Genomic DNA, 57,671 nt, shown 5'->3' with positions numbered 1-57,671 from the left:
GCTGGCCCCCGACCTGACGCGGGTCGAAAACCGGACAAAACTGGCCAACGTATCGGATTGGGCATTTCAGAAGCAGCAATGGAAAAGCTGGGGCTTCTGGAAGGACTTCGGCGGCGCGAAATACCAAGGCGACGATGCCACCGGCGCGGACGACCCGATGGCCTCTGGCGATTTCACGGCCGAGGACATCTACGCCTGTGAGCAGCAACAGAAATCTCTGAAAAGCCCTTACCTTGAAATCGGTCCCGCCGGAGTCGGAGAAAGCCCGATCACCCAACATCAGAAAGCGGTGTTGAGCTTCATGCAAGACCGTGACGGGGACGCGTGATGAAACCGGCTCAAGCCACTTTGATCGGTGTTGCGCTTGCGTTGGTTTTGGCGCTGACCGCGCAGGCAGACGCGCCCGAAGACGTTGCTGCGCGCATCCTGCAAGCTGAGGACGAACAAAGCCTGCTGGCCACCTGGAGCGACTGGCACCCCGATGCCACGCACCGGGTCATCCTGAAATACGGTATGGGGCAAAAGGACGACGTCTTCACCTACCGGGTCGCGGATGACGCCGACACGGAAGACCCCGAGATTGCGAATGCGCTGGAGGGGTACAGGGAAACCCGACGATCCATCCCCGAAATTTCGTCAAGAGTTGAGGATGGCGTTTCGCATGTTACCGCCGTGACGCATGTCGATTACGATTGGCAGGGCCACTCCGGCACAATGCGCCAGACGGATGAGTTTGTTTTTGCCCCGTATCTTGGCGGGACAGTGATCCACTCTTTGACCACGACCTACGATTACCGGTGACGGAATATTCCCATGCAACGCGACTTTCACACTTTAACCGTGACGGACATCCGAAAGGAAATCGAAGGAGCCGCGACCAGTGTTACCTTTGACGTCCCACCTGTCCTAGCCGATCAGTTTCAGTGGACGGCCGGGCAACATCTGACCGTCCGGTTCCGGATCGCAGGTGAGGAGCACAGACGCAGTTACACCATCTCGAACCCACCGGGATCGCCGCTGCGCATCACTGTCAAACGCGTCAAAGGTGGGACCGTGTCCAACCATATCGGCGACACTCTGTCTGCAGGGGACACAGTCGAAGTCATGCCTCCTTTTGGCCAATTCACTCTGACCCCCGGAAGCTTGAAACGCCGCACCCATTATTTCTTCGGAGCGGGCAGCGGTATTACGCCTCTTTACGCAATGATCAGGTCTGTGTTGACCGACGAACCCTATTCCTCGGCGTATCTGGTCTTTGGCAATTCAAGCGCGAACAGCATCCTTTTTCCAGATGAACTGGACCGGATGCAGGCACAATACCCACAACGTTTCACCGTGCGGCATGTCCTTTCCCGTCCCGCTTTGTTCAGTTGGTTCAGCCCTTGGCGCACGGGACGGCTGGACGCAGAGGCCATTCAGGCATCGATTTCCGAAACACCTCCGGTGGCGCAGGACACGCAATTCTGGATCTGCGGTCCCGGCACGATGAATTCAGATACTCGCACCGCCCTACGCAACCTGGACGTTCCGGACGACCGCATTCACATGGAGAGCTTTGGTGGCGACACCGAAAGTGACACAAGCGTGCCGGGGATCGCAGCCTCGGCGTGCATAGAGCTGAACGGCGCATCGACAGAAATTCCTGTATCCGCCGGACAAACCATTCTCGAAGCAGCCCGATCAGCCGGCCTGAACCCACCCTTCAGTTGTCAGTCGGGTGTATGTGGCGCTTGTGTCGCCCGTTTAACCCATGGAGCCGTCCATATGCGGAACCGTATGGCTCTTGAAGACAGTGATGTTTCAAAAGGACTTATTCTGACCTGCCAGAGTGTCGCGACCGAAGAGAACGTTTCTGTGAGCTTTGAAACCTAAGCTTGGGGTCAAGACCCATAGATTTTGGATCACCTGCGTGATTCACGTTTCGAAAGTCGGGCGGGGTAGCTTTCACTCGTTGACCGTTCGGATGAGCCAGAAACCTTCCGTTATACAAGTCGATCCTAAGCTCAGAAGCGAATTCGGTTTTCACCGACGGTTTCCATCAGCGGTTGCAAATACCGTTCATATCGCCGCCATTTCGCCTTGGACGAAGAATAGAGCGGCTGGCGAACCTGTTGTACGCTGGCCGTTCTGACACGCCGTTCACCCGAATAAAATTCCAGGCAAGCGTCTGTCCAATCGAGGCCGCAATACTCGATCATACCCCGTGCCACGCCATCAATATCATCTACCAGATCTTCATAGTGAATGTTGTGGAACGCATGCTCGGGCAGCGTTTCACGCCAGTGGTTCATGAGACGTATATAGTTGTTGAAATACTGGCCAAGCTCTTGCTGGTCATAGCTGTGCAATTGGCTACGTTCAAACAGGCGTGTATAGCAGGACAAGCAAATATCCATGGGTTCGCGCGCGATATGTATGATCTTTGCATTCGGCAAGATCGCGTGGATCAGTCCGATCAGCTGGAAATTGGCCGGCATCTTGTCAACCAGATGTACCGCATTCGGAGAGTGCGCTGTCAAAGCCTCGACGTAGTCTTCCGCGCATCGGGTCAAAGCCTCTGCTGTGGTACTACGCAAAGCTCTCGGAACATTCGTTGTTCCGTCAGGCAAACGGCCAAAAACATTCTGCAGGTCGTTTAGCTCACCTGCGCCGAAAACATCCGGGTGGGCGTCTAGGATGGATTCCGTCAGCGTTGTGCCCGAACGCGGCATTCCGACGATAAAAATCGGTTTTGCACTCGAAATGGCGCAACTGCGCAGCCGCTCTATCGTTGAACGGTTAAATGTGGCGATAAGGTCGTCCGTCAGCTGATCGATCTCATTGGGATCGTAGGAAATTAGACCACGCTTGACCCGCGCGCCCTTTTCGAAACTCGAAAAGGCCTCGTCGTATCGCCCCAACCGTTCATAGCAATCGCCCATCGCATAATGATAGGCGACGGCTTTCTGGGGCAGCAATGTTTCCACCGAAGACGACACAGCTTCCAGAGATTGAAACACTTCGCTGTTCTCGGTGACCTTCTCTAGACGCGCAAGTGCGATCAACGCACTCAACTTGTCGTCAGCAAGTTCGGCTGCCGTTTCAAATCTTTGGCGCGCCGCTTCAAATTTTCCCTGTTCCATTGCCAAGTGACCCAGAGCCAAATGGCTTGCAGTCATTTCCGGCTTCAGTTCCAAAGCACGTTTATGCAGCGTTTCGGCCTTTTCAACCTCTCCGAGATGAGCTTCGACCAAAGCCAACTGATGGCAGGCTGCTGCGTTGTCCGGGTCCAAACGCAATGCCTGTTCTGCTTCTATCAAAGCAAGTTTTGGGTGATTCTTTTCAAACAAAACCTGAGACAAACCGACAAAGCTATCCGCCTTTGTGCTGTCGATATCGATGGAGGTCCTGAAACAGGCCTCGGCCGAATCCAAGTCGTTCTGAAGCACCAGAAGCCGACCGAAGTTGCGGTGCAGCTCTGCATCCCGAGGGCTGATTTTCAAACGGGCCTTGGCAAACTCGCCGGCTTCAGCAAGTTTTTCGGCCTCGATAAGAACCGAAACAAGATTGTTGGCGGTCTCCGTCGAACCCGGATTGATCCGCAACGCCTTTCGGTAAAGTTCTGAAGCTTTCCCGAGATCTCCTTCATCTCTGGCGATGCTTCCCAGGTTATTGATTGCACGATCAAAGTTTGGATCAAGGGCCAGCGCACGGTCTTGCGACGTCTTTGCTTGGCTCAGGTCTTTCCGGTCGTAATAGACCAGCCCGAGATTGGAATGCGCCGCGGGGTTGCCCGGCGCCAGACGCACTGCCTGAGCTCCGGCTTCCAAAGCCTGATCAAGCCGACCGGACGCACGAAGAATTTCAGTGAAATTCGTAAGAAAGGCCCCATTCCCCGGCTGCAGACGCACAGCTTGCTCGAAAGCGGCAACAGCGGGTTCAAACTGCCCCATTCGATAGGCGATCAGGCCCAGCATTTGATGTGATGCGGCATGCCGGGGTGCGACACGGATGATTTCCGAAAAAAGCCCAACTGCTTGTTTCAGATGTCCGTTCTCATAATGTGACAAACCCTGAGTATAGGCGTCTTGTACGGAAATCTGTTTCTGTTCGTACATTTTTCGCCTCATCTCCGAAGTGCACCGCCCAAAATGACCGTGTTTAGCCGCAGCAATCACCACGTGTTAGACTATTCTTTTGATATCGTCCATCGGTGCGGCAGCGCCGACAAGGTCAAGTATCATGTCGATATGTTGTGTGTCGTTTGAGCAATACAGGAAAATCTTCCCAATAAATATAAAACTGTCACATTTGTGCCCAGCTTTGAATTTAGCTAGCCCTTGCAACAATAGTTAACAGAACATTAGTTCCGAGGGGGTATTCGGAAAATGAAAGACTGCGCAGCAGAGCGCGCCCATGATCGTGTGGCGCGAGGGGGTCGTTTGGTGAAGTGGAAAGGACGGGTGGCGAGTGTTGCGCCATCGCTTTTCCTAGCCTCTGTTTCTGCAACTGCCCTGACGGTAGGCAATGCCCAGGCTCAGGTTATTTCCACGCCTCAGAACACACAGGCTGTTATCTCATCGGATATCGACGCAACGATTACTGAAACGGGGGCAATTAACTTGACCACCGCAGCCGTCGCGGCGGTCGAGATAAACACAAATTACTCAAGCACTGCCACTAACAACGGTACCATTACGGGCCCGTCTTCAGGAAATTCATTCGGGATTGGTGTTGTTCTGACCGGGAACCTCGAAGCATCCGGGGCCATCAGAAACAACGGAACTATCAACATCGCTGCGAACGGCAGCAGCGGGGCTGCGGCCCTCGGCTTTCTTATGCTGCAAGAATATAGCGGTGCGTTCGCAAACACGGGGACTGTCACAGCAAGCGCGAATTCCACATCAAGCAATGGAGCGAGCGCGCTGGGGGCTGTATTCGTCGGGGGTGTTGAGTCGACCGCAACCATTTCAAACTCAGGTACAATCAAAGCCACCGCTGCCGGTGCAGAAGGGGCTTCAGCGTTAGGCTTGTTGTTCGTCAGTGATATCAACACTGGAATAAGCAACAGCGGGGCCGTGACCGTCAACGCTGCTGCCGACACGTCAGCGACGGCATGGGCGTATCATTTGGAAAGCGACCTGAACGGGAACTTCAACAATACCGGTACGATCACCGCAAATGCGTCTGCCTCTTCCGGCAGTGTCGATGCAGCCGCCGTGTATATCGAAGGTGATACCAACGGTAGTATCTCGAACAGTGGAACCATTCGTGCCATTGGGCAGGCGTCTAGCGAGGTCAGCGCCTCGGGTTTCTACCTGTCCGGGAACCTCAACGGGAATTTCACGAACTCAGGCACAATCGACATTCGTGGTACCAGCACGTCAACTGATAGTGTTGAGGCGTTCGGTCTTTATGTAAGCGAAGATCTGATCGGGAACTTTGCCAACTCAGGTACGCTTACGGTCAATACCCAGACAGACAATGGAAGTGCCGAAGCTTTTGGCCTGTTTATCGCAAACGATCTGGAAGGTGACGTCACCAACAGCGGGTCAATCACTGTCAACGCGCGGGGTGAGTCCGAAGCCAGTGCCGCAGGTCTGAAAATCGATGACGATTTCGAAGGGAATTTTCAGAACTCCGGTTCGATCACCGCGACTGCGATATCTGACACCTCCGAGGCTTATGCAACCGGCTTGATCGTCGAAGACCGGATGGAAGGCAATCTCTCTAACAGCGGTTCGATCACCGCTGACGCCACAGGGTACGAAAGTGCCCTTGCTGCAGGATTCGCAGTGCAAGATGGAATTGTCGGCAATGTCACAAACTCTGGCACAGTGAACGTGACATCAACAACCACGGATGACGAATCCGAAGCATACGGGTTCTACATACGCAACGAGGACCCCAGAGATGAAGATGCCTCTCTGGAAGGAAACTTCACCAACAGCGGCAATATTACAGTTCGCGCAGAAGGGGATACAGGTTCTGCCTATGCCAGCGGTCTTTACGTCCGTCACGGCTTTGAAGGTAATCTGACTAACTCAGGCGTGATCGACACTGTGAGTATTTCCAAGAAAGACTGGGCCACTGCTCGCGGTATCTACATTCGGGGGGATACAACCGGAAGCGTTGCAAACAGCGGCAGCATTTCGGTTCTCGCTCAGGGGGCTGCGAACCTCAGAGCACAAGGCATACTGCTGTATGATGACGTGAACGCGTCGGTTACGAACTCCGGTACAATCGATGCGACCGCTAAAATCGTGAATGGCACCGACGGAGCCCGAGCATCCGCCGCAGGTGTCTGGATCGAAGACATGCAAGGCACCTTTTCGAATACAGGCACCATCACGGCAACTGCGACTGGCGGTGCGTCTTCCGAAGCCTACGGACTGTATTTCGAAAACTTTGACGGTGTAATTTCTGATGTAGGCCGGATTTCGGCTACATCCGACGGCGGCAAGGCGTATGCAATCTTCTTAGGTACGGGCAGTGGTACTCTGAATGTAGACAGCAAGGATCAGGTATCCGGTCTGATCCGGGTGCAAGATCACAACGTAAATCTGGATGCACAAGGCGGCAGTAACGTCTTCTACTTTGAGGATGCTGCGCCAAGCGTGGGTGTGTTTACGACACAAGTCTCTGACGGCAGATCAGCCTGGTTTGTCCAAGATGAGGGCGGATCAGCACCTGTGTACGCTGTTGTGGACACTGGCGATCTCGGAATCTCTGGCGATGTAACGGCCTTTTTCGGAAGCGTCGTCGGCGGTGCAAGCGATGCGTTGAGATACGATCAGCCAGCGCAGGTATCGCGTGGTTTCGCGTTTCAGCAGGCGACCGCTGCATTCGGAGGTTTCCGGCCATACGCGATGATAGATGCCCAATACCGTCAGTTTGAAACTGTACCGGGCAATGACACCGACATCGTGTTGTTCGATGGTAGTGTGGGGCTTTCCGGCCAGCTGGACAATGGCCTTTCATTGGCTGTGGGCATGGGTGTTTTCAACGCCGATGGCGATACTGACACAACCGATTTTGATACCACTGGTTTCTATCTGGATACCGCAATCGGACGTCAGGTGGGCGCTTACACACTCGAGTTCGGGTTCGGCTACGGGTGGTTGTCTACGGACCGGTCGCGTCAAATTACCGGCAGCCCGGACGCGCATGCCGACTATGACAGTCAGTTGTTGACTGCTCACATCGGCATAGAGCGGGCATTCCATGTCAGCGACGATTTCGGACTGCTCGGCATTGGTGAAGTTCGGTATACGCGCCAGAAAGACGACGAGTACACGGAAACAAGATCCGATGCCAACGCGACTGTCGGATCGGCCACAACGGAAGTAATCGAAGCCCGACTTGGCGCGGAAATTGATAAAGAGCTAGGTCACGGAGGTGTCATCTCTGGTCAGTTGAGCGGCGTCCTACGAAGAGGACTGGGGGACACCAACGCAGATGTCACCGTGTTCTCATCAACGGAAACGCTAACATTCGCGTCCACGGACTTTACCGGTGCAAGCATTGTGCTGGGGTATGAAAAAGACCTTATGCACGGCATGCAGTTCGAAGCCACTGCCGAACAGGAAATCGGAAATGACGCTCAAGGTCCCTACTTGCGCGCAGGGTTGAACTGGTCGTTCTAAGATATCGACTGCTGCGTCGCTCTACCGAGCGACGCAGCAGGTCCCGTCCCAAAAGGATTGTCAGGATTTCTTTGCTTGTGAAACAAGCCGCGAGCTTTGGAAGTGAAGCACTCGAGTAAATGGCATCGCGGATTTCGAGCGTTGCGGGCAGCGGCAATCTCATTCAGAGGTGCACAAATACCGTAGGACGTAATTTTAAGCACGCTGTTCTTTCAGTTGCGGTATTCAGTGCCGTACCGCGACCTAAAACAATTTCTGGCTACGCGTGGCGTTTAGGTAGATTGCGCGACGCTGAACCGCTGTATCGTCTAGTAAGTTCCATTGATTTCCGACTAAACGCGCATTTACGGCAGAACCCAAGTTAGGCCCGTTTCTACGTGACGCTTGTTTTTCTCAATGGTCAGCGTCAAAAGAACAAAAAACCGTCACCCGGCTCTGGCCGGGGCGAGGCTGCAGGCAAGATTACGAGGCGCATCAAATGGCATTTAAGTTGGTTTCCTGCGATGGCGGCGGGATACGAGGATATCTGACCTGCCTGATCCTGCAGAGCCTTCACGAAGAAACTGGATTTCTGGATAAGGCGGACGGCTTCGCGGGCACATCTACCGGCGGTCTGATTGCCGTGGCTCTGGCGGATGGCCGGACGCAAGGCAAGGATATGGGCGTATTGGTCAGTGAGTTGGCCGCGCATTATCGCGGCGACGCTGACCAGATTTTTCTTGAGAACGAACGCGGTGTTCTGGACAAAGCGCTCGACACAATCATGCGGCGGTTCAGGCTTGGTGGCGGTCCGGGCATTATGGCGTCGCAATACCATGCCTCGGGTCTTGAACGCATTGGTACTTCGCTCGTCGAAGACCGGACCATCGGGTCGATATCGTCAGATCTGGTTTTGGCCGTGAATACGGTTTGCCTGCATCGCAGCGACACGATCGGCTGGTCGCCGTTCACGATCACAAATCAGAACCTTGAACACGAGGCTTGGCTGGACATGACAACGGTGAAACTGTTGGACGTCGCAATGGCAAGCTCGGCCGCCCCCTCCTATTTCCCGCCGCATCTGATCACGGCCGATGGTGTCGATTACGGCTATTTCGCCGATGGCGGAACCTTCGCCAACAACCCGGTGATGAACGGGATCAATGTCGCGATCGCAGCTGAGCGGGCAAAAGGAGTTGCGGATATCGAAGCGCTGTCAATCGGCACAGGACAGCAACCGACGGACATTTCCGAAGAAATGATCAAAAATCCCGATGACTGGGGCCTGTTGAAATGGTTCGGGGTGACATCAGGGGCACCTAAAGGCGCATTGATTGAATTGCTGCTCACCACCTCTGCGGAAAACCAGTACTGGATGGCGCGTATGGTTTTGAAGAACCGGCTGGTGCGGATCAATCCACCTCTGCCCAAGATCGTTGGCCTGGCGACCCACAAACCCGAATCCTACATGTTGATGGACCACGCTTTCCAGGCCAGCAAGCAGAGCAAATACTGGTCGAACGCCGTCGAGATGCTGCAAAAGTGGTGACCCGGCTGATCATTTTGAACCACATGGGAAATTCACCGCCGTCTCCACGTTGTTTCTGTTGCCTTTGAAGGCTCAGCGCTTATGGTTAACGCGAAATTTTCAGCGAATTTAAACGACTGAAAAGGGGGAGAGGTATGAGCGATCCCGGCATAGCCGAGAAGCTGGTTGCGGTGTTGCAGCGCCCGGATGGCGATACGGCTCTGCGCCCGGTGCACAGCATCGGAATCAGCGCGACGGGGAGTTTCGAACCCTCACCAATTGCCCGACATTACTGCGTCGCCGACCACTTCAGCGCGGAAAAGACGGATGTGATCGCGCGGTTCTCGAACGGATCCGGGTGCGCTGCCGTGCATGACGGCTGGTCTGACGTGCGCGGTATGGCGGTGCGGTTTCATTTGGGCGATGGCACGGATACCGATCTGATCGCAATGACCCTGCCAGAGTTTTTCGCCCCGACACCCGAGACTTTTCTGGACTTCGCCGAAGCCGCGAAACCCAGAATGTATGAGGCCGAGTCACCCTGGCGAAAGATCTGCAACTACCTGCAACTGATCCTGCCCAAGCGCGATCCCTATCCGGGGGAAACCATCAGCCCGGATGACGGTGCCATCGAATTCGCGGATCAGAACGCTTATTCCCAACTGGGTATCATGCAGGCCGCCCAAATCGGTGCGCCGACCAGCTATGTCAGGGCGGCGTATCATGCCGTGCATACGTTTGTGGTTACTGGCGAGGACAATACACGTCGCTGGGTTCGGTTCTCATGGCAGCCAATTGCGGGTGTTCTTAGGACTGACCCCAACAATGCACCGGTCGATGACTACTTGCGGGCCGAATTAAAAGACCGTCTGGCCAAGGAACCCGCGCGGTTTTCCCTGATGATGATGATTGGCGAGGTGGGCGACGATTTCAACAATTCCTCCCGCCCTTGGCCGCCACATCGCAAACGGATCATGATGGGCACGCTGACTCTGGACACAGTGCCCGAGGACCAAATAGCAGACTGTGAAAAGCTCAGCTTTAACCCGGGCCTGCTAACCAATGGGATCGAGGCGTCGGATGATCCTGTTCTGAGGGTACGGATAGACTCCTACAGAATATCAAGCGAATGGCGCGGCGGGTCCCTCTGCCCCTTCTCGGAGAGTTAGGTCATGACAAGCCAGAACAGCTGGTTCAACAGCTACGTCAACAGCCTGCCCGAGCGCGGATGGTTCAAGTTCCTGTCACGCTACATCGTGGTGCCGTACTGGCATTGGCGTGATCCAAAGCCGAAACTGCCCGGCGGTCCGCGCCCCTCGCCCCAGCCAAGCGAGAATGTACAGCGGATGATGAACCTGATCATGCCGCTGAAAGACCCGTCGCCAGCCGGGCGCGCGCGGGCCACACTGGCCATCGCCCAGAATGTAGATGAGATTTTTGCCGGACTCGACAATGTCGGCACAGTTCACTTTGCGCGGTTCCTGCTCATCGACAACAACATCTGTATGATCTCGGTCTATGACGGTGATTTCAGCAATTACATCCGTGATTTCATCACCACAATCGGCAGTGTCTTCAACGATGTCATCTCGCTGGTCGACGGTGCCGATCATCTGATCCCGACCGAACGCAATGTCGAAGAATTCATCGACTGGGTGCACGCGCATGACCTGTTTCAGGCGGCCGACTTCCCGACCGACCTGTTCGGCCTGCAGGACGCAGCCAAGGGGCTGCCGCCGAATGAGCCGCCACATAGGTTGGAGACCCTGCCGCGTGAGTTTGTTCTGCAACTGCACGCCAATCGCAATATTTCACTTGGGGGTGGCTATCGCGCCTATCCCGGGGTTTCAGCCGCGCAGGTGCGCCAAAAATTCGGACAGGGCTGGTGACTACAAAACTCGATCTCGCCGACATTCAGGGCAACATTCTACGGGGATACCGCCGCGATTTGGTGCGCCATCTGATCCTCGAAGTCACCGACCGCGCAGCCGCACGTCGGTTTTTGGCAGCTGCAGTCGATGGTGGCAGCAGCACAGTGCCCGAAATCACCCGTGGCGTGTTGTGGGAAGTCAGGCCGCCCTTCTGCTTTAATATCGGTATCACCTATGCGGGACTGAAGGCTTTGGGCACGCCGCCCGAGCATTTGAAAACCTTCCCGACCGAATTCGTTCAGGGCATGACACAGCGGGCGATTAAGCTCGGGGACTTCGGGGACAGCGGACCTGAAAACTGGCCTGCCCCTTTTGACCAGCCGGACCGCATTCATCTGATCGCATCGGTGCATTCGGACGTTCCCGAACATCTTGATGCCGTCGAACAACAAGTCGCCGCAGCCTTCAACATTCTGGGCGTACGCAATGGGCGAAACCTGCCCGAGGGTAAGGTGTTCTTTGGCTATGTCGACGGGATATCCCAGCCGCGTTTCGAACAGGTCTACGACCCCGATCAGGAAGGTGTGGACGAACCCATCGACCCGCTTGGAACCGCCTTGCTTGGTTATCCGACCAAACAGGAGGGTGTGCTGTTCCGCGTTCCTTCACCCCATGCGCTTGGGTTCAACGGATCGTTCAACGCATTCCGGATTCTAGCGCAGGATGCAGCCGGATTTGAAACTTATCTGGATCAGGCAGCCGAAGTTCTGATGCGGCATCCCAAACGCGACCAGTTAGCAGACCCCGATAACCTGGAACGCATCGGCGAAGGACTGGACATGCACGGTGCCCTGCGCGAAGTGGTCGCCGCACAGATGTGTGGACGTTGGCGCAATGGCGTGCCCTACGAACTGTCACCGAATGCCCAATGGCCTGAGCACGAGGTGTCACTGACCAATTTCGACTATAGCCACGGCTCGCGCTGTCCGGCAGGGTCGCACCTGCGGCGCGGCAATCCTCGTGGTGGCCCGATCGTGCAGCGTATCGCAAATTACACGCGCCGACTGGTGCGGCGGGGCATGTCCTATGGTCCGGATTTCGACCCTCAGAACCCCGATACTGAAGAACGCGGCCTGCTGGGCAGCTTCATTGGTGCCAATATCGGCGCGCAGTTCGAGGCAGTGATGTGCGACTGGATAAATCTAGGCCTGCAAGACCCTCGGATTACCGGCGCGAACGATCCTTTGCTGGGTGCCAACACACCGGAAACCAGCTGGTTCGACATGACGCTGCCGGACGGGGACACAATTCGCCTGAGCGGTTTCCCGCGCCTGATCCAAACGCGCGGTGGCGCTTACACCTTCCTGCCCAGCCTGACGGCGATCAGGTACCTGTCTGAGCTGACGGATTAGGCAAGCTCGGCCAGAGCAGCATCGATCCGTGTCAGCATTGGTGAGCGCCCGGCGGATTCGACGACAACACGTGCTTTGGTCAGATAATCTTTGGCCTGCGACTTCTTTTTCTTTGCCTTGTAGAGCAGCCCCATGATCATGTCACAGCGGGCGATGTAATGGCCCTTCTTGTCAAACTGCGGGTTGCTGCGCACCTGTTCGATCATTGCAATAAGCCGCTTTCGACCAAACAGCATGACCCAGATGATCGAGCGGAAGTTCTTTATCAGAACGCTGATCGAGCCACCGCCCTCGCCTGTCAGAATGGCCAGATACATCTCGCACAGAAACAGCCGCGCCCAATCTGCCGAAACCTGAGTACCCTCATCCGTACGCCTCTGAATGGCCCATTCGACTTGCCGCAACCCGGCAGTGATTTGACCGTTCAGCGCATAAGCCACGCCCAGCATTGCCGCAGGCCCGAAGGTGAACAAGGTCCACCCTTTTTCGTCGCAGTCCTTGATATGCTTTTGAACGGTTTCAATCGCGCCGGGTTTTTCCAGCGGGATCATGGCGGCAACGCGAGCCGCTTCGGCTATGGCCAACTCAAACTCAACCTTCGAGTCCTGCCGCGCCTTTTCAGCCATTGTCAGCGCCAGCTCATGGTCATCCGTGACCATTGCGATCAACGCTTTCATCGCGGTTCCATATCCCAAAGCTCGCGGATCATTCTTGGATTTTCCAAGCGCAATCATCCGATCTGACGCCGCATGCGCCTGGGCCACGCGGCCACGGGTCAATTCGTTCCAGCCAACCGTTGCCAGAAAGAAATTGTGGATATAAGCATCGTCAATTTTGTTCAGAACCGTCTCGATCTCGCGCTTTTTGGCGTCAAACCGTCCATTCGGGATCGGAGAATGATAGATCGAAACCGACAGTTCGTTGACCATGGCATAGGCCTTGGAAGAAGCATCCCTCAGGCGTTGAGCCATTTCGGTCAATTCCTGCTGCACCCAATGTGCTTCGTGATACCTGCCACTGCACACCAAGCACGACACATAGTGGTGTAGGAAAAGGGCGTGGTGCTGACTGTCCCCCACCTTTTGCAGGATCGGCCTTATCGTGCCAGCCAGCTCGATAATCGTTTTGACGCGCAAAGAGATGTTGGAACAGAGCGCAAAGCTGGCCATGAAGGCGGCAAACTGTTCATCCGAAGCACAATCCGGATCGCTTTGATACAGCTCCAGCGCCGCAACAAAGAACCGGTTGGCTTCGTCCAGCGAATACACCCCCAAGCTTTTGTCACCAGCCATCAGACTATAGTGGAACGCCTGGTCGGTACGATTGGTTTGCCCGTAATGGAAGGCCAGCGTTTCGGCCACCTCCTGCAACCGGTTCGCATTGCGAAAAACAAGCGCGTCGGCAATCGCCAAGTGCAACTCGGACCGGCGCGACAGAATAAGGCTCTGGTAAACAGAATCCCTGAGGAGAACGTGTTTGAATAAGTAGTCTGTCGAGTTCGCCTCACGATACAAAACATCCTGCGCCTGCAATCGTTGCAGAGTTGCGCCAATTTCATCAGTATCGGGGACAATTTGGGACAGCAGGCCGGGATCAAAGCGGCGACCGATCACAGCGGCGGCTTGCAAGATTTCACGATCCTCGGGTGCGAGACGTTCAATTCTGGTCGTCAGCAGACTGCGCATCGTAAGGGGCAATCCGCTGTCATTGATATCCGTGTCGAAATAGGCGGTATCGTCATCGACACGCAAAGCGCCCTGATCCAAAAGATAGCCCAGAATCTCTTCTCCGAACAGCGGGTTGCCCCCGGCACGTTCGGTCAACTGTTCCGCCAAACCGTTCGGTAGCTCGGATACACCAAGACGGCTCTGAGCCAGATCCGCAATGTCTGCAAGCGGCAATGGCCTCAACGCGATAGTCGTCACGCCATTGTTGCCAAACCATTTCGGCGTGTACTCCGGCCGCCGTGTTTGAATGATCAGCAGGTTTGAAATATCCGGGTCTTCAAGCATTATAGCCATCAAATCTTCAGAGGAACTGTCGATCCAATGGCCATCTTCGATCACTAGAATGACCTGGCCTGATGCGCATTTCTTTTTGAGCAAGGCTGTCAACAATTCGCGAGTATGCAAACCGATCAGAACGCCGTCGAGACCATCTAAAGATCCTTCAGGTGATTTGAGCCCCAGTAGGTTCATCATCAGGCCGAGATTTTGCTGGGACAACAGCCCATACTTCCCAAGACCCGCTTCCAGTTTCGCCTGAACGCGCAGCGGGTTTTGCCTGTCGCTGATGTAAAAAGACTTCCGGACGATTTCCAAAAAGGGCAGGAACGGAATTTGTTGGCCGTCGGCGGAACAGTTCCCTGTCAGAACAGTGACTTCGTTTGTAGGTGCGCGCTGAACGAATTCGTAGACAAGGCGCGTCTTACCCAGGCCCGGCTCTGCCACCAGATCAACGACCGATCGCCCGGATTTTGATTTCCGCAGGGCCGCAGACATAATATCCAGTTCACCCGCCCGACCGACATAATCGCTTAATCCTTGCGCAACTGACGCGTCAAAGCGTGTGGCACCTTCGTGAACAGCCTTTAGTTGCCAGATCTTTTGCGGCGCGGACAAACCCTTGATCGTGTGTTCACCGAAAAAACTGAGGTCGGAAACCCATTCAACAAGGTCACGGGTGGTGTCACAAAGCAGGCTGCCCCCGGCTGGTGCAAGGTTTTCAAGACGTGCGGCCAGATTCACCGTACTGCCCACCGCCGTCGTCGGCCCCGTTTCCCCCTGCACCGTCGCCATCAGAACATTGCCCGAACTGACTCCGACGCGCATTTCCGGACACACTCCAAAGCGCTTTTCAAAGTCTGAAGCGGCTGAAGCGAAGGCTGTGTGGATCGACAACGCGGCCCGGCAGGCCCGCAAGGCCGGATCCTCAAGCGAGTCCGGGATTCCGAACAACGCCATTATGCTGTCGCCGGCAAAATCGCGGACGGCACCACCGTTTTCTTCGACTGCACGAACCAACGTTTCGTAGACTTTGCGCACAAACTCGAGCGCTTTTTCTTCCTCCAGACCGGCAACGATAGCTGTGTAGCCTACCATATCGGCAAACAGGACAGACACCTGGCGCCGTTGGCCAGGATCCGCGAGTTTTCGCGTTGGTATATCCGTCATATCCCCCATTTAAGCAAAGGGTTTACAATACCCGACCCCACCCCGCCAGAGTTTGTGAGCGAAAAGGTGTTTTGGCATACTCAAATGGCCGTGAAAGTGTCACGCCGGACACAAAAACATATGTCTTTTCCAGAGAAACTTGCGCGCTACGCGGTGAATTCAAGTTTCAAGCCAGGGCGGGGCCATCGGGCCTTGTAGATTTTACCGGTGCTCGACGCAGTGATCCACAAGTCACGCATGTCACTACCGCCAAAGCACATGTTCGTGGTGAACATATCGGGTATCTCCACATGCTCGGTGGAGCCATCCAGGTTGAACACCGTTATCCCGCCATTGAACAAAGTTCCGACGCAAACGCGGCCATCCTGTTCAACCTTTAGGCTGTCCAGCCACTGATATCCCGGCAACGTCTGCACGACATTGCCCGGCATACCAGGAATGGGACCCGGTTCGACCTCACCAAGACCTTTGATTTTCATCGCCCAAAGCCGCCCAAACACCGTGTCCGAGACATAAACGGTTCCGCCATCCGGCGATAAGCCGACTCCATTGGGCATGGGAATCGTGGCAGCTTTGATCAGCGTCTTGCCATCTATCGAGGCATAATAGAGACCACCATAACGTGTGGACTCCTCATCCTCTATCCCTGTGTCAGTGAACCAAAAGCCGCCGGACTTGTCGAACACCAGATCGTCGGGCGCGATCAGCCGCTTGCCGTTATACGAGTCAAATAACTGCGTCACGGCTCCGGTCTTCAAATCGACCCGGTGCACCGACCCGCCCTTGTAATTGGGCCGGATCGGGGCAGGAACAGTGATCTGGTCAGGACCGAACGGCACAAAACTGTAGACCCCGCCATTGTTGCAGACATAGGCTGCCCCGTCCGGGCCGATTGCAACCCCGTTGGGCCCGCCAGGGATCTCTGCCACAACGTGAACATCACCGGCGGGTGACAGGCCTGCCAGGGTCTGTTCCTTGATATCGACAAACAAAACCGACCCATCGTTCATCGCAACCGGGCCTTCGGGAAAACCCAAACCGTTGCACATCTCTTGCAATTCTAGTGCCATTAAAAAGCTCCCTGGTTGCGCTGAAGTACTGCGCATTTCGGCGTCTGCCCGAAGAAATGGGCAAAATCGGCAAAGTCTCTGACAGTTTTTGGATGCACTGCCAGAGCTTTACAAGCCTCTGAAGGTACTAACCCACACAGATGTGTCGTAATTTCATGCGAGAGCAATAGTAGCCTTTTTCCTGCACACTGAACCTGCTGCAAACTATCGGCCACTAGAGCTCGCACACCAGCGGTGTGAATGATCTACGGCAGGCTTTGTCGCAAGCTTCTATGGTGCATGAAGACGGGTAGAAGTTGCAGTTTTTTTTGCAGCAAGCTTCGCAAATTGTTTACTCGGGCAACTGTCGACTCTGAACCGGCTTTTGAAGATAATCTGTTCAACTTCTATGCCGCATAGTGTTGCGGATGCAGATCGGGGCGGTGAGTCGGGAAAAACTGAACAAAATAGTCGAAGAGTGCCACCGGTTCATCTAAAGGCGCATTCGGTCGGTCTGATGTTCAAGGCCTTCGTTTCAGCGGCGGCAACACTGGACGGTATCGAAGTGGCGCGCACAAATCGTAAAAGGTCAATTCACGCCCGCATTTTGCCCGTTTCAAACGTTCGCGGAACTCGTTTCTCAAACCCGCTGCTGCGGAAATACGTGACCCAACTCTCCAAGATAGCCCGGCAAGACATCGACTACTTGCGTGCGTTGCCGAACCAGAATCTCACGGGCCTGTCCGGCAGGACTTCAATGCCCCCCAAAAAAGCCCGACCACATGGGTCGGGCGACAGCAGGTCTGTTAGGATTTAGTTCACAGTGGATGTTTAGAAAGCAGGTGTATGACCAAAATACTCATTGATATCATAGCCTTTTTTCTTCTGGCGGCAGCGCTTTATCTTGCGTATCAGGCCGGGGCATTCCAGCAGAAACTCTCGGATGTCGAAAACCCACCGCCAGTGGTAGTGTTTTCCATCGTCGTGGCGTTAGCCGCCTATCTTCTGTTGGTGCTGACGTAATCAGACCGGCTCAATCTTGATGTTGTCCAGCCAGTAGTCGCCAAACCCCCGAGTGTTGTTGAAGAACAAGACGACATCTCCCGCGCGTGCGGTAAAATTTGCGTCAAAGGTACCTGACTGCCCAGCCGCGACACTGAGAACGACAAGGGAACCGGATGTGCTGATAGAGCTGTTGATACGAGCTGTGACAGTTCCGGTGCTGGCGGATGCGTCGATATCAGCGGATAACCGGTATTGCTGACCCTGAATAAGAGCACTCACGTCCTGAGACACCCTGATTGCCGTTGCTCCGGCAATGACACGCAGTCTTCCGGCTTCTATTGCAAGTTCGGTTGAACTGAACGGAACCCAGCCGATTGTTCCCGCTCCGAAGCTGCCGTTAGCTATCAGATTCAGCTTCAGCGGAGCGGTGCCACGCCGTGACCGTGCCGCCAGTGATGTGATGGAAAGTCCGAGATTGATCATATCAGATCACCAGAGAGCCAAAATACTGCTTGCTGAGTTTCCTGTCGCGTGAACCCGAGTAAACCGCCCTGGCAGCAGCGAACCATTTGGAACGTTTTCATAGACTTCCGTCTCACCATAAATCGTGGTCGCTGTGATATTACCGCCATTTCCGACCCACAGCGCGCGAGTAGCGTTAGGTAGATCAACGGTATCGCTTGGGGTGACTGCGGCGTGATGTCCCTGAGGGCTATCCAGACCGGCGCGGTGATTTGCGAAGTCATCTGCCATTCGTTTTCTCCTTGGCTGATTTGTGAGCCCGACCAAACGGGCTTGTCTTCATTTCGAGTGCATAAGGTACTTCACCCCCCTTCCGGAAAGTGTTTTCACCTCGTCCCCGCAGTTCAGTAGTTCTTTACGATTGCATGCCAACAAAGTTTCAGCCTGGTTGCCAGTTAACCAACCGACAGTAACTATGACTGGGTCAGCGCAGGAGTCACCTTGCGTCACGAACGGCGATGAACCGCCAAACCCGTTCAGGGCTAAGGTATTGCTCAAAACTAGGGAGCACTTTGGTCTGCTTCACTTACCGGCCTCGCTAGCTGGCAAGTTTTTCCGACCTTTGAGAGAGAGAATCAGAGAGGATTGACTGGCTGCGTTTACGATACTTGGTGTGAAAAATTTCACCGCGCCGACTGTGGTCGCAGGGGCTCAGATATCACGGGAATTGCAGGTGAACCGAGAAATTGCGCTCGGATCTCGTCAGTACAATCTTGATTGTGCGTGCCTCATTGACGGGTACCTGAAAGTCCTGCCAGGCAGGTGTCCGCATAACTGAGGTGATGGAAGACGGATCTCAACGATTTTCGCCGTATCTGGTTCGCGCGGCGCTAGGGTCAGGCCCAAACCGTATGTGCCAATCATTTCCGTGCCGCACTACCTGCACCGCTTGAGTTATGCGAAGGTTCCGCTCAGCAGCCCTTGACCGCACTCTATTCACAAGAAAGAAACAGGTACGGATTCGATACCCAAACACCCGGGTCAGGCAGCTGGGTCAGACGGAACTTGGGGAAAACAATACTTTGGATACGAACAAGAGAATTGCGATAGGCGCGAATACATCGCATTACGTGTGGCAGGCGCGCAGGAATCTAATACGGGCAATCCAGGACGAGGGTCACGACGTTGTCATCGTGGCACCAAAGGATGAATACACTGCGCCGCTGTTGAAAATGGGTGTTTCCCATGTAGACTTGCCTATGAAAATGAACAAGAATCCAGTGTCGGATTACCTTCTCTATCGTCGATTTAGAGAGGCCTTGCAGCAGGTTAGCCCAGATGTATTCCTTGGTTACACGATCAAGCCGAATATCTATGGCTCGCTCGCTGCGCACAAGCTGGACATTCCCACGATCAACAACATTGCGGGGCTAGGCTCGGTCTTTTTGTCCGACAATTTAGTGACACAGGTCGCCAAGGGGCTCTATCGGATAGCGTTAAAGCAAGCGGCTATGGTTTTTTTCCAAAACCCAGACGATCGCGAGCTGTTTACCAGCAACGGTGTCGTCCGGCACAACAAGCATGACCTATTGCCCGGCTCGGGCGTAGATTTGACAAAGTTCGCTTTTACTCCCCTACCCGAGGCAGGGCGCGACACACCTTTGCGCTTTGTGCTTATAGCACGAATGTTGTGGGACAAGGGTGTGGGTGAGTTCGTGGAAGCCGCGCGCGCCATCCGCCAGCGCCATGGCGATGTGCGTTTTTGCTTGCTGGGTTCTCTCGACAATGACAATCCGGCTGCGATCACGCGCGCGCAGATGGATGAGTGGGTACATGCGGGTGACGTCGAATATTTGGGCTATTCAGACAATGTGGTGCAGGAAATCGTGGACTCGGACTGCGTCGTGCTGCCTTCAGCCTATCCCGAGGGCACGCCTCGCACCCTGCTCGAGGCCGCAGCTGTAGGGCGGCCGATTATCACTACCGATGCCCCCGGTTGCCGCGAGACCGTGGATGATGGCGTCAACGGTTTCATCTGCGGATTGCGTGACGCAGCGGATCTTCAGAACAAAATGGAACGCGTGATTGCACTTTCACCTCAGGCCCGTAGCGCGATGGGCCGGGCTGGACGCTCCAAGATGGAGAACGAGTTTGACGAGAGCATAGTTATCGGCAAGTACATCGAGGAAATCCGAACGTTGTGTCGGACAAAACGACAGGCGGCGTAGCAGCGTAAATCAAGATAGCTCTGTTGAGTTTGGCCGCCAACGATACATCATCGAAGCATTGCCCCGAAGCACCAAACACGGATCTCCACAACCTTTTCGACTCAACTTGACCCCGTTGCTGGCAGTCTAAATTGTGGTCCTCTTTCTGCTTTTTTCGGAGCAGCAGAAATACCTCAGTGGGCGAACATTCCTGCAAGCTTGTCGCTTCATGGTGGTGGCTTTCGAAACACTCCGTTAGAGCCAGCATCACTGGCCCGGAGAAACGCCCACAGGGCAACGTATTGAGAACGTCACTCAGGAGGCGAAGACATGATCCGCGGTATTCTGAGTAAAAGTCTTGGGACCGGAGCCTTGAAGGTCTCACAGGCGCTGATGGGTGTCCTTGTGACCATTGTCTTGGCCAGAATTCTCGGTCTTGCTCAGTTTGGTCTTTTCTCCTTCGGTCTGGCCGTGGCGACCGGGCTTTCGATTCCGACTAAAAACGGCATTACAGAGCTTGTCGTACGCGAGGTTTCCCGTGCCGCTGACGCAAACGATCCGGCAAAACTGCATGGTGTTATGCGCTGGATTCTTCTTTTCAGCACAATCTACTGCGTCGTGGTCGGCGGTATCGTTGCGTTCGTTGCCCTGACATTCTTTCCAACCAGCGATCTCGCGTTTTCAATTGCCATTTCGACACTGCTGCTACCGGGGTTTTCCTTGATGGGAAACTGGTCCGGCGGTTTGCGTGGCTTGGGAAAGCCCGTAGCAGCTCTCTTTCCCGATACGGTGGTGCGCCCGATCATTCTGATCGTCATTTCACTCTTGCTAAACGCTTTGCTACCCGGAGGGATGACGGCAACCCATACGACTTTGGCAATGGTTGCAGCAGTGTCTTTGCCTGCCGCGCTCAATCGTTACCTGTTTTGGCGCAAAGTTCCTGCCACACTTGCTGCTACGGGCAAGGTGACGATTGAGCATCGAACGTGGCTACGTTCTGCAATACCATTCACAGCTGTCGGCGGCGTGCAGGTAGCGACACGGCAAGCGGATCTGATCCTACTGGGGCTCTTGATCGGAGAAACGGCGGTTGGCGTCTATCGAATTGCCCTGCAAGGCGCAATGCTGGTGGCTTTCGGATCGCAGGCCGTAAATGTTGTTCTAGCGCCGCGTCTGGCTCAACTGCGTAAAGGCCTGAACCACGACGAGTTAGTCACCCTGCTGCGTACCAGCATCATTTTGTCACTTTGCGTAGCGGTGCCGGGGTTGCTGATTTATACGGCCTTTGGTGAACAGATATTAGCCCTCCTCTTTGGAACGGAGGCCGTGGCTGCGCTAACCCCACTATTGATTCTTTCGGCCGGCAATACTGTGGCTATGTTAAATGGCGCGGTCATCCCTCTGCTCAATATGACGGGCTACGAGAAACGTACACTCTTGTCGTTTGCACTGGCATTGGCTTCTACCATCGTGTTGAATTTGGCATTCATTCCGTTCTTTGGAACGACCGGCGCTGCCTTGGCCGCATTTCTGGCCATCGTTGTCTCAAATCTTGCACTGCGGCACGCAGCGATTACTAGTCTTGCGATTGATCCGCCTACCACTCTTTTTAGACAAAGGGCTCCGAAAAATGATCACGCCTGAAAAAACAAAACCCACCGCGCTTGTGGTGGGGCCGATGAAGTGTGGCACAAGCTGGATACACGAGTACTTCGAAAGCCGCGGGGACATCTGTCTTCCAAGCGGAGTCAAAGAGACATTTTATTTCGACAGGTACCATCACCGCGGGTTGGCCTGGTATGAAAAACACTTCAGGCACTGTGACCCGGATCAGAATGTCGCAATCATCGAAGTGGGTCCTTCCCTGTTTCATGTCTCCAGTTTCGCCGCCCCGAAAATTGCCGAAGAATTGGGCGATATTCCAATTGTTGTGACACTGCGCGATCCGGTAAAGCGGGCATGGTCCCATTACCAGCATATGGCTTGTGGCTACACAAAGCTTCCGCTTCAGAAGGCAGTGAAAAAGTATCCTGAGATCATTGGAGCAAGTCGGTATTCTGAGCATCTACCAATCTGGAAAGCACATTTCAGCAAAGTCACCGTTCTACTGCAATCAGATCTTGCCGATGATCCTGACGGCTATGTAGAAACTCTTTCGAATGCGCTGGGGATTCCATTAAAAGGCGCAGGTGATCTGGCTGCGCAGCGCAGAAACGAAGCGACAACGCCTCGGTCTTTTTTGCTTGCCCGCCTAGGACGTTACGGTGCTCGATCGCTTCGGTTTTTGGGTCTTTATTCGGTTGTAAGCGCTCTTAAAGATGCAGGCCTCAAATCTATTTTTTATGGCGGAGGGAAAGCTACAAAGCTCGTCGCGACGGACAATGACATGAACTTTCTCGAAGATTTGCTGGAATCCGAACGTCAGTTTGTTTCGCCTTCCATGGCGCAAACGGGTTTGAGTTGACGGGCAGGCGTGCCACCATAGAGCCAACCTTGTTCCAAAGGTCCTCGCGCAACTGCATTTGCCGCGACCATCACACGGGAACCTATCTGTGTATCTCGCAAGATACGCACGCCCGCTGCGATCCAAACATCGTCAGCAATAGATATGGTTCCGGGCAATATTGGGCTATTTTAATGGGTATGTTTGGTTGAGCCACGTGATCAAAGGATACAAGCGAACACGCATGTGCAATAGACACATTCGAGCCGATCTCAATCTCGCCGAGCGCGTCAAGGAAACAGTTTTCGTGGATTGAGCAATTGTCCCCGATTGAGAGGTTAGACCAGTTCTTCGCGGTTACATTCCGGCCCCAGTAAACGTTGTCGCCGATCGCCCTTGTTTTGGCCTTTGCTAGCGCATAGCGAAGGCCAACGCCAACAACATTGGGCAATAGGTCAGTTAACTCCCAAATCCAACGATGGAGAATGCTCGGCAGGAAGCTAAAAATAACTGCGAGCACCCGCAGAATTAATCGAACTCTACCAAAAATAGACCTACCGCTCATCGCGCAGCCTTTTACTATGTTAGTGAGTCTGTTCTATCGCCATGCGCGATGACTAAGCATGTAAACTCTGAAATCAACAACATCTACCTATTCCACCAAACCCAGAACGCTAAATCTTGGAAAGGTCAAGGCGGCTATAAGGTTCAAGCCATGCTCATGGATTGCGCTAAGCTAACTTGTGTATTTTCTTGTACCATCACTGGTAACGTTTCTGATCACGCGCCCAATTTTAGGCTACGACGATATCGACCGATACGGGTTGCCCGTAGGATGCCATGGGGTCGTATTCACGGCGCTCAAATTTCGGGGCTTCCAGATCGACGAGTGTAAACCAATGCGCGGCAGAAGACAGATGATCACGCTTGCCGAACCTGATGCCTTGATCGGGCCCGCCAGCAGGTTGGTCAGCAGGAAGTGGCCCAGATTGTTGGTGAAAAACTAGCTCTCCCACCCCTCGAGCGCGCGCTCAAACGGGGTTGCCATGATGCCGGCGTATTGATCAGGATGTCCAGCTTGTTATAGCGGGCCAGCCAATTCTCTGCAAAGGCGCAGATCGTGTCAGGTTTATCCAGCTCTAGCGAGGCGACTTCGACCTCTTGGCCGGTCTCTTGCTTGATTCTGGTTGCGATACCTTCCAGCTTTTACGCCGAGCGCACCACAATAGTGACCGACGCGCCCTTGGAAGCCAGTGCGCGAGCAGTTTCAGCGCCCAGACCGACAGAGCTGCCAGTGATCAGAACAGTCTTTCCGGTCAGATCGCCTCCCCCCCAAAAATACGTCGTGAGTGGTGGAGTCTTTGCCAAAGTCGGCCATCTCAGTCCTCAGGAGGGACCGATTTAGGGAAGATGGGAAGGTAGAGGCCACAACATGGCCTCTACCCGATATGTTTAGGAATTGAAGAACTCGGCCACAGCGTCGGTCGACGCTTTGACGGCCTCGGGCTTGTAGTAGAAGTCCACGTGGCTGAACTCGTCAAAAGCCAACTCTTTGTGATCATTGGTCAGCTTCTCGACGAATGCGGTCGAGCAGATCGCGGTTGAAGCTGTGGTACCATAGATGGTCAGTGACGGCTGCGCGATCTTGTCGGCATAGGCTTCGCAGATAGAGAACAGCGACTGCATGGCCTGATCGCCGATATGCATGTTGGTAAAGTTCGCAACCGCAACCGGACCTTTGACACCATCACGACCGTAGTAGTCATAGGTCTCGCCAGCCATCGCCGGATAGGCGGCCGCTGCAGTGAACTCTTCGCGGGACATCTCGTCGTTCAGGCCGAACGGGGCGACATAGTCCGGTTCACCGGTTTCGCATTGCTTCTGCATCGATGCGTTGGCACCGGCGATTATCTGGTTCGCCATATCGCGGTCAGTCCACTGGAACGCATCCGCCGCCATCATACCGGAAACCATGGCAATTTTTTTCATGCGGTGGTCGGTCACGGCTGCTGACGCGATGATCGAACCGCCCTGGCAGACACCCAGACCGTAGATCTCCTCGACAAAAGGAAGCGTGCCCAGATAGGATACCGCGTCCCATGTGTTTTCGATCAGGCGGAACATGTAGCGGGACTGTTTGAACTCACCGGGAAGCGCCGGGGAGTCACCCATGCCCAGATAGTCGAAACCCAGGTAGATGAAACCGCGAGCGGCCATTTCCGGGCCGTAAGTCGCCGGAATTTGATCTTTCACCTGAGGGAACGGGCTGGCGCCCACGATTGCCTTGTATTTTTTGGTCTCATCAAAGCCTTCGGGCAGGTAAAGGTCGCCCGCCAAATCCACGCCAAAAGATTTGAACGTTACTTTGTTTTTGCCAGCAGTGAGGGCCATATCTGAAAGTCCTTCATTAGAGGGTTGTGAGGTTTGTTTGGCATTTACTCCCCAGCCCGTGAGGGACAGCAAGGAAGCGACGGAGGCAGTTTGGAGGACGTTGCGTCGTGAAAGTTCGATCATGGTCATGCTCCGCTTTCTCGGGTTGGTCGGCATCACGCCTTGCCAAAGTACATTGTGGTGTTTACTTATGGGGCCGGGTACTGTTTGTAAATAGCTTTCTTTACTTCCGAGGTTGGAATCTTGAAACGCACAGAAAAAAAACGAAAAGACATCATCGACGCGGCCATCGATGAGTTCCGTGAACAGGGCTTTCTCGGAGCAACGACGACCTCAATTGCCAAAAAAGCGAACGTATCGAGTCGCACGCTCTACAATCACTTCGAGAGCAAGGATGCCCTGTTCGAAGCAATCTCTGAGATCATGATTGAGCGGAACTCGAGCATGGAACCAGTGCCCTATGACCCGGATCGCGACTTCGTTGAGCAACTGAAGGACGCTTTGTGGCGCTACGTTGAGGTCATCACAGAAAAGACGGCTATCGGGTTGAACAGGATGGTGATGTCAGAACTGATCCGTGACCTTGACCGTTCCCGGCAGTTCTTCAATGAAAGCGAAACGCACGACTATCCAATAAAGAGGCTGATCAGCGAGGCCATGGACGCAGGCGAGCTTCGTAAAGCCGATCCAGATTTCGCGACCAATCAGCTCCTGGTACTCGTCAAAGGCTTCTTTTTCTGGCCGGAGTTCTTCCTCGGCGAGAACGCGACCTCCAAAGACGTATTGAACGATTGTGTCGCAATGTTCATGGCGCACTACAAGCGGGGAAAATGAACCCTGCGGTTGGCAACTGTCTCCGAGACAACCGTTTTTCATTGGTCACAAATACGTTGTTCGCGGTACAGGTTTCACTGAAACTCAACCATCTTTTTCATTGGCAATGCGACTTTTCCCAAGGAAGAAAGCTATGTTCTTTGAATATTACCGTTGGATCAGAAGCCTTACATAAGAACTCATGGACTGAACGCCGTAAACACATGCGCGTGCGCCGCGACTGCGATGCCTTCATTTACGCCCTGCCCACGTGCAACAAGCACACCTGCCAGTTTCAATTGTCCTTGATTCTCAGCAAAAATGGGTGAACCGGCCGCGCCCGGTTGAATGTGGCACTCAAGCTCGATCAGGCCATTAACCTGGCCCAGAACTGGGCAAGGCAGAACGGAAATCTCAACCTAGACAAATTGATTGCGATAGGACACCCCAATGATCGGTCGTGGTGTCGGCAAGGTATTTATCAAGTATGACCCCCATGGTAAGTCCCAGACTTGGGCCGTCAAAAACGAAGGACGGACCGTTGTTACACGTTACAAGAACCTGTCGCGGCTCCGGATTTCGCCCCGGGAGTCGCGGCGGGCGGGCTTTATATCGCTAGCGTCACGGCGGAACGATCCCGACATCGAAAGCTGTTTCAGATTTTTGAAAAACAAAGGCGCATTGCGCACGCGGCAAAGCAGCAAACTCTGGCGGCGCGGCTGGAAGGTGAACGCCGGTCGCGACTTCCAAACGACAATACAAAACGCGAGCCATCCCGCGAGTTGTTCACGATTGGTACCAATAATCCCGATCTTCCCACCTGCCCAATAGATGACACTCATGGATGCCGACGAAAGACTTGCTTTGGTCCGCAGTGCCGTTTGATCGCGTTCGACCGTTCAAATATTGTTCTTAACCGGCTGACTTCTCTCATGAGGATGCCAATACGGCGCCGAATGCCAAGCCTCATGTTTTACGGAAGTTCGGAGATAGGAAAGACCATGATCGCCAAGCGTATGGCAAGCCTGTAGCCAACCTCACACGTGGCAGATATCGGCGTTACCCGAACGGCCATCCTATTGCCGCATGCGCCACCGGCACTCGACGAGAGGCGATTTTCCGGCATTGATTGGCGCGCCCTTATGGTGGCCGCACACGGTGTTCGAACTTTAGGCATGCGCCCTCAGCCATTTGCTGCGATGCATTTGGAACGCGGATCCAGCCTCAGTGTGCATTCGCTTCGGGCCATTCTGGGTGTGACAGGCGGTGTTACGTCACGAGCATTCAAGATGGTTAAGGCGCTTGCGAAAGACGCTATTGAGACAGGTCAGGAGCGGATTACGGATAAGGCTGTTCAAACCTGGCAACCAAGCTGGGCGAAGCACAGCTGGAGTATTCGACGAGAGCCGGTTCCGGTGTTTTGAGCCTGTTTGCCGAATAGCACGATCCAGTTGGGTTCTTTTGCAAATTCTGCTCCCGACTGCCGCTGCAACCGCGGTTCTGATAGCGCGTGCTCGGATAATACAAGTTTTCTGGAATGTGCTCTAAGCTCGATGGCTTCAGCTCAAATTGTCTCGCACCCAATCTGCGGAGTTTTTGATGCGTTGGTGACCTGAGAAATAGCCTTCAATTATTTCTGACAGGCGTTGTTTTCCGAAAGATGGGTAGTGGCCGCCGTGAATGGTTCTCAGGGGAAGTTCCTGCACCCGGCGCAGGGAGGCTTTGAATTGCTCGGGATCTGAATGGTAAAGCGTGTCGAGCAGATCACCGTCATAGACCACATCACCGCTGAATAAGATGCCGGTCCCTTCCTCGAACAGGGCAATTGACCCAGGTGAATGACCGGGCATGTGGAAAACCTTGAAAACCCGATTGCCCAAATCAATGATGTCCCCCTCATCCAATAGCTGCGTCAAAGGCGCCGGTTTGACAACATAGTCCTCATGGCGAAACCCTTCATAGGGCAGAGCGGTGAAAGTTTCGGCGCGCACATATCCGGTATCAGCGACGGTATTGGCCGCAGTCGGTTCCGCAATGACCTGCGCTTCACGGGGATGCCCGCAGCGATGTTCAAACTGATGCAGCCCGCCCGCGTGATCAAAATGGCAATGGGTCATGATGGCTGTCAAAGGGCGTTCCGTCAGGCTGACAACTTCCTCGACCAGCGGACGCAACCCCATGCCGGTATCTATGATCAAATCCCGGTCGCGCCCCCGAACGTGCCACATATTGCAACGCAACCAGTCCGCAACGTGTTTCTCACGGATCAGACTGATATTGTCTGAGAATGGTATGACCTCATACCAGTCGCGGGCAATTGGCTTCTCCATGATTGGATCCCTCTGTTTCGAGTGACTATTCTACATAAGAAAGACCCGATGTCAGAATAAATCGATCTCGTTTTTCACCGGGACCCATCACGAATTCTGGTTTGAAACTGCGGCAAAAGGCGCTTGTACAGCGTGCTACCTAATCCAGGCCGAGCATTGCCCTGCTGGCCGACAACGCCGTGTCAAACGGATTGTGGGACCTCGAAATCTTGACCATGACACTTGCTCCGACCCAAAGAAAATAAAGATTGGCTGCTAAGTCTTCGGGGGATTGCGACGGCTTTATAGAGTTGTCGGCTTCTCCTTTGGCCATCAGATCGGTTAACCGTGCAACAATCCCGTCCGTTCCCTCTTTGAGCGTATGCCGCATGGCCTTGGAAATGTCTGAAACTTCCGCACCAAGCTTGACAGCCAAACAACGCCCCTGGCAGTCGTTAAGTCCTTGATTTTCTCTCCAGTTAGCAAAGTACAGCATGGCTTTTTCCGAGGCTGTGAGCCCGGGTTTTGCAATTATTTGATCCATTTCAGCGTGGTAACTTTGAAAGTACTCTTCCAAGAGCGCCACTCCGAATGCATCCTTAGACTCGAAGAAATGATAAAATGATCCTTTCGGTACGCCCGCTGATTTCAGGATTTCTGACAGCCCCACTGCGCTAAAACCTCTCTGACCAACCAAGGCCTGGCCTGCTGAAACTATCTTTTGACGCGCACTCATCCAAAGCAACCTTCTGGAAGATTTTGTCCTTCTTGATCTCATAGCAAGTCGGTCAGTCTATTACAATCACTATACTTTAGCAACTCAGTATCGGGTTTCACTTAGTTTTCCCACAAAGTACCCAATAATTTAGTTGCCGTTTGAATTATTTGCACTTGAAGAAATAAGTAGACGACCGGTCTATTTTTCACTATCTAAACCGACCATACCGTGCGAACCCGCTTTTGATTCCCATAAGAAACACCACGCGTGGCGAGCGGTTTCTGACAAGTTCAACAACCACAGCCTCAATAAAGGAATACCAGTAATGAAAATCCTGATGGTACTCACTTCACACGACGAACTCGGCAACACCGGCCAAAAAACCGGCTTTTGGCTCGAAGAATTGGCAGCTCCGTATTACGTGTTCAAAGATGCGGGTGCCGACATCACTCTGACGTCACCACTTGGCGGCCAGCCTCCACTGGACCCCAAGAGTGCAGACGAAGGTTTTCAAACAGACGCGACCCGCCGCTTCGAAGCTGACGCCGAGGCATCCACGCAATTGGCAAACACGGTCAAACTGGAAGGCGTTTCGCATGATGATTTCGACGCCGTATTCTATCCTGGTGGGCATGGCCCATTGTGGGACCTGGCAGAAAGCTCTGACTCTGCCGGATTGATCGAAGCCTTTCATGCGGCCGGAAAGCCTGTTTCGCTGGTATGCCACGCGCCCGGTGTTCTGAAAAACGTAAAGGGAACGAATGGAAAGCCCCTAGTCGCTGGCAAGAAGGTGACTGGCTTTAGCAACACTGAAGAAGCGGCTGTTGAGCTGACAGAAGTGGTGCCCTTTCTGGTTGAGGAGATGCTCAAAGACAACGGTGGAGAGTATTCTTCGGGCGACGATTGGGCGCCATACGTGCTTGTCGATGGCCTGTTGATCACAGGTCAGAACCCAGCATCATCGGAAAGTGCTGCCCAGCAATTGCTGACCGCGCTGAGGTAACCTGCACAGGGGGCTGTCTTCGGCAGCCCTCTGTCTCCTTCCAAACAAGTTGTTCTCTAGAAGAGATGACCAAAACCGCTTGCTCAAAGCTGCATAGCAAGAAACTCTCAACTCAGCGGCGTATCGAACATTTTGGAGATGCGACAAATACAAGCCCATTCGATCTTGCGCCGGGTGCGGATCACCGAGAACACAAAGGGTTGAACAATCGAATCGAAGTATCACACAGACCCACTCGAAAGTGTGAAAAGCTCATGGGATGCTTTAGTTCGTCAAAGAAAGCGTAAGCTCACGACAAGATCAACACCGCCTTTCGACCCCGCCGCTATCAACTGTCCACTGTCTCATACAGTCACGCCAGAACCGGTGCTTCTAGCCTCTGGGTCGGTTATGCTCTCGAAATGACCGACTGACAGGCGTATGTTAGGCCGCCATCAGACGCATGCAAACAAGTTGGCAATGTCCGGCTCAGTCGCAAAGCCCGATGGCACAGATTCCGGCTGTCGCGCATTTTACGTCATCCGGCCCAGCGGCCCCGGACACGCCAATCGCTCCAATCAGAACGCCATTCTCGCGAATTGGAACCCCTCCGTCCCAGGCGCAAAGCGTGCCTCTGTTGATCATTCCAAGTTGCAACTCGGGGCTGGACAACATGCGCTTGGCGAAGTCACGTGTCGTTTTGCCCAACACGGCTGTCTGCGCTTTGTCCCTAGCAAACTCAGCCACAGCTGCAGGGGCGCTGTCTGACCGTCCGGCAGCGACCATGTGGCCACTGGCGTCCACTACTATCGCTGCAACCGCCCATCCATTGTTGTTTGCATTAGACAGCGCTGCCTGGACCGCCGCATTCGCGGCTTCCTGCGTGATCATGCGTTTCGCTATCGATACCTGCATGGTAACCTCGCTCAAAGATCAAAAATCAGTTCGTTTGTACCCTGCTGGACGCGTAGCCCATTCTGGTTAAACACATCGAACTGAAAGGAAATAATGCCGCGTGCGGCAGAAGCAGTTAAACGCTTACCTACTACCGTAAGTTCTGCACGTATCACGTCCCCGGCAAAAACAGGCTGCTCAAACCGCCAATTCCACCCCAACGAGGCCAAACCTTGCGGACGCGCCTTGGACTGGAACTTTAGCCCGTCGACCACGGACAGGATTAAAAGCCCATGCGCCACGCGCGCTTTGTACCCAAGCTGTCGGGCGGCCTCATCATCCAGATGCAGAGCGTAATTATCCCCGGTCAGGTCTGCGAAGGCTGAGATCAGGTCTGCCGTAATGTCAGCAGACCCCGTTTTCATTACGTCCCCGATCTGCAGGTCATGATACCCATAGGTTCCGGTAACCAGAGGGGTCGCACTCATTCCGGAACCGGAGCGTCTTCGCGCAACAGACCCTTGGTTTTCAAGTCCGCCCAGAATTCAGCCGGGATGTCATGGCTGAACCAATTCAGGTTCTGATCCAGCTGCTCGACCGTGCGTGTCCCCGCCATGAAGGTCGGCACCGCCGGATGCGCGACCACGAATTGCAGCGCGGCGGCTGGCAGCGGTACGTTGTATTCGGCACAGACGGCCTCGATCTTGCTGACCTTGTCCATGATATCGGCAGGCGCCGGAGCATAGTTGTACTTTGCCCCTTCCTTCGCCCCTGTCGCCAGAATGCCCGAGTTGAAGCCTCCACCGACAACCACAGCGGCGCCGCGTTCCTCACAAAGTGGCAGGAACTTATCCAGAGCGTCCTGCTCCAGCAGCGTATACCGCCCGGCCAGCAGGAAGCAGTCAAAGTCGCGCTGTTCAAGCGCGGCGTGGCACACTTCCCATTCGTTCACGCCAACGCCAATGGCTTTCACAACGCCCTGATCGCGCAAACTTTCCAGCGCTTTCCAGGCTTCATCCATGGCTTGCTTGAACACTTCGGGCTGCTCGCTGCCGCGCGTAAACACGTCGATGTCGTGGATAAAGCAGATATCCATGTGCTCCAGCGCCATTCGCTGCAGGCTGTCTTCAAACGACCGCATAATCCCGTCATAGCTATAGTCGAAATGCATGGTGAAGGGCGCAGCATTGGTCCAAGGTTCGAAATTGATGTCCTGACGACGCCCGGGCTTCAGTACCCGACCAACCTTGGATGACAGGATGAAATCTCCGCGGTCCTTCCAGCGCAGGCTGTGCCCCGTCCGCATTTCCGACAGGCCGTGCCCGTACATCGGAGCGGTGTCGAAATACCGAACACCTTTGTCCCAGGCGTGCTGAATCATCGCGTCAGACGTTGCCTCGTCAATCTCGCGAAAGATGTTGCCAATCGGCGCCGTGCCAAAACCAAAAGCGGATACGTTCAGATCCACCCGGCCAAACTTGTTCAGTGTGTTCGGATTCATGCAAGCCTCCCAAATGCAAACCGGATCGCCAATATTTGCGCAGTCATTAAGTAACTGTTTGGTTATTTAACTCATATGGCGAAACCGATCAACCCACTTGACGAACCGCCTCCGCCAGGCGTATTAGTAACTGATTAGTTACATTACGGGGCGCTACGATGTTTCTGACCGAAACCCACCTTCAGGTTCGCGATATGACCCGCCAGTTTGCCGAGGATGTCATTCGCCCTGCGGCGGAAGAGCTGGATCGCGACTCGCGGTTTCCCGCGGAAATCTACGACCAGATGGCCGAGCTGGGCTTATTCGGCATCGGTGTGCCGGAAGAACTCGGCGGCCCCGGTTTCGACACGGTGACTTATGCGCTGGTGATGGAGGAACTGTCGCGCGGATATGCGTCGATTGCCGATCAATGCGGCTTGCTGGAACTGGTTTCGACGCTGCTGGTGCGCCACGGAACGCCGGAACAGCAAGGCAAATGGCTGGGCGATCTGTTGGCCGCCAAGCTGCGCCCCGCCTATTGCATCACCGAACCCGAAGCAGGCACCGATGTGTCAGGAATTCGCACGACGGCGGTGCGTGATGGCGATGGATGGGTGTTGAACGGCGGTAAGATCTGGATCCACAACGCCCCGGTCGCGGATGTCGGCTTTGTTCTGGCCCGGACCGATCCCGAGGCCGGGCACCGTGGCATGTCGATCTTCATCGTCGATCTGCACGCCGATGGCGTCATCCGTGGGCCCAAAGAGATCAAGATGGGTCAACGCGCCAGCCAGGTTGGTCCGCTGTCATTCGATGACGTCCGTCTGCCGGCAGATGCCCTGCTGGGCACCGAAGGGCGCGGGTTCCACATGATGATGAGCGTTCTGGACAAAGGCCGCGTTGGTATCGCCGCTCTGGCGGTTGGGATTGGTCAGGCAGGGCTTGAGGCTGCGACCGACTATGCCCAGCAACGCAAACAGTTCAGCAAGCCCATCGCGGATTTTCAGGGGGTCCAGTGGCTGCTGGCGGATATCGCCAAGGATGTCGAAGCCGCCCGTCTTCTGGTCCATTCGGCAGCCTACAAGATCGACACCGGGCAGGACGCCACCAAGGCGTGCTCGATGGCCAAGTGTTTTGCGGGGGACATGGCGGTGCAGCGGTCCTCGGACGCGGTGCAGGTTTTTGGCGGGTCGGGCTACATTCGCGGGTTCGAAGTCGAACGCCTGTATCGCGACGCAAAGATCACCCAGATTTACGAAGGAACCAACCAAATTCAGCGCATGATCATTGCCCGCGAGTTGCTGTCCAAGGGAGCTGCCGCATGAGCCGCCCCGCAGCACTTGTGACCGGGTCCTCCCGTGGGATCGGTCTGGCAGCGGCCGTTGCCCTAGCGCGCGAAGGCTTTGCCATAGCGATAAACGGCCCTCAAATGGATGACGAATTGCAGGGCGCATTGGACACGATACGCGCCCTCGAAGTGCCTGCGATTGCAGCACCTTTTGATGTCTCGGAAATCGGTACGCATGACGACCAACTGGCTGCCATCGAAGCGGAAATAGGCCCGCTGACAACCCTAGTGAACAACGCAGGCGTGGGGGTGATGCAACGCGGCGATCTGCTTGAGGTCAGCGAGGCCAGCTATGACCGCTGCATGGCCATCAACACCAAGGCGATGTTCTTCCTGTCGCAGGCCTTTGCCAAACGGCTTGTTGCCAGCGATCGCGACGAAAAACTCTTTTACAGCATCGTCAACGTGACGTCTTCGAACGCTGTAGCCGTGGCCGTTCCGCGCGCCGAATATTGCGCGTCCAAAGCTGCTGCCGCAATGATCTCGAAGACCTTTGCCGTGCGGTTGGGGCAAGAAAACATTGCCGTCTACGACGTGCAGCCCGGCCTGATCGCCACCGACATGACCGCCCCGGTGATCGAGATGTATGACCAGCGCGCCAAGGACGGGCTGACCCTGTTCCCGCGTGTCGGCCAGCCCGAGGACATGGGTCGGATTATCGCATCGCTGGCCAGCGGCAAACTTCCCTACACAACCGGTCAGGCCATTTCGGCCGATGCCGGAATGCTAGTTCCCCGTTTCTGAGGTATTTCGATGAAAATTCAGCTGCCTGATACCACCGGAAAACTGCAAGACTATGCGCTAGTCGGCACCCCGGTCGCGCCGTCGAAGCTGACCCCAAACTCGGCTCGGATTCTATATTCCGCAGCCCATGTGGTGGCGGACCCCTTTGGCGATCACGACCCTACCGGCCCGGCCCATGTAGACTGGGGCAAGACCATGGAATTCCGCCACTATCTGGCCGGAATGGGCATGGGCATCGCCGAAGCGATGGACACCGCGCAGCGCGGCATGGGGCTGGATTGGAACGGCGCGCTGGAACTGATCCGGCGCACCAAGGAAGAACTGCCCGACGCGCTGGTCGGCAATGGCTGCGGCACGGATCATCTGGACCCGGCGGATGCGAAATCGCTGGATGACGTGCGCCGCGCTTATCTTGAGCAAGTTGAGGCGATCCAGAAACTGGGCGGGCAGATCATCCTGATGGCTTCGCGCGCTTTGGCCAAAGTGGCGACCGGGCCGGATGACTATATCTCGGTTTACAACGACGTTCTGGCCGCCTGTGATGAACCTGTCATCCTGCACTGGCTGGGTGCGATGTTTGACCCGCAGCTTGTCGGGTACTGGGGATCAGACAGCTTTGACGATGCGCTCGACACCGCGCTGTCGATCATCGGAGCCAATGTGGACAAGGTGGACGGGATCAAGATTTCTCTTTTGGACGCCGAGAAAGAGATCATCATGCGCCGCCGCCTGCCTGAAGGCGTTCGCATGTATACGGGCGACGACTTTAACTACCCCGAGCTGATCGAAGGCGACGATCAGGGCCACTCGCACGCGCTGCTGGGGATTTTTGACCCTCTTGCCCCTGCAGCGGCTTATGCGGTCAGCAAGCTGAGCGCCGGAGACGCCAAGACCTTCCGCGCAACACTTGATCCGACCGTGCCGCTGGCGCGTCATATCTTCCGGGCGCCGACCCAGTACTATAAAACCGGCGTTGTGTTTCTGGCCTGGCTGAACGGGTTTCAGGACCATTTCATTATGCTGAACGGCGCGCAGGCGACCCGGTCCCTGCCCTATTTCACAGACTGTTTCAAAATAGCCGATGAATGCGGGTTGCTGCGCGATCCCGATCTGGCGGTTGAACGCATGGGGCACATGCTGAAACTCTACGGGGCCTGAGCACAATGCGCGATTTTTCGCAGGATCACTCCGCGCTGGCGCTGAACACGGCCACTCTGGGTCACAATCTAGATGGCCACGGCGCGGGGTGGAGCCCAGAGCAGGTGATCAATGCCTGCGCAGCACGCGGATATGGCGGTATTACCTTCTGGCGGCGCGAGCTGGACGCGCGCGCGGCGCAGATCGGCCAGCGTGTGCGCGAAGCAGGGATGCAGGTTGTCGGCTTGTGCCGCACACCGTTCCTGACCGGGCCGCTTGCGCTGCCTTCCGATCAGGAAATCATGGATGATTTTCACCTGTCGATCGATCAGGCCGCCGCGCTGGAAACTGATGTCCTGACCATCGTGACCGGCGGCCCGGAACCGGGAACCAAAGGGGTTCTGGATAGCCAGAAAATCCTTGCGGACCGCGTGGCGCGCGCGGCCCCATACGCAGCGGAACGCGGTGTGAAACTGGCCCTTGAACCGCTGAACCCAGCGACCGCCGGCAACCGTACCTGTCTGATGACCGCAGCGGATGCGCTGAACGTCTGCGAAACGGTTGGCGCGGATAATGTGGGCGTTGCCATCGACGTTTATCACGTCTGGTGGGACACGACACTGGCCGATACGCTGGCCACCCGCGCCAAGGGCCGGATTCTCGGCTATCACCTATGCGACTGGCTGGCCGATACCTCGGACGTCCTGCTGGACCGGGGCATGATGGGCGACGGCGTTGCCGATCTGTACGCGCTGCGCGCGGCCGTTGAGGATGCGGGGTATGATGGCCTGTGCGAGGTTGAGATTTTCTCGGCCGAGAAATGGTGGAAACGAGACCCGAACGAGGTTCTGGACGTGATCGTGGATCGCTTCAGAACCTGCTGTTAGGCTCCGCGATCAAACCTCGATATCGCAGACAAACACGCCGTCCACACCGCCCACGGTTTTCGCCACGATGCGGCCGCCGATTTCCTGATGGGTCGGGTCGACAAGGTACGCATCTCGTACTGCCGCATCCCGGAAGTCAAACCAGAACATGTCGTTGAAATCGCGCACAAGATCGGTTTCGACAGACACATTTCTGCGACTCTGGAAATCGACAATACCGTCGATATGCCCATTCAAACCTTCCAGATCCATATAAAGAGCGGACTTCTCAGCCTCGGAGACATCGCTTTCAAAGCGCAGATGCACCAGATGACGTATCATTTCGTTCTTCCCTCCCAGAGACGATTACCAGAAATCCGCCTTTTTGCGGTCTTTGAATGCGGCCAGACCGACCTGTAACTCGGGCTGCGCGGCGGCGACCCAACCTGCTAGCGATTCAAACACCCGCTCACTCTCTTCGCCTTCGGCGGCGTTGATCAGCATTTTCACCAACTCGGTCGCGACCGGCCCGCGATGGCGCATCCGATCGGCCAGATCCGTAGCAGCCGCAAGACCCTGACCTTTTTCTGCGACTAGATCGACCAGACCTAAGGTCAGAGCATCGCTCGCGGAAAACTCCTCACCAAAGATCGCCATGCGTCGTACCAATTGTGAGCCGAAACGGCGCACGGTGCGCTGCGTCCCAGACCAGCCGGGGATGATCCCAAGCGCGGGTTCCGGCTGTCCAATGCGGATATGCGATTCCGCAATGCGATAGTCGGCACAGGCCGCCAGTTCCAATCCACCGCCCAGTACATGGCCATTTAGAACCGCAATCACCGGTTGACGCAAACGGGTCAGCGCATCCAATGCCTGATGGCCATCGCGCAACCAGTGGCGCCCGAACCCCTCCACCGACCGTGCCGCCCAAGCGTCAATATCACCACCCGCGCAGAAGGCTTTGCCAGCCCCGGTCAGGATCACAACATGCGCATCCTCGGCATGTTCGATCTGACGACACAGCGCCATCAGATCATCCATCATCTTCTCGGTCAGAGCGTTAAGCCGCTCGGGCCGGTTGAGCGTCAGACGGGCAATTCCGTCGCTGATATCCAGCAGAAAGTGTTCCATCACGCGGCAGTCAGGTCCAGCCCCATCAGGGCCGGATTAAATAGGGCGGTATCCATGGTTTTCAGATCATCCGACACCAACAAAGGTGTTGCGGCCTGATCCAGAACGTCGCGCTGCACGTCCAGACCGGGCGCGATTTCCGTGACCATCAACCCCTGATCGGTCAGTTTGATGACACAGCGTTCGGTCACATAGGTCACGTCCTGCCCCTGCGCCTTGGCGCGTGTGCCCGAGAAGGAAATCTGATCGACTTCATCGACGAATTTAGCAACTTTGCCCTCTTGCAGGATTTTAACCTGTCCGTTTTCAATTGCCATCTTAGCCCCGGCGTTGAAATTTCCCGAGAACACGATCTTGCGGGCACGCGCCGTGATATCGACAAAACCACCCGCTCCCGCCGTCCGGTGTGGAATGGCCGACAGACGCGAGACATTGACTGATCCGTGTTTGTCGACTTCGAGGAACGACAAGAGCGAGGCATCAAACCCGCCCGCCTGGAAATAGCAGAACTGATGTGGCGAGGGCACGAACGCCTCGGCATTGGCCGAACAACCGAATTTGAAGTCCAGCAGCGGCACGCCGCCCACAGCCCCCTGTTCGATCATCCATGTGACCGAGCCGTGGAGGCCTTCCTCAACCAGAATGCGGGGGACATTGGCTGAGATGCCAAAGCCGATATTGACCGCCCAGCCGTCCTTCAACTCCATCGCCACACGGCGCGCAATCACCTTGCCCACATTGAACTCGGCCGTTCGGAAACTTTCCAGCGGACGCGTCAACTCACCTGAAATCGCGGGATCATATTCGGTGGCAGTGGTTTGCAGCTGATCCGGCGCTTCAACGATAGCATCCACCAGAATACCCGGCACATGCACATCATGCGGGCGGATGCTGCCTGCGGCGGCGACACGCTTGGCCTGCGCGATGACCACGCCGCCATTGTTGCGCGCGGCCAGCGCCATTTCCATCGCACCCAGATAGGCGCCTTCGTGTTCAAAGCTCAGATTGCCCTTTTCGTCAGCCGTGGTCGCGCGGATGATCGCGACATTAGGGGCCATGGATTTGAAATACAGCCAGTCGTCGCCCTCGAACTCCATACGCTTGACGATGGGTTCGGCGCGGGCCGCGTCATTCATAGCACAGCCTTCGATGTCGGGATCGACAAATGTGTCCATGCCCACCTTGGTCAGAACGCCCGGACGCTTGGCCGCCGCCTCGCGCAGCATGTCGAAAATAATACCCGAGGGCACGTTATAGGCGCGCACCTGTTCGGCGGTGATCATCTGCCACACCAAGGGGGGTTCCGCCTTGCTGGGACCCGACGGGTACGACCCTCCGATGATCCGAGTCAGAAGTCCCGGCTTAGCGATGTGATCCACCCCTTTGGTGCCGAACATATCACCCGCTGCGATTGGGTGAATCGTCGTCAGGTCCCGTGGTGCGCCTTCATCTTCAAAACGTTCGCCAAGACCTTTGAGAACCGCATCCGGACAGCACAGGCCGCTGGACGAATTCACCGCCACGGTCGCCCCGTCAGGCACAAGATTTGCTGCTTCGCGCGCCGTCATCTGCTTGGTCATGCGATCCTCACGAAAGTAACTAACTGGTTATATCTTTTATGCCGTGAGAGACCGCGAAAATCAACAGGTATTAGCAAAACGCGGGAATTGACCTGACGCTAAGTAACTATTAAGTTACTTTCAAAGTTGTTCTTTGGGAGGATCACCGTGAACATTTACTTTCAGAAAACAAATCAGCGCACCTTCGGCACCTATCCCCTAACCGGGGACGAGCTTCGCGATGCGATGAAGATCGCTGCCGAGGTTGGGTATCGCTCGTTCGACACCGCGCAGATGTATGAGAATGAAAAGGAAACCGGCGACGCTCTGGCCGAGCTTGGTTTCGACCGGGACGAAATCTGCGTGACCACAAAGGTTCACCCCGACAATTTCACCGAAGAGGCATTCATTCCGTCAGTGGAGGAAAGCCTGAAGAAACTGCAACTGGGCTATGTCGACGTCCTGCTGCTGCACTGGCCGCCGATTGGCGAAGATATCGCCCCGTCGTTGAAACTGCTGGAACAGGCCCACGCCAAGGGGCTGGCCAAGAATATCGGCGTATCGAACTACACCGCCCAGATGATGCGCGACGCGGTCAAGATCATCGACACGCCGCTGGTCACCAATCAGGTCGAGTTTCACCCGCTGCTCAATCAAAACACTCTGCTGGCGGCGGCCTCGGAAACCGGCATTCCCCTGTCGTCCTACTGCTCGGTCGCGCGCGGCGAGGTCTTCAAACACTCGATCTTTGACGAGATTGGCCAGACCTACGGCAAGACTGCGGGACAGGTTGTCTTGCGCTGGATTTTGCAGAAAGGTGTTTCGATCAACACGATGTCGACCAAACGCGCCAATATCGACGCCAACTTCGACGTTATGGATTTCACCCTGTCCAGCAGCGACATGGACCGGATCGACGCCAAAACCCACACCGGTTACCGAATTGTTGGCGAAGACTTGGTGCCTTGGGCGCCCAAGTGGGATTGAATGAAAAAAGGCGGTGCCGGCAGAGGCACCGCCTGTTTCCGGGAATACCCCTGAGCCGTTGAGAGCTTAATAACTCAGTGATTTCCCCGGATCATGTCTGAGGCCTTTTCCGCCATCATGATCGTCGGCGCGTTGGTATTTGATCCGATCAGGCTGGGCATGGCCGAGCTGTCGCAAATCCGCAGCCCGTCGATCCCCCGCACACGCATCTGCGGATCAACCACCGCCATTTCATCCACTCCCATCTTGCAGGTACAGGTCGGGTGATAGGACGTCCGGCCGTATTGCCGCGCATAGGCCTCGAAATCGGCCTGCGTTTTCACGCTGTCATCGGGGAAACGGATCTGACGGATGTATTTCTGCAGGCTTTTTTGCCTGAAGATTTCGACGCTGTGCTTGACCCCTTCGACCGAGGTTTTCAGATCATCTGGATGCCCGAGGAAGTTGGGATCGACCAGAGGCATGTCCTCAACCCTGTTAGACCGCAGCCGCACGGTGCCCCGCGCCTTGGGACGCAGAGTGTAAGAGTTCAGCGTGATGCCAGAGCTGCCTTTCGGCACGCTCGGCACCCCGGCCTCGGCCCCTGCGCCAGCCAGGAAGTGGAACTGAAGGTCCGGCGCAGACTGAGAATTGTCCGCATACCAGAACGCGCCGCCTTCAACGACATTCGACGCCACCGGCCCCGAGCCGTACAGGTAATACTGCATCCCGGCCCAGACAGCCCAATGCGGCTTATTGTATTTGTCCAGGCTGTGATGGCCGTTCAGCTCGGCCACGATGTCGATACCGAAATGGTCGTTCAGGTTTTCACCAACGCCCGGCAGGTCCTGTTTGACCTCGATCCCATGCTCACGCAAATGCGCTGCAGGGCCAACGCCGGACAACAGCATCAGCTTGGGCGTCCCGATCGCACCCGAGGTTACCAGAACCTCCTGATCAGCGGTGGCCTTGCGCATCTGCCCGCCCCTATCGTATTCGACGCCAGTGGCTCGGCCTGCCTCGATGACTACGCGGTGTACCTGGCATCCAGTTTCCAGCGTCAGGTTCGCGCGCGACAGGACAGGTTTCAGATACCCCACCGCGGCAGAACAGCGCTTGGCGTTCCACGTGGTCGTCTGATAGACGCCGGCGCCTTCCTGAACCGGACCATTGAAATCCGGGTTGTAAGGGATGCCCGCTTCCTGACAGGAACGTACGAAGGCCCGGGTCATCTTCTGCGGAGCATCAAGGTTCGACACACCCAGCGGTCCTTCGGTTCCGTGCCAGTCGCCGGACAGGATGGCATTGCGCTCGGACCGGACGAAGTACTTCTGGATGTCCTTGAACGCCCAGTCTTCGCAGCCTTCTTCGTTGGCCCAGCGGTCGTAGTCGATGGGATTGCCGCGGGTGAACACCTCGGCATTGATCGAGCTGCCGCCGCCGATCACGCGACCCTGCGCGTAGGGAATCTCGCGGTTGTTGGCGTTGACCTGCGGGACCGTGGTAAAACCCCATGTATGAGGGCCATCGGTCATCTTGGCAAAGCCCACCGGCATGTGGATCAATGGATGGCTGTCCTTGCCACCTGCCTCAAGCAGCAGCACCCTGACCGCGCTGTCCTCGGTCAGTCGGTTGGCCAGAACGCATCCGGCCGAGCCGCCGCCGACGATGATATAGTCATATCCGGTTTCAGCCATCACTCTACCCAATGCGACCGTTTGCCGATCTCGACATGGATCGACTTGATCTGCGTGTATTCTTCGACCCCATGCATCCCGGCCTCACGACCCCAGCCCGAGGCTTTGAACCCGCCAATCGGCAACTCGGGTCCACCGGCCAGAGTTGTGTTCACCCAGAACCGCCCGGCCTGAACACGGCGAGAGATCGTCAGTGCCTTATCGATATGCTTGGTCCAGACGCTGGCCGCCAGACCGTATTCGGTATCGTTGGCAATCGAGATCGCCTCGTCAATCGTGTCAAACGGGATCACGACCAGAACCGGACCGAAAATCTCTTCGCGGGCGATCACCATGTCGTTGGTTACGCCGGTAAAGACGACCGGATCGATGTATTGCCCGCCCGAGATTTCGGGCGTGGTGCCCCCGGCCAGCAGGGTCGCGCCCTCTTCCTGACCTTTGGCGATGTAGGACAGGATCGTCCGGTTCTGCGCATCGGTGGTGATGGCACCGGCCTGCGTACGCTCGTCCAGAGGATCACCCACGCGCACCTTGCGCAGCTTATCGGCGACCATTTCGGCGAACTTGTCCGCGACCGAGCGTTCGACCAACAGCCGCGCACCTGATACGCAACACTGCCCCGTGTTGAACGCGATGCCAAAGGCGACACCATCGGCAGCGTCTTCCAGATCGGCATCGGCGAACACAATCTGCGGGTTCTTGCCGCCCAACTCCAGCCCGAGTTTCTTGAAGTTACTCTGCCCTGCCGCCGCAACGACCGAGCGGCCCACTGCGGTTGAGCCCGTAAATGACAGCATGTCCACGTCCATATGCTCGGCCAGTTTCTGACCAATCACGCTGCCCGATCCAGTGACCACGTTGAATACGCCATCCGGCAAACCGGCCTCCGACAGGATCTCCGCCAGTAAGAGGGTCGTCGCGCTGGTCACTTCGGATGGTTTCGAAACGATGGTGCAGCCCGACGCCAGAATATAGGGCACACGCTCGCACAGGATCAGGAACGGGAAGTTCCACGGCGTGATCAGGCCGACCACGCCGACCGGCTCGCGCGTGACGATACCCATGGCTCCATCACCGCTGTTGTTGAAACTGTCCCCGTGCAGCGCCCGCGCCAGACCGGCGGCGAATTCGAACATGCCGACACAGCCGCTGACCTCACCCCGCGCCTGCGCAATCGGTTTGCCGTTTTCCAGCGTTTCCCAATAGGCGATCTCATCCGTGCGCTGGCGGATCAGCTCGGCCGCCTTCAGCAGCACCGCAGCACGGTCGGCACCGGAAAGGCCGCACCACCGGCGGTCATCAAACGCCGTCCGGGCCGAGGCGACCACAGCGTTCAAATCCTCTTCGGTGCAGCGCGGGATGCGAGTTACAGGCACGCCATGTCCGGGCGAAGACCGCTCGAACATGTCGCGATCCCCGGCAGGCACCCAATCGCCGTCCATGAAAAACCCGAACTCGCGGGGTTCAGAGGGGGGTGTCAGTATCTGGCTGTTTTGGTCCATCAGAAAGGCTCCGAATTTGGGGCGGTAGGCTAGGCAGAGGCGTCCAGCCCGTCGCGGAAATCGTTCCAGCCGCCATCCACGGATGACGGCGCATCATGCCATTGATGCAGAATATCCCCGGTCGCGGGGTCCTTGTCGGGGATCGGCAGCATCATGATCCGTTTTACCGCGGCCTGAAACATCTCGGGCGTCAGGAAGGCTTCCTGAATGTTGTCCCAATCGCGACCACCGGCATAGCCGCCGCACATCATGATGTCCTCGGAATGGCCAACCATCTCATGGCTGACCCCGGCGGGCATAACGATCACGTCACCGGCCTCGATCCGGACCCGGGTCCAGCCTTCGACCGACAGGTTGAACTCCATCCAGCCGCGGGCGCAGCCCAGGCATTCGTGAGAGGTCGAGTGGAAGTGAGGGTATTCATACACCCCGGGATATTCCCAGTTGTTGCACCATCCGTTTTCACGGAACCGGGCCTTTACTGCATCTACCCCGCCACCTGGTATCGCTCCGCGATGGATCAGCAGCGGAAAGCGGCTGTTGGGGATCATGCCTTCGGGTTTGGACGTGTAAACTTCAACGGTCATTGGTCTTTCCTCCCACTTTGGCTAATGCGTCAGGACGATCTGGGTCTTCAAATCACCAGGCCTGTCAGTAAAGCTTTCAAACGCCTGTTGAATGTGATCCAGCGCGTATGAGGCACTGGTGAAGCGCTCGGTTTTGATCCGGCCATGGGTCAGCAAGGTCAGAGCGTCGTGCATATCCTGCCCCATGCCCGCAACCGACCCCTTGATCGAGTTTTCCTGCAGGATCGTTTGCAAAATATCGACGGGCAATGTCTCGCCCGCGCCAGTAAGGCCGAAGGCCGCGATATGCCCACCTTTGCGGATCAGCCGCGCCGCCTTTTGGTAAAGCGCAGGCAGCCCGACGCTTTCTATCACCACATCCGCACCACGACCTTCCGTATGGCACAGAACGGTTCCCTCCAGCTCTGACGGGTCGGTGACACCCACATCCGCGCCAGCCTCCAACGCCATCTGCACCCTGTCTTCGGACAAATCCGCCACGATTATCGGTGCCGCCCCGATAGTACGCAACAGCTGGACGTGCAGGTTTCCGATCGGCCCCGCCCCAAGCACCACGACAGATTGGCCGAAGGTGATATTGGCCTTGCGGGCGCAGCGCACAACGCAGGCTAGAGGCTCGGTCAGGGCGAGCACATCGGCCGGAACGTCCTTCGGCGCCGGGATCACCAACCCTGCCGGAACACAGATGTATTCGGCAAAGGCCCCATCCATTGTGATGCCCATCTGCTGCATCTCGGGGCAGTTCAGGATCTCATTCCGTCTGCACCAAAAACAGGTGCCACAGCCGATATTCATATCAACAACCACCGGCGCACCGACGGTCAGGCCCGAGACGCCCTCGCCCAGTTCTGCGACATTTCCGGTGAATTCATGCCCGGGGATCATCGGCAGGTTTTCCGCCGCATAGTGACCGTTGAAAATGTGGATATCCGTGCCACAGATACCGACCCGTGAAATGCGCACCAGAACCTCGTCCCGACCGGGTTCGGGACGGGGAACCTCCCGTACCTCAAACTGGCCGGACTTCACGAGGACGGCGGCTTTCATGGTGTCGGTCATTTCACGACCCTCAGCTTGGTCCGGTCGATGGTCAGCGCAATCGCCGCGATCAGGATCAGGCCGAACACCATTTGCTGCTGGGTCGCATCCACCTCGAAATACAACATCGACGACCGGATCACTGCCACGATCAGCGTGCCGATCAGCGTGTTGATGACCCCGCCGACACCACCGGTCAGCGGGGTACCTCCGACCAGAACCGCGACGATTGCAGGCAGCAAGAACCCGTTCGCCAGTGTGGGAGAACCACCAGAGAGTTTCACCGAGAACAGCAAGCCTGCAATCGCCGCCAGTCCGCCGGACAACGCAAATGCCATGATTTTGATCCGATTGACGTTCAGCCCCGAGGCGACGGCTGCAGGTTCCCCCGCGCCAACCGCCTTGAGCGCGCGCCCGAAGGTTGTCCGTGATTGCAGAAACCATGCGCCCAGAACCAGAACGGCCGCAATGATCAGCTCGCTTGGCAGTCCGGCAACCGAGCCGGTCATCCAGCCAAAGGTCGAATCCCGCAATGTCGCATCCATGAACAGGGCGCGCTGACCCGACATGTACTGCGCCGCGGAAAAGGCGATACCACCCACCGCCAGCGTCGAGATGAAGGATGGCACGTAAAGCCGCGTCGTCACATAGCCCGAGATACTGCCCAGCACGACGCCCGACAGGATGCACAGCAGCGCCGCGCCGATGCCAAAGGTCGGCAGAGCAATGGTTGCAACCACGGTGGTCATATTGGCGATGGACTGCGCCGACAGGTCGATACCGCCGATATAGATCGCAAAGGTCATCCCCAGTGCCATGATGAACAGCGGCACAATGTCGGCCATCATCGAGATCAGGTTCGCCGGCCGCAGAAAGTTGGAATCCGCCGCGCCGACGACCAGCACCAGAACCAGCAGGGTGATCCAGGGCAGATGGGGTTTGATACGTTCAAAACTCATGGAGTGGCCTCAGATCATATGGTGGACAAGGTCATAAAGCGACGGCTTGTCCCCCGGGCTGCAATCGAAACGTTTCTGTTCGACACCGTCCTTCAGAACGATGATCGTGTGGCTGAGGCCGATGGCCTCTTCCAGCGTATCGGCGACCAGAATGATGCCCACGCCGTCATCCGACATTTCGCGCACCATGTCATAGACGTCTTCCTTGGCGCCGATATCCAAGCCACGCGTCGGGTGATCCAGCAGGATGATGTCCGACCCGGCAGAGCGCCACTTGGCCAGTACAACCTTTTGCTGGTTGCCGCCCGACAAGCCGCCACAATCCTTGTAGACATCCGGGGTCTTGATCGCCAAACGGTCGATCCACTGCTTGGCCAGCGACTTTTCCTCGCCAATGCGCAGCACGCCAGAGTTGGCGTAATTCCCCATCTGACTGAGCGTCATGTTCTCGTAGACGTTCATCCCGGCCACGATACCTTCGACCTTGCGTTCGCGCGGGATGTACCCTACGCCGCCTGCCACGCCGGCCTGCGCGTTGAATTTGCCGACGGTTTGGCCTTTGAGCGCCACCGTGCCCGAGGACGGGGTTTCTAGACCGAAGATCGTACGCAGGATCGCCTCGCGTCCTGACCCTTCGGTGCCGACAAGGCACAGAACCTCACCGGGGCGCAGCTCGAATGAGATATTCGCGTATTTGCCGCTCACGGATACGTCGTTGAAGGCAACCAGCGGCTGCGCCTCAGCCTGATAGGGTTTCTGCTTCTGCTCGCGATAATATTCCTTGTCTACGTCGCGCCCGACCATCTTGTGCTGGATCGCATCGACTTCGGCGTCGTCATGGGCGACGACGTCGACAATCTCGCCGTCTTTCATCACGTAGATGCGGTCGGACAGGTCCAGAACCTCATCCATGCGGTGGCTGACAAAGATGAACGAAGCCCGGTTGGTCAGCTCGCGCACAAGGCTGAACAGCAGCTCGACCTCTTCCTTGGCCAGAACCGAGGTTGGTTCGTCCAGCAGGATCACCAGATCGCCGTCGATCCGCTCTTCCAACGTCAGCACCTTGGCCAACTCAACCAGCTGACGCTGGGCAAAGGACAGTTTCGAGGTGATCATGGCTGGATCGATATCCAGCTTGACCTTGGCCAGTTGCTTGCGCGCGGCATCGGCCATGGCTTTCCAGTTGATCACGCCATAGCTGACGAATTGCTGCTCAAACCCCAGAAAGATGTTCTCCATCACGGTCAGGTTGGTGATTAGGGATTGCTCCTGAAACACCATGCCGATGCCGTGATCCATAGCCTGACGCGGGTTCTGAAAGCGGACTTTGGTGCCGTCGATGGTGATGTCGCCACCATCGGGCTGATAGGCACCGTAAATGACCTTCATCAGGGTGGATTTACCGGCGCCGTTTTCGCCAACCAGACCCACGATTTCACCCCGTCCGATCTGAAAGTTCACAGATTTCAGCGCGTGGACGCCGGGGAATTTCTTGTCAACATTGATCAGTTCGTACATCAGCCCGCCCCTATTTCACGAAGGTTACGGATTTGCGGTCAGTCGACAGAACCACCGCAGCGATGACCAACACGCCCAGAACACCGTCCTGCACGTAGCCGGGCAGTCCGATCACGACCATGCCGTTGTTGATCACGTTGACGATCAGCACCCCGATCAGCGTGTTCCACACGCCACCGATGCCGCCCCACAGCGCGGTGCCGCCAACCACAACTGAAGTGATCGACACAAACATGAAGTTCGAACCCGTCGCGGTTTCGGCAATCCCGATCCGTCCAACCGCCAGCAGCGCGCCGACGGCATAGAACATACCGGCCAACGCAAACCCCATGATCCGCACGCGGTTGACGTTCAGGCCCGAGGCATGGGCCAGTTCTTCTCCGCCACCGACAGCGTAGAAGTTCCGGCCCAGCGTCGTGCGCGACTGGATGAACCAGGCGATCAGCAGAAACAGCAGCGCGACATAGCACATAATCGGGAACCCGAACCAACGCTCGGTCAGCAGGGATCGGAACAGGTCATCCTCGACCCGGATCCGGTCACCCCCGGTCAGCAGCAGGGCAAAGCCGGTGCCCACAAACCCCATCGCCAGCGAGGCCATGAAAGAAGGGATTTTCAGCAATACATGAACAAGACCGTTAACAAGCCCGATCACCGAGCCCACCAGCAGGGCCAGCGGAATGGCCAACCAGGCCCAGGACGCCAGCGTTCCACCCATGCCGATAAAGGCAAACGCAAACACCACGGCGCAGACCGACACGGTGCCCTCCATCGACAGGTCAATCGACCCCATGATGATGATGAACGTGACCCCGATGGCCACCATCAGCGCCGGCGCGGACGAAATGCCAATACGGGCAAAATTGCGCAGCGAAAAGAATCGAGGCTCCATCGCCGTGAAAAACAGGACCAGAACCAAAAGGACGATCAGGGGCGCCCATTTGATCAGAACATCCCGTGTCAGCACATTGCTCACGTGCTTCCTCCCACTGAGTGAATTGGCGGGGTCGCGTTCACCGCAGACCCGAGTAAGCGGGCCGGTTCAGGTACCAGCCCGCAGACACCTTTACTTGTATTGAATCTGGCCGTTCGACGTGGACCAGAAATCTTTCCAATCATACGCCGGAGCGCTGTCCAAATACTGCGCCTTGAACGCCAGCGCGTCTTCGGGACGGACCATGATGGTCGGGCCGTAGAATTCGCGATGCTCATTGGGCTCGTCAGACGGTTTGAAGTGGCCGGTGGCTGCGTAGTAGGCCAATGCCGCCGTAATGCCGCCACCCCAATGTGGGTTGGTGAACACGGTTGCCAGAATCTTGCCTTCGCCGACCAGCTCAACGGCCTGCGGGTTACCGTCATAGGACACGATCGGCAGGTCTTCGATACCTTCGGCCCGCAACGCTTCGAGCACGCCATAGGCAATGGTGTCGTTGGCGCAGTGCACGCCTTTGATCTCATCACCGTAACGGGTCAGGAAAGCGCTCATGACCTGGTTGGCCTTTTGCGTATCCCAGTCCGCAGGTTCCGCAGCCAACAGTTCCGCATCGGGGTAATCCAACAGCGCGGTTTTCAGACCAGCCAGACGTTCAATGGCCGGGTTGTTCGACGCGATACCACCCAGATGGACAACACCGCCCGAGCCGCCCATGGCGTCCAACAGAATGCGCGCAGTCTGTTCCGCCGGGCCTTCGTCGGACCAGCTCATGTGGCTTACATAGTTGTCGCCGAAATCCCAGGGGTGCAGGTCATCGGTCTTGTTCCAAAGGGTCGATACATAGGCCCCTGCCTCAACGCAGGATTCAACAACCGGACGCGCGTTGGGTGCGTCGTTGGTGTCGATCGCCAAAGCCAGTTCACCATTGGTCTTGGACAGCAGCGCCTTGACGTCCGCTAGCGATTTTTCCGACGAGCCTTCGTTGATCAGGTGGGTCAGGAAATCCTTGGGTTTGCCGAGGCTTTCCACAAAGGCCTCACCACCAGAAACGATTTCGTTCCAGTAGGGGTTTGTCCGGTTGCGATACGACCAGGCAACGGTCGGGTCGGTAATCGCAGCGCGCGCCATGCCGCCCAGCATACTTGAAACGGCAACCCCACCTACACCGTAGACAGATGCCAGCAGCAGGTTACGACGGGTTATCGTCTCTTGTTCGATGTATTTCTTGATGAATGACATGACGTCCTCCCTTTTCCATCAGCACTTGGGATCTATGGCGTTCCCGTGTCGACCCCTCCCCGGCGACGATCCCGCACAGCCGCACGCACGCCCTTAATGCACTAACTAGTTACTTCTTTACGAAACGATGTGTCAAGCGTTAAGACTGGGATAGGAACGGTCTGAATTGGCGGCTGGTACTGAACAGTTGAAGAACCTCGGCCAATTGTGCGAAATGCTCTGACCAGATTTGCTGCGCCAGGACAGCTGCATGACAAGGGAGGTGGCTGTGGTCGAAAAGACGACAATCAAAAAGAAAAGAGACGCCGAGGCGACCAAAGCCCGCATCCTGCAGGCCGCGAAGAAGGAATTTGCCAAACACGGATTGGGCGGCGCTCGGGTAGATGAAATCGCCGAACGTGCCGACGCCAACAAACGTATGTTGTACCACTATTTCGGCAGTAAGGAGGGGCTGTTCCGCACGGTACTGGAAGCCGCTTATCTGGATATCCGAAGCGCCGAACGCAAACTGAACCTTGAGGCCTTGTCGCCTTCGGATGCTCTGGAATCCCTGGTTCGGTTCACATGGAAATACTACCTGAAGAACCCCGAGTTCATCACCCTGGTCAACAGCGAGAATCTGCACCGCGCCCGTCATATCAAATCGCTGCCCAGCCTTCTGGAATCCACCCGAGGACTGGTCGAAATGGTAGAGGACATTCTCACACGCGGTGAGGAACTCGGGGAATTCCGCCCCGGCATTGATGCAACGCAGTTGAACATCACCATCGCCGCTATCGGCTACTATTATCTTACGAACCGATTTACGGGATCCTACCTGTTTCAACGCGACCTGATGGATGACCAAGCGTTGAACGAACGGCTGGATTTCAACGTCGAAAGCATCATGCGAATTGTCCGTAAAGACTAGGCTGCAGACTGGGATCTGTTGCGAAGATTCTGACTGAACGATGAGTTCACACCGAACCCGTTGCTTATGCAGCCAGTTCGACGAATTGATTGAAAAGTCAGATTCCGGGCGTAAGTTGGCCCTCGCGGATCATGTTAGCGACCACGATTCCATCAAGGGTTGCAGAGGCAAAAGCTTTAAAGCCCAGCATTGATGAACCGGTGGTCCTGTTCGACGATATTGTTATCCGCCATGGAGGAGATCGGCCATCGCACAGATCCCCCACCCTTTGAAGGATTGGGCGAAGATGCCCGAGCTTACCTCGACTGGTTGCTGGATCAGTGTGCCGTGGACGACGCCCCACTTGACGAGATTATCGAACCGGCAGCGCTCGACCTGCTGGCAGAGCGCCTGACCACACCCTTACAGTTTGCCGAATCCTTTTAACCGGGCTTTGGAGGATGGGTTCCCGCACCGGCCTGAAACCAATCACCCCAGATATTGTATCGGCCACGCTGGCACCCGACTTCGATGACCTGGAGCCGCACCTCACCCGGCAAGTCTATTCCGTGAAGGTATTGGCGGATCAGTTTCAGTCCAAGCCTGCCGGGATCACACGCTTCCTGAACGGGCAGCTTGAACCCGCACGGACCCGCGAACTGGCAGAGCGAATGAGGATGGCAGGGTTATCGCTGTGATGGCGTCGGCATGGTCTCACACCGACGGTCCCACTCTCAGCAATGTGAGCCCGTCTCATTTATTCTGATCCCGTTCTCAAATAAAGTGATCCCAAATCGATTTATAGTCTTAGATAATCTGAGCCAGAAACAGCGATAATCTCGCGCCCAACGGATTTTGATCTCAAGCCACTACAGATACCAATCCCATTGGCCAATGCGGAAGCGATGGTTGGTCTACTCCAATGAAACCCACAGAACTTTGGCATCTTCTTTGCTGGTCGAGATGCAGCCATGCCCCATGCCGCTGTCGTAGTATAGCGAGTCTCCGGCTTTCATCGGCAAAGGCCGGTAGTGTTCCGAGATGAACGTAAGTTCTCCGCTGATCACATACATGAACTCTTCTCCGCTGTGGCGAATCCAGGTTTCAAATTCGGATACATCCCGCGCTTTGATCGTCGCGATATATGGCAGCATCCGTTTGCTGGTCAGTTCAGAGCACAGCAACTCGTGAAGATAGGTGGATGTATCCCGTATCTCGCCGCCGCCGAACGGTGTGTAGTCGCGGCGTCCGGAAATGCCTGTTTGGCCTGACTGCAGGAACAGTTGAGGAGTGCTCAGGTCCAGCGCCTGTGTCAGCCGTCTGACAATCTCGAAGCTGGGCCGGGTTTGATTGTTTTCGATCTTCGAAAGGGTGGAGCGACCGATTCCCGCAGCGCGCCCGGCTTCTTCCAAAGTCCAGCCTTTTGCGCGGCGTGCGTCCCGGATCGACCGACCCAAAGCCGCCCCGTCATCATGATCTGCCGGTCCGGAAACGTCGTTCGGGGCTTCATCTGCCATCAAAATCTCCACTCTTTGCAGAAGGTTAGACAATTCTCCTGACATGCACAACTTCACATTTACGAGAATAGTGTTGCCTTTTTAGTCATTTTTCCACTATAGGAAACAAAATCCCTTGTACGTCACATATACAGCGAGAGGAAAATATGTTCACTACATCGCTCACGAAGGCTGACCCGGTCATCGCTGCGTCGATTGCACGCGAAGGCAAGCGCCAAGCAGAACAAATCGAACTCATTGCATCCGAGAATATCGTTTCGCAGGCCGTGATTGATGCGCAGGGGTCCGTGCTGACGAACAAATATGCCGAAGGCTATCCCGGTCGCCGCTATTATGGCGGGTGCGAATATGTGGATGAGGTTGAGGTTGAGGCGATCGAGCGCCTTAAAAAGCTATTCGGCTGTGCGTTCGCCAATGTGCAGCCTCATTCCGGCGCGCAGGCCAACGGGGCGGTGAAGCTGGCGTTGCTCAGCCCCGGTGACACGATCCTTGGTATGTCGCTCGATGCGGGTGGGCACCTCACCCACGGTGCCAAACCTGCTCAGTCGGGCAAGTGGTTTCGTCCGGTGCAATACGGTCTGACCGATGCCGGGCTGATCGACTATGATCAGGTTGAAGCGCTGGCCAAGGCGGAAAAGCCCAAGATGATTATCGCAGGCGCCTCGGCCTATTCCCAGCAGATCGACTTTGCCCGGTTCCGCGCCATCGCGGATGACGTCGGGGCCTGGCTACTGGCGGACATGGCCCATATTGCTGGTCTGGTCGCAACCGGTTTGCACCCGTCACCCGTTGGTCATGCGCATGTCGTGACCTCGACGACGCACAAAACTTTGCGCGGCCCACGCGGCGGGATCATCCTTACAAATGACGAGGCGCTGGCGAAAAAGATCAACTCGGCCGTGTTCCCAGGTCTGCAAGGCGGTCCGCTGATGCACGTGATCGCGGGTAAGGCAGTGGCCTTTGGCGAGGCGCTGAAGCCCGAATTCAAGGACTACATGCAGAGCGTGGTCGATAGTGCCTCGGCTCTGGCCAATGTCATGATGGCGCGCGGTTGTGATATCGTTTCGGGCGGAACCGAGAACCACCTGATGCTGGTCGACCTTCGCCCCATCGGCGTGACCGGCAAGGACGCCGAAGCGGCGCTGGAGCGTGCCGGTTTCACCTGCAACAAGAACAGCGTCCCGGGCGACCCCGAGAAACCCACCGTCACCAGCGGCATCCGACTGGGCACGGCGGCTGGATGCAGCCGCGGCTTTGGTCCCGAGGAATTCAAACAGATCGGGCATCTGATTGGTGACGTTTTGGACGCGCTGGCACAGTCGCCCGACGGCGACGCGACTGTCGAACAAGCGACCCGCGAAAAAGTCCGCGCCCTGTGCGCAAGCCATCCGATCTACTGAAAGACCAAGAAATGACCTACGATCTTATTGTCATCGGGGGCGGCCCGGGCGGCTATGTTGCGGCTATCCGCGCGGCTCAGCTGGGGCTGAAAGTGGCCTGCGTCGAAGGGCGCGGCGCACTAGGCGGAACCTGTCTGAATGTAGGGTGCATCCCCTCTAAAGCGTTGCTGACCTCCTCGGCCAAATATGCCGAACTTGCACATCTCTCCTCCCATGGCATTGCGGTCGAGGGGGCCAGCATCGATGTGCCCGCGATGATGGGGCGCAAGGACAAGATCGTCGGCGATTTGACCAAGGGCATCGCGTTCCTGTTCAAGAAAAACGGCGTAGAACTGATCGAAGGCTGGGCCAGTATCCCCGCTGACGGGCAGGTCAAGGTGGGCGATGAGGTCTATGAGGCCCGGAACATCCTGATCGCTACCGGCTCGGAACCGACCCCTCTGAACGGGATCGAGATTGACGAACAGGACATCCTCAGCTCGACCGGGGCGCTCAAGCTGGAAACCGTTCCCGACCATCTGGTTGTCGTGGGCGCCGGGGTGATCGGGCTGGAACTGGGTCAGGTCTGGGCGCGATTGGGCGCCAAGGTCACCGTTGTTGAATATCTCGACCGCGTGCTGCCCGGCATCGATGGCGAGATCGCGAAACTGGCGCAGCGGGCGCTGTCGAAGCGCGGGCTGAAATTCCAGTTGGGTCGCGCGCTCAAGTCCGTCGAAAAATCCGACGCCGGGCTTACGCTTACTTTGGATCGGGTTGGCAAAGACAAGGAAGAGGTGATTGAGGCCGACAAAGTTCTGATCGCCGTCGGACGCCGTCCCGTCACGCGCGGGCTTGGGCTGGAAGAACTGGGAGTGGTCCTTGACCCGCGCGGATTTGTTCAGGTGGACGGCACCTTCCGCACATCAGTGCCCGGCATCTATGCGATTGGCGACTGCATTCCCGGCCCGATGCTGGCACATAAGGCCGAGGAAGATGGCGTCGCATGCGTCGAGATGCTGGCCGGGCAGGCCGGGCACGTGGATTACAACACCGTTCCGGGCGTTGTTTACACCGACCCCGAAGTTGCTTCGGTCGGGGCGACAGAAGAAGCGCTAAAAGACGCGGGCACCGAATACACGGTCGGCAAGTTCGCGTTCATGGCGAATTCGCGCGCCCGCTCGACCGGGGAAACCGACGGCGCAGTCAAGGTGCTAACCGATCCGAATGGCAAAATTCTGGGCGCTCATATCTGTGGCGCACATGGCGGTGACCTGATCGCCGAGTTGGTGCTGGCGATGACGAAAGGCGCAACCGTCGCCGAGGTTGCCACCACCTGTCACGCACACCCTGCCATGGGAGAGGCGGTCAAAGAAGCCTGCCTCGACGCCATGGGCCGCGCGATCCACGCATAAGGGAGATCAGCCAGATGACCGTCCAGCTTCGCCCGCGCCACCCGGAAAAGGCCAAAAAGGTCGACAGCGTGGTCCAGCGCAAACCCAAGTGGATTCGCCGGAAAAAGATTGAAAGCGCCGAGTATTACGAGACTCGTCGTCTGATGCGCGACCACGATCTCGCGACGGTCTGTGAAGAGGCGGCTTGCCCGAATATCGGTGAGTGCTGGTCCAAGCGCCACGCGACCATGATGATCATGGGTGAGGTCTGCACGCGGGGTTGCTCCTTTTGCAACGTCTCGACAGGTCGTCCCGATGCGCTGGATGTGTTCGAACCCGGTCGCGTTGCGGTGGCAGTCAAGAAACTGGGGCTGCGCCATGTGGTGATTACATCCGTGGACCGGGACGATCTGGTCGACGGCGGGGCCGAGCACATCGCCCAGACAATTCGAGCGGTTCGGCACCAGAACCCGGGCACCACTGTCGAGGTGCTGACTCCCGATTTTCTGGGCAAGGGTGACGCCGCTGATATTGTGTTTCAGGCAGCGCCGGACGTGTTCAACCACAATCTGGAAACGGTGCCGCATCTCTATCCGACGGTTCGTCCCGGAGCACGGTACTATACGTCTTTACGCCTGTTGGACGATGCAAAGCGCGCAAACCCTGAGATCTTTACCAAATCCGGCCTGATGGTCGGCCTGGGTGAACGCCTCAGTGATGTGCGCCAAGTGATGGATGATCTGCGCGCTGCCAATGTCGATTTTCTGACGGTCGGTCAATACCTGCAACCGACCCCGAAACATCATCCGATTGACCGGTTCTGGACACCGGAAGAGTTCGCTCAGTTGGAGCAAATCGCCCGCTCCAAAGGCTTTCTGCACGTGTCGGCCACGCCGTTGACCCGTTCGTCATTTCACGCGGACGAAGACTTTGCCGCCCTCAAGCAGGCCCGCCAACGGGCCATCGCCGGGGCATAAACCAGACGCACTAGGGAGGAATACCATGGAAGCGTTAAATTCAATCGTAGGGGCCATCAATGGCGTCGTGTGGGGGCCGCTGATGCTGGTTCTCATCCTCGGCGTTGGCTTCTTCCTGCAGGTCGGGCTGAAATTCATGCCGATCCTGCGCATTGGCACAGGCTTCAGCCTGCTGTTCAAAGGCCGTGAAGGTCAGGGCGAAGGGCAAATCAGCCCGTTCAACGCGCTGATGACTTCGCTGTCGGCGACCATCGGTACGGGTAACATCGCCGGTGTGGCCACTGCTGTCTTCCTGGGCGGTCCGGGCGCTTTGTTCTGGATGTGGATGACCGCCCTGGTGGGCATGGCCACCAAATATGCCGAAGCCGTCTGTGCGGTGAAGTACCGTGAAAAAGACGAGCTGGGCAACTTCGTCGGCGGCCCGATGTACTACATCAAGAACGGATTGGGTGCGAAATGGGCCTGGCTGGGCGTCGCCTTCGCACTGTTCGGTGCAATTGCAGCCTTCGGTATTGGCAACGGCGTTCAGGCCAATGGTGTGGCGCAGGTTCTGGAATCGAACTTCGGCGTGAACACCTCGGTTACCGGCGTTGTCCTGATGGTCTTGACCGCAGCCGTTATTCTGGGTGGTATCACCCGTATTGGCGCGGTTGCCGGTAAGCTGGTTCCGTTCATGGCCATCGCCTACATCATCGCGGGCCTGCTGGTTCTGATCATTAACATCGCCGAAATCGGAAACGCACTGTCTCTGGTCTTCACCTATGCCTTCACCCCATCGGCCGCCGAGGGCGGTTTCGCGGGCGCAGCTGTCTGGGCCGCCATCCGCTTTGGTGTGGCACGCGGTGTATTCTCGAACGAAGCCGGTTTGGGCTCGGCCCCGATCGCGCACGCAGCAGCCGAGACCAAAGGTCCGGTCAACCAGGGCCTGATCGCGATGCTGGGCACGTTCATCGACACCATCATCGTCTGCTCGATCACCGGTCTGGCGATCATCGCGTCGGGTGCGTGGACCTCGGGTGAGTCGGGCGCGGCCCTGACCTCGCTGGCCTTCGCAACCTCGCTACCGGGCGGCGGTCACCTGATCGCAATTGCGCTGTCGATCTTTGCCTTCACCACCATCCTCGGCTGGTCGTTCTATGGCGAGAAATGCGTTGAGTTCCTGCTGGGTGTCAAATCCCTGATGCCTTACCGCGTTCTGTGGATCGTCGCGATCTACTTCGGCGCAACAGCGGATCTGGGCTTCATCTGGCTGCTGGCGGATACGCTGAACGCCATGATGGCCATCCCGAACCTGATCGCCCTGGCCTTGCTGAGCCCGATCGTCTTCAAACTGACGAAAGAGTTCTTCGCCTCGGGCGGCAAATCCGAAGAGCCGGGCGGAACACCTGCCGAATAAACTCGGATACCAAAACGGGGGGCCAACCCGGCCCCCCGCCTTTGAAACAAAACTCTATATCTCGAGGAGAGACGTGATGGCCACGAAAATCCTGCTGCCCATTGATCACACCGACGACCGCTCGTGGAAGAACGCCCTACCGCTCGCACAAGAACAAGCCAAGTTCTACGGTGCTGAACTGCATGCAGTTGCCGTCATCCCCGAGATCATCCAATTGCCGAACCTGCCCGCCAACTACGGCGCCGGTGCCAAGGACCACGTACGAGGCGCAGTTCAGGCTATTCTGGATCATGGCGGTGCTTCCGATGTGACAGTCCACATCGAAGAAGGCAGCGTCTACCGCGAAATCCTGAAGCTTGCTTACAAAGAAGGCTTCGATCTGATCGTCATGGCATCGACCAAAGGCGATTTCCCGAATTATGAGATTGGTCCGAACCTGGCCCGTGTCGTGCGCAACGCGCATTGCACCGTCACGGTCGTTCGTGACCAGTCCCGCTGATTGAAAGGTTAGACCCATGACTGAAGTGAAGCGCACGCCTTTGTATGACTTGCATTT

55 protein-coding genes and 1 pseudogene (1 of these 56 running past the window's edge) are annotated in these 57,671 nt (G+C 56.4%); 30 read left to right on the top strand and 26 right to left on the bottom strand.

The features are described from left to right. The 3 genes in view from GOW98_RS20315 to GOW98_RS20305 are tightly spaced (at most 12 nt apart) and all read left to right on the top strand, a layout consistent with a single transcriptional unit that may run on beyond the window. A protein-coding gene (locus GOW98_RS20315; protein WP_170335462.1) for an aromatic ring-hydroxylating oxygenase subunit alpha crosses the window boundary here: on the top strand, positions 1–328 show its final stretch. The gene continues 836 nt to the left of window position 1, outside the view; the window shows 328 of its 1,164 coding nt (coding positions 837–1,164); its start codon lies off the left edge, out of view; the stop codon is at positions 326–328. After that, positions 328–801 (top strand): hypothetical protein, encoded by a 474-nt coding sequence (locus GOW98_RS20310; protein ID WP_170335459.1) that lies wholly within the window; start codon positions 328–330, stop codon positions 799–801. Before GOW98_RS20315 ends, GOW98_RS20310 begins: the two co-directional genes overlap by 1 nt. Before the next feature lie 12 nt (positions 802–813). Continuing rightward, complete coding sequence (locus GOW98_RS20305) at positions 814–1,872, top strand: ferredoxin--NADP reductase (protein ID WP_170335457.1); 1,059 nt, start codon at positions 814–816, stop codon at positions 1,870–1,872. Positions 1,873–2,003: 131 nt separating this feature from the next. Here GOW98_RS20305 and GOW98_RS20300 read toward each other — a convergent pair whose 3' ends face one another. Then, entirely contained in the window at positions 2,004–4,097 is a 2,094-nt protein-coding gene (locus tag GOW98_RS20300) for a tetratricopeptide repeat-containing sulfotransferase family protein (RefSeq protein ID WP_170335455.1), read from the bottom strand. A 327-nt stretch (positions 4,098–4,424) separates the two neighbouring features. Between GOW98_RS20300 and GOW98_RS26355 the strand changes: the two genes are divergently transcribed. The 5 genes from GOW98_RS26355 (at position 4,425) to GOW98_RS20275 (ending at position 12,415) form a co-directional block, all read left to right on the top strand. Continuing rightward, positions 4,425–7,625, top strand: coding sequence for an autotransporter domain-containing protein (locus GOW98_RS26355; RefSeq protein WP_170335453.1), 3,201 nt, complete (start codon positions 4,425–4,427; stop codon positions 7,623–7,625). A gap of 478 nt (positions 7,626–8,103) precedes the next feature. Further along, positions 8,104–9,153 (top strand): patatin-like phospholipase family protein, encoded by a 1,050-nt coding sequence (locus tag GOW98_RS20290; RefSeq protein WP_170335451.1) that lies wholly within the window; start codon positions 8,104–8,106, stop codon positions 9,151–9,153. A gap of 134 nt (positions 9,154–9,287) precedes the next feature. After that, positions 9,288–10,301 carry a catalase gene (locus GOW98_RS20285; protein ID WP_170335449.1) on the top strand — a complete coding sequence of 338 codons (1,014 nt, stop codon included), beginning with the start codon at positions 9,288–9,290 and terminating at the stop codon, positions 10,299–10,301. A gap of 3 nt (positions 10,302–10,304) precedes the next feature. Then, on the top strand, positions 10,305–11,021 hold the full coding sequence (locus GOW98_RS20280) for a hypothetical protein (protein WP_170335447.1): 717 nt from the start codon (positions 10,305–10,307) through the stop codon (positions 11,019–11,021). After that, a complete protein-coding gene (locus tag GOW98_RS20275) occupies positions 11,018–12,415 on the top strand; it encodes a Dyp-type peroxidase (protein ID WP_170335445.1) in 1,398 nt (465 codons plus the stop codon). Before GOW98_RS20280 ends, GOW98_RS20275 begins: the two co-directional genes overlap by 4 nt. Here the strand turns inward: GOW98_RS20275 and GOW98_RS20270 are convergent. Beyond that, positions 12,412–15,537, bottom strand: a complete 3,126-nt coding sequence (locus tag GOW98_RS20270; RefSeq protein WP_170335443.1) for an ATP-binding protein — start codon at positions 15,535–15,537, stop codon at positions 12,412–12,414. The two genes, GOW98_RS20275 and GOW98_RS20270, sit on opposite strands and share 4 nt — an antisense overlap. Positions 15,538–15,734: 197 nt before the next feature. After that, a complete protein-coding gene (locus GOW98_RS20265; RefSeq protein WP_170335441.1) occupies positions 15,735–16,658 on the bottom strand; it encodes an SMP-30/gluconolactonase/LRE family protein in 924 nt (307 codons plus the stop codon). Positions 16,659–17,483: 825 nt separating this feature from the next. On the opposite strand from GOW98_RS20265, the gene GOW98_RS20260 reads away from it, so the two are divergent. Next, positions 17,484–17,660, top strand: a complete 177-nt coding sequence (locus GOW98_RS20260; protein WP_170335439.1) for a hypothetical protein — start codon at positions 17,484–17,486, stop codon at positions 17,658–17,660. Here the strand turns inward: GOW98_RS20260 and GOW98_RS20255 are convergent, their stop codons facing one another. Next, positions 17,661–18,125 (bottom strand): hypothetical protein, encoded by a 465-nt coding sequence (locus GOW98_RS20255; RefSeq protein WP_170335437.1) that lies wholly within the window; start codon positions 18,123–18,125, stop codon positions 17,661–17,663. It abuts the gene before it with no gap. A 6-nt stretch (positions 18,126–18,131) separates the two neighbouring features. Next, a complete protein-coding gene (locus GOW98_RS20250) occupies positions 18,132–18,395 on the bottom strand; it encodes a spike base protein, RCAP_Rcc01079 family (RefSeq protein WP_170335435.1) in 264 nt (87 codons plus the stop codon). Between the two features lie 665 nt (positions 18,396–19,060). Between GOW98_RS20250 and GOW98_RS20245 the strand changes: the two genes are divergently transcribed. The 3 genes from GOW98_RS20245 (at position 19,061) to GOW98_RS20235 (ending at position 22,775) form a co-directional block, all read left to right on the top strand. Further along, positions 19,061–20,332 (top strand): glycosyltransferase family 4 protein, encoded by a 1,272-nt coding sequence (locus tag GOW98_RS20245; protein WP_170335433.1) that lies wholly within the window; start codon positions 19,061–19,063, stop codon positions 20,330–20,332. Positions 20,333–20,641: 309 nt separating this feature from the next. Continuing rightward, entirely contained in the window at positions 20,642–21,955 is a 1,314-nt protein-coding gene (locus GOW98_RS20240; RefSeq protein WP_170335430.1) for an oligosaccharide flippase family protein, read from the top strand. Further along, complete coding sequence (locus tag GOW98_RS20235; protein ID WP_170335428.1) at positions 21,942–22,775, top strand: sulfotransferase domain-containing protein; 834 nt, start codon at positions 21,942–21,944, stop codon at positions 22,773–22,775. Before GOW98_RS20240 ends, GOW98_RS20235 begins: the two co-directional genes overlap by 14 nt. Here the strand turns inward: GOW98_RS20235 and GOW98_RS26350 are convergent. The 3 genes from GOW98_RS26350 to GOW98_RS20220 form a co-directional block, all read right to left on the bottom strand. Next, a complete protein-coding gene (locus GOW98_RS26350; protein ID WP_170335426.1) occupies positions 22,733–22,933 on the bottom strand; it encodes an acyltransferase in 201 nt (66 codons plus the stop codon). The two genes, GOW98_RS20235 and GOW98_RS26350, sit on opposite strands and share 43 nt — an antisense overlap. 1,027 nt (positions 22,934–23,960) lie before the next feature. Continuing rightward, on the bottom strand, positions 23,961–24,122 hold the full coding sequence (locus tag GOW98_RS25580; RefSeq protein WP_217359660.1) for an SDR family NAD(P)-dependent oxidoreductase: 162 nt from the start codon (positions 24,120–24,122) through the stop codon (positions 23,961–23,963). A gap of 84 nt (positions 24,123–24,206) precedes the next feature. Further along, positions 24,207–25,145: an alpha/beta hydrolase gene (locus GOW98_RS20220; RefSeq protein ID WP_217359659.1), complete on the bottom strand. Its 939-nt coding sequence runs from the start codon at positions 25,143–25,145 to the stop codon at positions 24,207–24,209. Positions 25,146–25,388: 243 nt separating this feature from the next. Between GOW98_RS20220 and GOW98_RS20215 the strand changes: the two genes are divergently transcribed. Next, positions 25,389–25,979 (top strand): TetR/AcrR family transcriptional regulator, encoded by a 591-nt coding sequence (locus GOW98_RS20215; protein WP_170335424.1) that lies wholly within the window; start codon positions 25,389–25,391, stop codon positions 25,977–25,979. Between the two features lie 530 nt (positions 25,980–26,509). Here the strand turns inward: GOW98_RS20215 and GOW98_RS25850 are convergent. Beyond that, positions 26,510–26,800: a hypothetical protein gene (locus tag GOW98_RS25850; RefSeq protein ID WP_254438091.1), complete on the bottom strand. Its 291-nt coding sequence runs from the start codon at positions 26,798–26,800 to the stop codon at positions 26,510–26,512. On the opposite strand from GOW98_RS25850, the gene GOW98_RS26345 reads away from it, so the two are divergent. Continuing rightward, positions 26,741–26,989, top strand: a complete 249-nt coding sequence (locus GOW98_RS26345; protein ID WP_367646874.1) for a TniB family NTP-binding protein — start codon at positions 26,741–26,743, stop codon at positions 26,987–26,989. The two genes, GOW98_RS25850 and GOW98_RS26345, sit on opposite strands and share 60 nt — an antisense overlap. Positions 26,990–27,001: 12 nt before the next feature. Further along, complete coding sequence (locus GOW98_RS20205; RefSeq protein WP_170335420.1) at positions 27,002–27,382, top strand: hypothetical protein; 381 nt, start codon at positions 27,002–27,004, stop codon at positions 27,380–27,382. 135 nt (positions 27,383–27,517) lie between these two features. On the opposite strand, the gene GOW98_RS20200 is transcribed toward GOW98_RS20205, so the two are convergent. Together GOW98_RS20200 and GOW98_RS20195 are read right to left on the bottom strand one after the other, a co-directional pair. Continuing rightward, a complete protein-coding gene (locus GOW98_RS20200; RefSeq protein ID WP_170335418.1) occupies positions 27,518–28,288 on the bottom strand; it encodes an MBL fold metallo-hydrolase in 771 nt (256 codons plus the stop codon). Between the two features lie 139 nt (positions 28,289–28,427). Next, the gene (locus tag GOW98_RS20195; protein WP_170335416.1) at positions 28,428–29,003 is read right to left on the bottom strand and encodes a TetR/AcrR family transcriptional regulator; all 576 of its coding nucleotides are present in this window, start codon (positions 29,001–29,003) and stop codon (positions 28,428–28,430) included. A gap of 307 nt (positions 29,004–29,310) precedes the next feature. Here GOW98_RS20195 and GOW98_RS20190 point away from each other — a divergent pair, with 307 nt between their 5' ends. Together GOW98_RS20190 and GOW98_RS25845 are read left to right on the top strand one after the other, a co-directional pair. Further along, positions 29,311–29,988: a type 1 glutamine amidotransferase domain-containing protein gene (locus GOW98_RS20190; RefSeq protein WP_170335484.1), complete on the top strand. Its 678-nt coding sequence runs from the start codon at positions 29,311–29,313 to the stop codon at positions 29,986–29,988. 161 nt (positions 29,989–30,149) lie between these two features. Beyond that, positions 30,150–30,401: pseudogene (locus tag GOW98_RS25845) on the top strand (IS6 family transposase); the annotation flags it as partial. Between the two features lie 55 nt (positions 30,402–30,456). Here the strand turns inward: GOW98_RS25845 and GOW98_RS20185 are convergent. Genes GOW98_RS20185 through GOW98_RS20175 form a run of 3 tightly spaced genes read right to left on the bottom strand, consistent with a single transcriptional unit; the run spans position 30,457 to position 32,362 of the window. Continuing rightward, complete coding sequence (locus GOW98_RS20185) at positions 30,457–30,882, bottom strand: GlcG/HbpS family heme-binding protein (RefSeq protein WP_170335414.1); 426 nt, start codon at positions 30,880–30,882, stop codon at positions 30,457–30,459. 11 nt (positions 30,883–30,893) lie between these two features. Beyond that, a complete protein-coding gene (locus GOW98_RS20180; RefSeq protein WP_170335412.1) occupies positions 30,894–31,349 on the bottom strand; it encodes a MaoC family dehydratase in 456 nt (151 codons plus the stop codon). Then, complete coding sequence (locus GOW98_RS20175) at positions 31,346–32,362, bottom strand: aldo/keto reductase (protein ID WP_170335410.1); 1,017 nt, start codon at positions 32,360–32,362, stop codon at positions 31,346–31,348. Before GOW98_RS20175 ends, GOW98_RS20180 begins: the two co-directional genes overlap by 4 nt. Positions 32,363–32,520: 158 nt before the next feature. Here GOW98_RS20175 and GOW98_RS20170 point away from each other — a divergent pair, with 158 nt between their 5' ends. Genes GOW98_RS20170 through GOW98_RS20155 form a run of 4 tightly spaced genes read left to right on the top strand, consistent with a single transcriptional unit; the run spans position 32,521 to position 36,457 of the window. Further along, positions 32,521–33,666 (top strand): acyl-CoA dehydrogenase family protein, encoded by a 1,146-nt coding sequence (locus tag GOW98_RS20170; RefSeq protein ID WP_170335407.1) that lies wholly within the window; start codon positions 32,521–32,523, stop codon positions 33,664–33,666. Further along, positions 33,663–34,433, top strand: coding sequence for a 3-ketoacyl-ACP reductase (locus GOW98_RS20165; protein WP_170335405.1), 771 nt, complete (start codon positions 33,663–33,665; stop codon positions 34,431–34,433). Before GOW98_RS20170 ends, GOW98_RS20165 begins: the two co-directional genes overlap by 4 nt. 9 nt (positions 34,434–34,442) lie before the next feature. Further along, positions 34,443–35,591, top strand: a complete 1,149-nt coding sequence (locus GOW98_RS20160) for a dihydrodipicolinate synthase family protein (RefSeq protein WP_170335403.1) — start codon at positions 34,443–34,445, stop codon at positions 35,589–35,591. A gap of 5 nt (positions 35,592–35,596) precedes the next feature. Then, on the top strand, positions 35,597–36,457 hold the full coding sequence (locus GOW98_RS20155) for a sugar phosphate isomerase/epimerase family protein (protein WP_170335401.1): 861 nt from the start codon (positions 35,597–35,599) through the stop codon (positions 36,455–36,457). Between the two features lie 9 nt (positions 36,458–36,466). Here GOW98_RS20155 and GOW98_RS20150 read toward each other — a convergent pair whose 3' ends face one another. From GOW98_RS20150 to GOW98_RS20140, 3 genes are read right to left on the bottom strand one after another with little or no spacing between them, the layout of a single operon-like run. After that, the gene (locus GOW98_RS20150; protein ID WP_170335399.1) at positions 36,467–36,778 is read right to left on the bottom strand and encodes a Dabb family protein; all 312 of its coding nucleotides are present in this window, start codon (positions 36,776–36,778) and stop codon (positions 36,467–36,469) included. Positions 36,779–36,802: 24 nt separating this feature from the next. Continuing rightward, the gene (locus tag GOW98_RS20145) at positions 36,803–37,567 is read right to left on the bottom strand and encodes an enoyl-CoA hydratase/isomerase family protein (RefSeq protein ID WP_170335396.1); all 765 of its coding nucleotides are present in this window, start codon (positions 37,565–37,567) and stop codon (positions 36,803–36,805) included. Then, positions 37,567–39,147 carry an acyl CoA:acetate/3-ketoacid CoA transferase gene (locus GOW98_RS20140; RefSeq protein ID WP_170335394.1) on the bottom strand — a complete coding sequence of 527 codons (1,581 nt, stop codon included), beginning with the start codon at positions 39,145–39,147 and terminating at the stop codon, positions 37,567–37,569. Before GOW98_RS20140 ends, GOW98_RS20145 begins: the two co-directional genes overlap by 1 nt. Positions 39,148–39,294: 147 nt before the next feature. Here GOW98_RS20140 and GOW98_RS20135 point away from each other — a divergent pair, with 147 nt between their 5' ends. Then, a complete protein-coding gene (locus GOW98_RS20135; protein WP_170335392.1) occupies positions 39,295–40,113 on the top strand; it encodes an aldo/keto reductase in 819 nt (272 codons plus the stop codon). 74 nt (positions 40,114–40,187) lie between these two features. Here the strand turns inward: GOW98_RS20135 and GOW98_RS20130 are convergent, their stop codons facing one another. The 8 genes from GOW98_RS20130 to GOW98_RS20095 form a co-directional block, all read right to left on the bottom strand. Further along, positions 40,188–41,789, bottom strand: a complete 1,602-nt coding sequence (locus GOW98_RS20130; RefSeq protein WP_170335390.1) for a GMC family oxidoreductase — start codon at positions 41,787–41,789, stop codon at positions 40,188–40,190. Further along, the gene (locus tag GOW98_RS20125; RefSeq protein WP_170335388.1) at positions 41,789–43,291 is read right to left on the bottom strand and encodes an aldehyde dehydrogenase family protein; all 1,503 of its coding nucleotides are present in this window, start codon (positions 43,289–43,291) and stop codon (positions 41,789–41,791) included. The genes GOW98_RS20130 and GOW98_RS20125 overlap by 1 nt, the downstream gene beginning before the upstream one ends. A 29-nt stretch (positions 43,292–43,320) precedes the next feature. After that, on the bottom strand, positions 43,321–43,878 hold the full coding sequence (locus tag GOW98_RS20120; protein ID WP_170335386.1) for a hypothetical protein: 558 nt from the start codon (positions 43,876–43,878) through the stop codon (positions 43,321–43,323). A gap of 21 nt (positions 43,879–43,899) precedes the next feature. Further along, positions 43,900–44,937, bottom strand: coding sequence for a zinc-dependent alcohol dehydrogenase (locus GOW98_RS20115; RefSeq protein WP_217359658.1), 1,038 nt, complete (start codon positions 44,935–44,937; stop codon positions 43,900–43,902). Further along, entirely contained in the window at positions 44,934–45,875 is a 942-nt protein-coding gene (locus GOW98_RS20110) for an ABC transporter permease (protein ID WP_170327597.1), read from the bottom strand. The genes GOW98_RS20115 and GOW98_RS20110 overlap by 4 nt, the downstream gene beginning before the upstream one ends. Before the next feature lie 9 nt (positions 45,876–45,884). Further along, entirely contained in the window at positions 45,885–47,393 is a 1,509-nt protein-coding gene (locus GOW98_RS20105) for a sugar ABC transporter ATP-binding protein (protein WP_170335384.1), read from the bottom strand. A 10-nt stretch (positions 47,394–47,403) separates the two neighbouring features. Further along, a complete protein-coding gene (locus tag GOW98_RS20100) occupies positions 47,404–48,369 on the bottom strand; it encodes an ABC transporter permease (RefSeq protein ID WP_170335381.1) in 966 nt (321 codons plus the stop codon). A 90-nt stretch (positions 48,370–48,459) separates the two neighbouring features. Next, on the bottom strand, positions 48,460–49,566 hold the full coding sequence (locus GOW98_RS20095) for a sugar ABC transporter substrate-binding protein (RefSeq protein ID WP_170335379.1): 1,107 nt from the start codon (positions 49,564–49,566) through the stop codon (positions 48,460–48,462). A gap of 250 nt (positions 49,567–49,816) precedes the next feature. Between GOW98_RS20095 and GOW98_RS20090 the strand changes: the two genes are divergently transcribed. The 3 genes from GOW98_RS20090 to GOW98_RS20080 all read left to right on the top strand — a co-directional run bounded on the left by GOW98_RS20090 (position 49,817) and on the right by GOW98_RS20080 (position 51,153). Further along, positions 49,817–50,476, top strand: a complete 660-nt coding sequence (locus GOW98_RS20090) for a TetR/AcrR family transcriptional regulator (RefSeq protein WP_170335378.1) — start codon at positions 49,817–49,819, stop codon at positions 50,474–50,476. Between the two features lie 192 nt (positions 50,477–50,668). Next, the gene (locus GOW98_RS20085; protein WP_170335377.1) at positions 50,669–50,902 is read left to right on the top strand and encodes a hypothetical protein; all 234 of its coding nucleotides are present in this window, start codon (positions 50,669–50,671) and stop codon (positions 50,900–50,902) included. A gap of 14 nt (positions 50,903–50,916) precedes the next feature. Then, complete coding sequence (locus GOW98_RS20080) at positions 50,917–51,153, top strand: phosphoribulokinase (protein ID WP_170335376.1); 237 nt, start codon at positions 50,917–50,919, stop codon at positions 51,151–51,153. Positions 51,154–51,369: 216 nt separating this feature from the next. Here the strand turns inward: GOW98_RS20080 and GOW98_RS20075 are convergent, their stop codons facing one another. Next, a complete protein-coding gene (locus tag GOW98_RS20075) occupies positions 51,370–51,972 on the bottom strand; it encodes a helix-turn-helix domain-containing protein (RefSeq protein WP_170335375.1) in 603 nt (200 codons plus the stop codon). 146 nt (positions 51,973–52,118) lie between these two features. Between GOW98_RS20075 and glyA the strand changes: the two genes are divergently transcribed. The 5 genes from glyA (at position 52,119) to GOW98_RS20050 (ending at position 57,614) form a co-directional block, all read left to right on the top strand. Further along, the gene (gene glyA / locus GOW98_RS20070; RefSeq protein ID WP_170335374.1) at positions 52,119–53,372 is read left to right on the top strand and encodes a serine hydroxymethyltransferase; all 1,254 of its coding nucleotides are present in this window, start codon (positions 52,119–52,121) and stop codon (positions 53,370–53,372) included. Between the two features lie 11 nt (positions 53,373–53,383). Beyond that, a complete protein-coding gene (lpdA, locus tag GOW98_RS20065) occupies positions 53,384–54,763 on the top strand; it encodes a dihydrolipoyl dehydrogenase (protein WP_170335373.1) in 1,380 nt (459 codons plus the stop codon). Positions 54,764–54,777: 14 nt separating this feature from the next. Further along, positions 54,778–55,719, top strand: a complete 942-nt coding sequence (gene lipA / locus GOW98_RS20060; protein WP_170335372.1) for a lipoyl synthase — start codon at positions 54,778–54,780, stop codon at positions 55,717–55,719. 25 nt (positions 55,720–55,744) lie between these two features. Continuing rightward, positions 55,745–57,115 carry an alanine/glycine:cation symporter family protein gene (locus GOW98_RS20055; RefSeq protein ID WP_170335370.1) on the top strand — a complete coding sequence of 457 codons (1,371 nt, stop codon included), beginning with the start codon at positions 55,745–55,747 and terminating at the stop codon, positions 57,113–57,115. 76 nt (positions 57,116–57,191) lie between these two features. Next, a complete protein-coding gene (locus tag GOW98_RS20050; RefSeq protein WP_170335368.1) occupies positions 57,192–57,614 on the top strand; it encodes a universal stress protein in 423 nt (140 codons plus the stop codon). The last annotated feature ends 57 nt before the right edge of the window (positions 57,615–57,671 follow it).

The sequence above is a fragment of the Ruegeria arenilitoris genome, assembly GCF_013032445.1.
GTDB classification, from domain to species: domain Bacteria; phylum Pseudomonadota; class Alphaproteobacteria; order Rhodobacterales; family Rhodobacteraceae; genus Ruegeria; species Ruegeria arenilitoris_F.
Note: the sequence above shows the minus strand (reverse complement) of the source record. Positions and strands in the feature narration are given on the sequence as shown.

Bases quoted from the DNA above. Each gene is read 5' to 3' on its own strand.
- GOW98_RS20090 (WP_170335378.1), top strand. From the start codon at position 49,817: ATGACAAGGGAGGTGGCTGTGGTCGAAAAGACGACAATCAAAAAGAAA.
- GOW98_RS25850 (WP_254438091.1), bottom strand. From the start codon at position 26,800: ATGAGTGTCATCTATTGGGCAGGTGGGAAGATCGGGATTATTGGTACC.
- GOW98_RS20240 (WP_170335430.1), top strand. From the start codon at position 20,642: ATGATCCGCGGTATTCTGAGTAAAAGTCTTGGGACCGGAGCCTTGAAG.
- GOW98_RS20165 (WP_170335405.1), top strand. From the start codon at position 33,663: ATGAGCCGCCCCGCAGCACTTGTGACCGGGTCCTCCCGTGGGATCGGT.
- GOW98_RS20285 (WP_170335449.1), top strand. From the start codon at position 9,288: ATGAGCGATCCCGGCATAGCCGAGAAGCTGGTTGCGGTGTTGCAGCGC.
- glyA (WP_170335374.1), top strand. From the start codon at position 52,119: ATGTTCACTACATCGCTCACGAAGGCTGACCCGGTCATCGCTGCGTCG.
- GOW98_RS20095 (WP_170335379.1), bottom strand. From the start codon at position 49,566: ATGTCATTCATCAAGAAATACATCGAACAAGAGACGATAACCCGTCGT.
- GOW98_RS20190 (WP_170335484.1), top strand. From the start codon at position 29,311: ATGAAAATCCTGATGGTACTCACTTCACACGACGAACTCGGCAACACC.
- GOW98_RS20080 (WP_170335376.1), top strand. From the start codon at position 50,917: ATGGGTTCCCGCACCGGCCTGAAACCAATCACCCCAGATATTGTATCG.
- GOW98_RS20145 (WP_170335396.1), bottom strand. From the start codon at position 37,567: ATGGAACACTTTCTGCTGGATATCAGCGACGGAATTGCCCGTCTGACG.
- GOW98_RS20255 (WP_170335437.1), bottom strand. From the start codon at position 18,125: ATGATCAATCTCGGACTTTCCATCACATCACTGGCGGCACGGTCACGG.
- GOW98_RS20110 (WP_170327597.1), bottom strand. From the start codon at position 45,875: ATGAGTTTTGAACGTATCAAACCCCATCTGCCCTGGATCACCCTGCTG.
- GOW98_RS20290 (WP_170335451.1), top strand. From the start codon at position 8,104: ATGGCATTTAAGTTGGTTTCCTGCGATGGCGGCGGGATACGAGGATAT.
- GOW98_RS20050 (WP_170335368.1), top strand. From the start codon at position 57,192: ATGGCCACGAAAATCCTGCTGCCCATTGATCACACCGACGACCGCTCG.
- GOW98_RS20180 (WP_170335412.1), bottom strand. From the start codon at position 31,349: ATGAGTGCGACCCCTCTGGTTACCGGAACCTATGGGTATCATGACCTG.
- GOW98_RS20305 (WP_170335457.1), top strand. From the start codon at position 814: ATGCAACGCGACTTTCACACTTTAACCGTGACGGACATCCGAAAGGAA.
- GOW98_RS20280 (WP_170335447.1), top strand. From the start codon at position 10,305: ATGACAAGCCAGAACAGCTGGTTCAACAGCTACGTCAACAGCCTGCCC.
- GOW98_RS20195 (WP_170335416.1), bottom strand. From the start codon at position 29,003: ATGAGTGCGCGTCAAAAGATAGTTTCAGCAGGCCAGGCCTTGGTTGGT.
- GOW98_RS20175 (WP_170335410.1), bottom strand. From the start codon at position 32,362: ATGAATCCGAACACACTGAACAAGTTTGGCCGGGTGGATCTGAACGTA.
- GOW98_RS20245 (WP_170335433.1), top strand. From the start codon at position 19,061: ATGCGAAGGTTCCGCTCAGCAGCCCTTGACCGCACTCTATTCACAAGA.
- GOW98_RS20160 (WP_170335403.1), top strand. From the start codon at position 34,443: ATGAAAATTCAGCTGCCTGATACCACCGGAAAACTGCAAGACTATGCG.
- GOW98_RS20260 (WP_170335439.1), top strand. From the start codon at position 17,484: ATGACCAAAATACTCATTGATATCATAGCCTTTTTTCTTCTGGCGGCA.
- GOW98_RS20130 (WP_170335390.1), bottom strand. From the start codon at position 41,789: ATGGCTGAAACCGGATATGACTATATCATCGTCGGCGGCGGCTCGGCC.
- GOW98_RS20265 (WP_170335441.1), bottom strand. From the start codon at position 16,658: ATGGCACTAGAATTGCAAGAGATGTGCAACGGTTTGGGTTTTCCCGAA.
- GOW98_RS20085 (WP_170335377.1), top strand. From the start codon at position 50,669: ATGAACCGGTGGTCCTGTTCGACGATATTGTTATCCGCCATGGAGGAG.
- GOW98_RS20075 (WP_170335375.1), bottom strand. From the start codon at position 51,972: ATGGCAGATGAAGCCCCGAACGACGTTTCCGGACCGGCAGATCATGAT.
- lipA (WP_170335372.1), top strand. From the start codon at position 54,778: ATGACCGTCCAGCTTCGCCCGCGCCACCCGGAAAAGGCCAAAAAGGTC.
- GOW98_RS20055 (WP_170335370.1), top strand. From the start codon at position 55,745: ATGGAAGCGTTAAATTCAATCGTAGGGGCCATCAATGGCGTCGTGTGG.
- GOW98_RS20150 (WP_170335399.1), bottom strand. From the start codon at position 36,778: ATGATACGTCATCTGGTGCATCTGCGCTTTGAAAGCGATGTCTCCGAG.
- GOW98_RS20200 (WP_170335418.1), bottom strand. From the start codon at position 28,288: ATGGAGAAGCCAATTGCCCGCGACTGGTATGAGGTCATACCATTCTCA.
- GOW98_RS20125 (WP_170335388.1), bottom strand. From the start codon at position 43,291: ATGGACCAAAACAGCCAGATACTGACACCCCCCTCTGAACCCCGCGAG.
- GOW98_RS20185 (WP_170335414.1), bottom strand. From the start codon at position 30,882: ATGCAGGTATCGATAGCGAAACGCATGATCACGCAGGAAGCCGCGAAT.
- GOW98_RS20155 (WP_170335401.1), top strand. From the start codon at position 35,597: ATGCGCGATTTTTCGCAGGATCACTCCGCGCTGGCGCTGAACACGGCC.
- GOW98_RS20120 (WP_170335386.1), bottom strand. From the start codon at position 43,878: ATGACCGTTGAAGTTTACACGTCCAAACCCGAAGGCATGATCCCCAAC.
- GOW98_RS20300 (WP_170335455.1), bottom strand. From the start codon at position 4,097: ATGTACGAACAGAAACAGATTTCCGTACAAGACGCCTATACTCAGGGT.
- GOW98_RS20170 (WP_170335407.1), top strand. From the start codon at position 32,521: ATGTTTCTGACCGAAACCCACCTTCAGGTTCGCGATATGACCCGCCAG.
- GOW98_RS20115 (WP_217359658.1), bottom strand. From the start codon at position 44,937: ATGACCGACACCATGAAAGCCGCCGTCCTCGTGAAGTCCGGCCAGTTT.
- GOW98_RS20310 (WP_170335459.1), top strand. From the start codon at position 328: ATGAAACCGGCTCAAGCCACTTTGATCGGTGTTGCGCTTGCGTTGGTT.
- GOW98_RS20105 (WP_170335384.1), bottom strand. From the start codon at position 47,393: ATGTACGAACTGATCAATGTTGACAAGAAATTCCCCGGCGTCCACGCG.
- GOW98_RS20235 (WP_170335428.1), top strand. From the start codon at position 21,942: ATGATCACGCCTGAAAAAACAAAACCCACCGCGCTTGTGGTGGGGCCG.
- GOW98_RS20220 (WP_217359659.1), bottom strand. From the start codon at position 25,145: ATGGCCCTCACTGCTGGCAAAAACAAAGTAACGTTCAAATCTTTTGGC.
- GOW98_RS20250 (WP_170335435.1), bottom strand. From the start codon at position 18,395: ATGGCAGATGACTTCGCAAATCACCGCGCCGGTCTGGATAGCCCTCAG.
- lpdA (WP_170335373.1), top strand. From the start codon at position 53,384: ATGACCTACGATCTTATTGTCATCGGGGGCGGCCCGGGCGGCTATGTT.
- GOW98_RS20140 (WP_170335394.1), bottom strand. From the start codon at position 39,147: ATGACCAAGCAGATGACGGCGCGCGAAGCAGCAAATCTTGTGCCTGAC.